This is a genomic window from Gluconacetobacter tumulicola (genome assembly GCF_014174215.1).
GTDB lineage: Bacteria > Pseudomonadota > Alphaproteobacteria > Acetobacterales > Acetobacteraceae > Gluconacetobacter > Gluconacetobacter tumulicola.
Genome location: NZ_JABEQL010000021.1, coordinates 1 through 56,015 on the forward strand (window position 1 = coordinate 1; position 56,015 = coordinate 56,015).

Consider the following 56,015-nt stretch of genomic DNA (forward strand, 5'->3'; position numbering starts at 1 on the left):
GGGCCAGCGGGCATGAGCCCGCACCAACAGGCCGGACACATGACCGCAATCGCTCCGATCCTCACATATCAGTCAGATCCCTCTTGCTTTCCCAGGGCCGTCCACACATGAGCATCGGAGCACAGGAAACGCGCGTCGGATCGCCACCAGCGCGCAGGTCCGGTCAGGTTCTCAGGACGGTGCGTAGTCGGTCGGCGATGGCCTGGGGGCTGGAATCGACCGGCAGCATGGCCGCCAGATGGTTGTTGCCGTCCATCAGATAGAGGACGGAGCTGTGGTCCATCAGATAGGCCCCGTCGGGGAGGCTCGACATCGCGGGGTGCCGGCGGGCCAGGACGTGGAATTCGGCGAGTACCGGATCGATCTGGGCGGGGCTGCCGGTCAGCCCCACGATGCGCGGCGAGAAATGGGCGACATAATCGCGCACGACCGAAGGGGTGTCGCGTGCCGGATCGACGGTGACGAAGACCGGCACGACCGATGCCGCGCGGGGGCCGAGCTGGTCGAGCGCCGTGGTGACGGTTGCCAGTGTCAGCGGGCAGACATCGATGCAATGGGTGTAGCCGAAATAGATCAGCGTGTAGTGGCCGTGGAAATCGGCCTGGGTGACGGCGCGGCCCTGTTCGTCGGTCAGCGCGTACGGTCCCCCGATGGTGGCGTGGGGGCGATCCAGGACCAGCGTGCGCAATCCGGCGGCCGCCAGCAGCAGGCCGCAGGCTGCCAGGCCGAACAGCGCCATGCGTGTGCGGTGGCCTGCCCGTGTCGGCGGGGCGGTGCGGGGGGAGGGTGCGGTCTTTTTCGGCATGCCTCTTGCCGTTGGTGGCGATGATGGGGCGCACCTTACGGATTTTTGCGGCGGATCGCGACTCCCGTTGCGGATGCAGGGGCTGGAGGTGGTGACGCTTTGTGACAATTCAGTGCCTTAACGAAAGATTATGCTTCGCTAGGGTTTCGGCATGATCCCGTTGGCCATGCAGAGATCCTGTCCGTGCGCGCATCCGCCCTGAAAATGGTCCTTGCCCTGGCGGTTGCGGTGCCGATGCTCTCCGCCTGTGCCGACCGGGCCCGACCGCTGGATGATGATGGCCAGCCCTTTGCCGATGACAACCGGTCGCACGGCGGTGGCAGGGGCGGGATGGGTGGCGGCGGGCAGGGGCTGTGGACGGAAGCCCTGCGGACCGCGACCCAGGTCGGCATGGGGTTTCTGCATCATTGAGCTTCAGTCTGTGATTCCTTCCTGAATTTTCAGGTCCTTTCGTGACAGTTTGCCGATGAGGGTCTTGGGCAGGGAGTCGCGAAGAACGATTTCGCGCGGGCGTTCGATCTTGGAGATATATTGCTCCAGATGGGTTGCGAGGTCGGCCGGCGTGACCGTGGAATTGGGGCGCAGGGTGACGAATGCCTTGGGCGCCTGGCCGCGATAAGGGTCGGGGACGCCGATGACGAGGGCCTCGAGCACCGCCGGATGGCGATGAAGGGCCTCTTCGATGATATGCGGATAGACGTTGTAGCCGCCGCAGATGATGATGTCCTTGAGGCGATCGACCAGGAAGAGATAGCCGTCCGCGTCGAGATAGCCGACATCGCCGGTGCGGAAATAGCCGTCCGGCGTGAAGGCGGAGGCATTTTCATCGCTCTTCCAGTAGCCGGACATCACTTGCGGGCCGCGTACGCAGACTTCGCCTTTTTCCATGGTGGGAAGGCGAAGGGTGGCGTCGTCGAGGCTGCGGATCTGGAGGTCGGTATGGATGACCACCTTGCCGCAGGAGCCGTCGCGGACGCCATGGAGCGGGTTGAGGGTGAGGACCGGTGAGGTCTCGCTCAGCCCGTATCCTTCGATGATCGGGCAGCGGGCCGTTTCCTCGAAGCGCTTGCGCAGGGCGACGGGCAATGGTGCGCCGCCGGAAATGATGGCGCGCATATGGGTGAACAGGTCGGGCGAGAGATCCTGATCGCGGAGCAGCGCGGTCAGGATCGTCGGCACGATGGGCATGAGCGCGATCCGGACCCGGCGCATGGTGGCGAGCGTGGCGTGCGTGTCGAAGCGCGGCAGCAGCACGATCTCGCCGCCGCGTTCGATCGTGAGCAGCATGACGGCCATCAGCGCGAAGACATGGAACAGGGGCAGGATGCCCAGTGTGGTCGGTGGTTCGCGCAGGGCCTCCTGCGCCATGTCCTTGACCTGTTCGATATTCGCCAGGAGATTACCGTGGGTGAGCTTGGCCGCCTTGGGAATGCCCGTGGTGCCGCCGGTGAATTGCAGGACGGCGATATCGTGCTGGGGGTCGATCGTCACATGTCTGGCCACTGTCCTGCTGTGGGCCAGCGTGTCGTAGGAGACGATGCGTTTGTCGGCCGGGAAATGGTAGATGTCCCGCCACTTCAGGACCTTGAACAGCGTCGATTTGATCGGCGGCAGCGCGTGCGAGAACGGGCAGACAACGATGCGCCGGACCGAACTGTTCTCGGCCGCCCGGTATGTGGGTTCGGCGATGGCGGCGATGTCTGACATCACCAGTACCGAGATGTCGGCGGTCTTCAGGATCTGGTGGACTTCATGCTGGACGTAGAGCGGGTTGAGGTTGACGACGACGGCGCCGATGCGCTGCACGGCAAAGAAGACGATGACTGAGTAAGGCGTGTTGGGTAGAGAGAGGGCGACGCGGTCGCCCCTGGAGACGCCGATATCGCTCAGGCCGCCCGCGACATGCTCCACCGCCTGGAAGATGTCGCGATAGGTGAATTTGCGCCCCATGAAATCGATGGCCAGGGCATTGGGGCGGCGAAAGGTCGAGACGCGCAGAAGATCGAAGAGATCTTGTACCGCATCGCCTGATGCGGCATGACGCAGGATGGTGCTCTCGTTCATGGCATTCATGGGGAAAACCCTTCAATCGGGCGGGGGAGACCCTGGCGAGGGGGTCGATCCGGTGGCTCCCGCTGTCGTTCAGAAATGCGTTCTCACACCGAAGGCGACGATGTTGCCGTAATCGTTGTAGGTGCCGACCAGGCGCCCCGAGGTCGCGGAGGCGGCATTGTCGATTTTGGGGTTGGTGCCGAAGATGTGGGCGTAGGACAGGGTGAGGGTCACACGCTTGATGGGCGTGTAGTCCACGCCCACGCCCAGATCGAAACGATTGGTATCCGGCGTGATCGTGTTGCGGTTTTTCAGGGTCGTCGGGCTCTGGTCGTAGCTGAAGCCGCCGCGAATGAGTGTGGATTTCGAGGCCCGGTACGTCGCGCCGATGCCGCCGAACCAGCTATTGCGCCAGTTGACCGCGATCGATGTGCTGGCGCCGCCGGGGTGATCGGACACGTTGTTCAGCCCGTGCAGGAGGGACCAGTGTGTCCATTCGCCCTGCAGCATGATGGTCCAGCGCGGTGACAGGACCCGGGTGACGCCGAACGAGACGCTGTCGGGCAGGGTGACCTGCATGGCGCCATGGCCGCTCTGGGCGATCAGCGAGCCATTGACCAGCCGGTTGGCGGCCAGCAGCGGCGGGGGCGAAAACTGGGTGCGGGTGGAGAGATCGTACGCGATGCGCGACTGGTAGTTGATGCCGATCTGGGTCGCGTCATCGGGCTTGTACAGGAGGCCGGCATCGTAACCGAAGCCGAAGGCGTTGCCGGCCATGTCGGCCGTGGTCGGCCCGAAGGCGTTCAGCGCGCCGAGATTGACATCGCGCGTGAGGCGGCCGGTGAGAAAGCCCAAGCGCGGGCCGACGCCGACCGAGAAGTGCCTGTTGAAGCGGTAGGAGGCCATTGCCCCGAGTTCGTAGTCCGTGATCGAACTGACGAGGCTCTGATAACGGCCGACCCAGTTGGACGGGTAATTGGCGCGCTGGCCGTAGGGGGTATAGAACCCGTAGCCGATCGCCCAGCGGGGATCGATTTTCAGGACGCCGTAGCTGGCGGCGGTGGCGGCGTCGGTGATGCCGCGATTGCCCTGCACGCCCGGGGTGGTGATGCCGGGGCCCAGATAGTTCTGGCCGGAGAACCGGGCAACCGGGCCGGCGTAGAACACGTTGCCCTGCAATTCGCTATAGTCGAGGAAGGACATGCCGGCGGGGTTCATCAGGACGGTCGAGGCGTCCCCCGCGCGGCTGACGGAGCCGACATAGGCGTTGCCCAGTGAAATCGCATCGGTCTCACGCAAGGCGAAGCCCGAGGCGGCGGCCTGGTGGCCGGGGCTGAGCAATGTCTGGGTGATGAGGGCGCTGCATGCCATCAGTGTGATTTTCTTTTTCATTATTGACTGACCATCTCAGCATTCAAACCAAACATTTGGTAGGTTAATCGGACAATCGCATCCCCCATGTCTCTGATCCGGGAAAACCATGAGCGCGGCCCCAGCGGCTTGCAAGAAAATTACGGCAGGAATCGGAAGCGGCGCGCTTCACACTCTCTCGATTGAAAAGCCGGAAATGACGGCGCCAAACGTTGGAAAAAGAAGGGAGTTCCGACGGGTGACCGGATCTGGCTTTTTTTGATGGGGAGACGATTATCGGCGCGGCAGGCGCGCGGCCGGTCTTTCATGTGGGGGATGGCGGGACGGATATTCTGCAGAACAATCGTTCGGTAGAATATGTCGTCGAAAGGGGGCGGGAAGACCGGGTCGCCCCTATGGTCTTCCCGCTGGGGGCTGGATTATCCGAGGGCCGCCGTGAGGGCGGGAACGATCTGGAACAGGTCGCCGACCAGGCCGTAATCCGCGACCTGAAAGATGGGGGCTTCCTCGTCCTTGTTGATGGCGACGATCACCTTGCTGTCCTTCATGCCTGCCAGATGCTGGATGGCGCCGGAGATGCCGCAGGCGATATAGAGATCGGGCGCGACGATCTTGCCGGTCTGGCCGACCTGGTAATCGTTGGGGACGAAGCCGGAATCGACGGCGACGCGGGAGGCGCCGATGGCGGCGCCGAGCCTGTCGGCCAGCGGTTCCAGAATCTTGAACCCTTCCGCGCTTTGCAGGCCGCGGCCGCCGGAGACGATGACCCTTGCGGCTTCGAGCTGGGGGCGTTCGGTGCTGGAATGTTCCGCCGAGACGAAGCGCGATTTCTGCTGGCCATCGGGTGGGGTCAGGGCTTCGATCGGGGCGGCGCCGCCCTCGGCGGCCACGGGGTCGAAGCTGGCGGTGCGGATGGTCAGGAGCTTCTTCGCATCCGACGAACGCAACGTGACCAGCACGTTGCCCGCGAAGACCGGCCGCACGAAGGTCTGGGAATCCCTGATCTCCATGACATCGGGGATCACCTGCACGTCGAGCAGGGCGGCGGCGCGGGGCAGGGTGCTCTTGCCGATGGCGGTCGCGGCGGCGACGATATGATCGTAGTCCGGGGCGAGGGCGACGAGCAGTGCTGCCAGTGGCTCCGCCAGGCCGTGGGCGAAGGCTTCGCCCGATGCGGTGCGGACCTTGCGGATGCCGGGGATTTTTGCCGCACTTGCCGCCGCGGCTGCGATGGTGTCGGGGCCGCCGGTCACCAGCACGTCGATATCGCCGAGGCTGGCCGCCGCCGCGATGGCCGAGCGGGAGGTCTGCGGGATGGTGCCGTCTTCGGCATCCAGGAGGACGAGCGCGGTCATGGTCAGATCACCTTGGCTTCGTTGCGGAGTTTTTCGACCAGTTCGGCCACGCTGCCCACCTTGATGCCTGCCTTGCGGGCCGGGGGCTCGGCCATCGAGAGGATGGCGAGGCGGCGCGTCAGGTCGATGCCGAGATCGGTGGCCGCGATGGTCTCCAGCGGCTTCTTCCTGGCCTTCATGATGTTGGGCAGCGCGGCGTAGCGCGGCTCGTTCAGGCGCAGGTCGGCGGTGACGATGGCGGGCAGGGCCAGGGCCAGGGTTTCCGAGCCGCCATCGACTTCGCGCGTGACGGCGAGCCCGTCCGCCGTCTTTTCGACCCGGCTGGCGAAGGTAGCCTGTGGCCAGTCCAGCAGGCCGGCGAGCATCTGGCCGGTGGCGTTCATGTCATCGTCGATGGCCTGCTTGCCGAGGATGACGAGGTCGGGCTTTTCGCGATCGACGAGGATTTTCAGGATCTTGGCGACGGCGAGCGGTTCGGGGCTTTCCTCGGACTGGACGAGGATGGCGCGGTCGGCGCCCATGGCCAGGGCGGTGCGCAGCGTGTCGGCTGCCTGGGGGACGCCGATGGAGACGGTCAGGATTTCGCTCGCGACGCCCTTCTCGCGCAGGCGCAGGGCTTCCTCGACCGCGATTTCGTCGAACGGGTTCATCGACATCTTGACGCCGGCGGTCTCGACGCCGCCGCCATCGCGCCTGACGCGGACCTTTACGTTGTAATCGACGACGCGTTTGATGGGGACAAGGATTTTCATGGTTCCTCAGGAGAAATGAAGGGTTGGGGGCGGATTACATGCCGCCCGGATAGTTGGGGCCGCCGCCGCCTTCGGGCGTGTACCAGTCGATATTCTGGGGCGGGTCCTTGATGTCGCAGGTTTTGCAGTGGACGCAGTTCTGCGCGTTGATCACGAGCCGGGGCGCGGTTTCGGCATCGGCGACTTCATAGACGGCGGCCGGGCAATAGCGGATTTCGGGCGCGCGGTACGTGTCCCAGTTGAGGGGCTTCCACAGGGCCGGGTCGCGCAGGCGAAGATGGGTCGGCTGGTCCTCCACATGGTTCGTGTTGGACAGGAAGACCGAGGAGAGCTTGTCGAAGGTGATCGTGCCGTCGGGCCTGGGATAGGCGGGCGGCGGGCAGGATGCGGCGGGGCGGAGGGTCTCGTGGTCCGCATGGTGGAAGTGGAGCGTCCAGGGCGCGCGGCCGCGCAGGATGGCGGCGTCGATGCCGGCATAGAGCGCGCCGCGCAGCGTGCCCCATCGCGCGAAGGCGGGGCGGATGTTGCGGGCGGCCGACAGTTCCTGATGCAGCCACGATACCTGCAGCCGGTCGGTGAAGGTATCGGGTTCCGGCGCGTCTGCCGCATGGGCCGCCGCTATGGCCTCTGCGGCGAGCATGCCGGATTTCATGGCCGTGTGGGTGCCCTTGATCTTGGGCGTGTTGAGGAAGCCTGCCGCGTCGCCGATCAGGGCGCCGCCGGGGAAGGTGAGGCGGGGGAGGGATTGCAGCCCGCCTTCGGACAGCGCGCGGGCGCCGTAGATCAGGCGGCGGCCACCTTCGAAATATTTGCGATAGACCGGGTGGAGCTTGGTGCGCTGCATTTCGTCATAGGGGGAGAGCCAGGGATTGGCGTAGTCGAGCCCGGTGACGAAGCCGTAGGAGACGAGGTTTTTGCCGAAATGATAGAGCCAGGCGCCGCCATAGGTCCGGTCGTCCAGCGGCCAGCCGAAACTGTGCAGTACCAGGCCGGGTTCATGCAGTTCGGCAGGGATTTCCCAGACTTCCTTGATTCCCAGGCCGAAGGTCTGCGGATCGACGCCCTGGCGCAGGTTGAAATGCGCCATGACGCGCTTGGTCAGGGAGCCGCGGCAGCCTTCGGCGAACAGGGTGTATTTGCCGCGCAGTTCCATGCCCGGCGCGAAATTCGGGCCTTTCGTGCCATCGCGGGTGATGCCCATGTCGCCGGTGAGGATGCCGGCGACGCGACCGTTCTCGATCAGCACGTCCGCGCCGGCGAAGCCGGGATAGATTTCCACCCCCATCGCCTCGGCCTGTGTGGCCATCCAGCGGCAGACATCACCCAGGCTGACGACGAAATTGCCGTGATTGGCCAGATGCGGCATGACCCATGGCAGGGCGGGGATGCGGAATGCCTTGCGTTCGGTCAGGAGATACATCTCCTCACGCGTGACCGGCGTGTCGAGCGGGGCATTGCGGTCGCGCCAGTCGGGCAGCAATTCGTCGAGCGCCCGGGGCTCGATGACCGCGCCGGAGACGATATGTGCGCCGATTTCGCTGCCTTTTTCGATCAGGCAGACGGATTCGTCGGGCATAAGCTGTTTCAGCCGGATGGCGGCTGCCAGCCCGGCCGGGCCGCCGCCGACGATCACGACGTCGAACTCCATGATGTCCCGTTGGCTCATATAGAGGTCTCCAGTGTTCGGGTACCGGGCGGTGCGGACGCGGCATCTGGTGGGCGTGGTACCGTTCGACAGGGGAAGTCTATATCGCGCCACGTTTTTATCGAACAGTCGATAGGTAGAGAGTGGGCCCCCGTGGATGGTGGAAGAGGGGGCAGGGCATACAGAGAAATTGCATAAAATAATGATAAGAAAAGAAATTGTCTGTTTTTTCTCTCTCCGTCACATGTTTGAGATCGGCGTCTGGCCTGGTGCCGATGCGGGAGTGTGGCGTGGATATCCGGCGGGTGCCGGCGGCGGTCTTTCCCCGCGATTCCGGGGAGGGACGAAAAAATCTAACGATCGTTCGTATGAATTTTTGAGGAATGCGGCGTGAGGCGTAAACGGCGGATTCTTATGATAATATATTGATATAAGTGACGAATCTGTGCAGGATCGCGCGGGTTTTCCTTCTTCGGACGGTGGCGGGTTCCATCAATGAACCGTGTCATCACGACAAAGCGTCTTTGCCGGGAGGCCGCCATTCAATTATCAAAGGGGGGCACAACGCGCGCCTTCGTTCCAAACAAACGTTAGACATAATGGGCGAGGGCATTGCCAGGAGCGCCATTCATGAATTCCGTTGTCATCGCAGGATATGCGCGATCGCCGTTTCAGCTCGCGCGCAAGGGGCAGTTCGTCAGGACGCGCCCCGATGATATCGCGGCCCAAGTCGTGCGGGCCCTGGTGGAGCGCACGGGGGTTGCGCCCGAGGAGATCGAGGACCTGATCCTTGGCTGCGCGTTTCCGGAAGGAGAGCAGGGTTTCAATCTCGGCCGGATCGTGGCGCTGCTGAGCGACCTGCCGCTTTCTGTGGGTGGGGTGACGGTCAACCGTTTCTGCGGCTCTTCGATGCAGTCGGTCCATATGGCGGCCGGGGCGATCCGCATGGGGGCCGGGGAGGTCTTTATCTGCGCGGGTGTGGAGAGCATGACGCGCATTCCGATGGGTGGGTTCAATCCGCTGCCCAATCCGGCGCTCTACAAGAAGCGCCCGGGTGCGTACATGGACATGGGCATCACGGCCGAGAATGTCGCGCGGACATACGAGATCGGGCGCGCGGAGCAGGAGGCGTTTGCGCTGCGCAGCCAGGCGCGTACCCGCGATGCCGTCGCGGCGGGCCGGCTGGAGGCGGAGATCGTGCCGATCCAGACCCGTGACGGTGTGGTCTCGGTCGATGGCTGCCCACGTCCGGACACCAATGCGGAGGGGCTGGCGGGACTGAAGCCGGCCTTCGACGCGGCCCATGGCACGGTGACGGCGGGCACGTCCTCGCCGCTGACCGACGGGGCGGCATCCGTGCTGGTCTGTTCGGAGGCGTATGCCGACCGCAAGGGGCTGCCGAAGCTGGCGCGCATCCGCTCGATCGCCATTTCCGGTTGCGCGCCCGAGGTGATGGGGCTGGGCCCGATCCTTTCGTCGCGCAAGGCGCTGGAGCGTGCGGGGATTGCGATCGGGGATGTGGGCGTCGTGGAGTTGAACGAGGCCTTTGCTTCGCAGTCGATCGCCTGCGTGCGCGAACTGGGAGTGCGTGACGAGACGCTGAATATCGATGGCGGTGCGATCGCGCTGGGCCACCCGCTGGGCGCCACCGGCGCGCGCATCGTCGGCAAGGCGGCGCAGCTTCTGGGGCGCGAGGGGGCGCGGTACGCGCTGGCGACGCAATGCATCGGCGGTGGGCAGGGCATCGCCACGGTGTTGGAGCGCATCTGATGACCCAGCATATTCCATCTGGCGGGACGGACGGCGCACGGCCGACCTTCTCGCGCGTCTGCGTGATCGGCTCGGGGGTGATGGGGGCGGGGATTGCCGCCCAGATCGCCAATGCCGGGGTGCCGGTGCTGCTGCTGGACCGCAAGGCGGACGGGGCGGACCCGAACGCGCTGGCCAATGACGCGATCGCCAGGGCGCTGAAGACCGATCCGGCGCCCTTCATGGACCCGGCGGCGGCGAAGCTGATCACGACCGGCAATATCGATGACGATCTGGCCCGGGTCGCGGAATGCGACTGGGTGGTCGAGGTGATTATCGAGCGGCTGGACCTCAAGCAGGCGCTCTATCGCCGGCTTGACGCCGTCCATCGGCCCGGCACGCCGATTTCGTCGAATACGTCGACCATTCCGCTGGCGCGGCTGGTGGAGGGGCTGCCGGCGCGTTTCACGCGCGATTTCCTGATTACGCATTTCTTCAACCCGCCGCGCTACATGCGGCTGCTGGAAATCGTGACCGGGCCCACGACCGATCCGGCGCATGTCGGTGCGGTGACGGATTTCTGCGACCGGTGGCTGGGCAAGAGTGTCGTGCGGGCCAAGGATACGGCGGGCTTCATCGCCAACCGCATCGGCACGTTCTGGATGCAGGCGGCGGCGCGGGTGGCGGTGGACCATGGGCTGACGGTGGAGCAGGTCGATACGATCATCGGCCGGCCGTTCGGCATTCCCAAGACCGGTGTGTTCGGATTGCTGGACCTGGTGGGCATCGATCTGATGCCGCATATCTCGGCCAGCATGAAGTCGCTGCTGGCGGCCGGGGACCGGTACCATGCCTTTGCCGACGATCTGCCGCTGATCGGGAAGATGATCGAGGGGGGCTATACCGGCCGCAAGGGCAAGGGTGGCTTCTACCGCATCAACAAGGCGGGCGGTGGGAAGGTCAAGGAATCGATCGATCTGGCCACGGGCGCCTATGCGGTCTCCGAACGGTTTGCGCTGCCGCCGGGTGCGGGGGATATGGCGGGGCTGCTGGCCGCCAATGACCGGTTCGGGGCCTATGCGCGCAAGGTGATGGGCGAGACGCTGGCCTATGCGGCGTCGCTGGTGCCCGAGATCTCGGACGATATCGTCGGTATCGACAAGGCGATGGAGCTGGGATTCAACTGGAAGAAGGGGCCGTTCGCGCTGATCGACCAGATCGGGGCCGCGAAGCTGGCTGCGTTGCTGCGTCAGGAAGGGATCGCGGTGCCGGCGCTGGTCGAGGCGGTCGGGGATGGGCGGTTCTATCAGGATCGGGACGGCGTGACCCGGGCCTTCGGCGTGGATGGTGGCTGGCATCCGGTGGCGCGCGCTGAAGGGGTCATCCTGCTGGAGGATTTCCGCAAGGGTGGCAAGCCGGTGCTGTCGAGCCGGTCGGGCGCGCTGTGGGATATCGGCGACGGGGTGGCGTGCTTCGAGATCACGACGAAGATGAACACGTTCGATGAGAGCGTGATGGCGATCCTGGAAAAATCGATCGCCCATGTCGGGGAGCATTTCAAGGCGCTGGTGCTCTATTCGGATGCCACGCATTTTTCGGCCGGAGCCAATCTTGGCCTGGCGGCCTTTGCGGCGAACATGGCGGCGTGGGGGGAGATCAGGAAGCTCATCGTGCGCGGGCAGGCGGTCTACAAGACGTTGAAATATGCGCCGTTCCCGGTTGTGGCGGCGCCGGCCGGCATGGCGCTGGGCGGCGGGTGCGAGATCGTGCTGCATGCCGATGCCGTGCAGGCGCATGCGGAGAGTTATATCGGGCTGGTCGAATGCGGGGTGGGGCTGGTCCCCGGCTGGGGCGGGTGCGGCGAAATGCTGGACCGGCTGCGGGCCGATCCGCACACGGCCGGGGGGCCGATGCCGCCGACGCGCGAGGTGTTCGAGATGATCGCCACGGCGCGGGTCTCGAAATCGGCGGCCGAGGCGCGGCGGATGCATATCCTGCGTGATCGCGACGGCATCACCATGAATCGCGACCGGCTGCTGGCCGACGCGAAGATGCTGGCGCTGTCGCTGGTCGAGGGATACCGGTCGCCGCCGAAGCCGGAATTCCATCTGGCGGGGGCGGGCGGGAAGCTTGCGCTCGACATGGCGGTTGAGGGTATGGCGCGGCAGGGCATCGCGACACCGCATGACGTGACGGTCGCGGGGAAGCTGGCCTTTATCCTGACCGGCGGTGCGCATGACAGCACGGAGAATGTGACGGAGGAGGACATGCTGGAGCTGGAGCGCGCGGCGTTCCTGGAGCTGATCCAGAGCATTCCGACATTGGACCGGATCGAGCACATGCTCGAAACCGGCAAGCCCCTCAGAAACTGACGCAAGGGGAGACAGAGAGATGCAAACCTATACACCGCCCCTGCGCGACATGAAGTTCGTGCTGACCGAGCTGCATGATTTCTCGCGGCTCACGACGCTCGCGGCGTTTTCCGAAGTCGATGCCGATCTGGCGGAGACGGTGCTGGAGGAGGGGGGAAAATTCACCTCCGAAGTGCTGTTGCCGCTGAACATGTCCGGCGACCGGGAGGGGTGCCGGCTGGAGAATGGGGTCGTCACCACGCCCAAGGGGTTCCGGGAGGCTTATCGGCAGTTCTGCGAGGGGGGCTGGTCGGCGCTGTCGGCACCGCCGGAATTCGGCGGGCAGGGGCTGCCCGAGACCATCGGCATGATGCTCTCGGAGATGATCTGTGCGACCAACCTGTCGTTCGGCCTGTATCCGGGCCTGACCGGTGGCGCGATGGTGGCGCTGCGCAAATATGGCTCGGAAGAGCTGAAGGCGCAGTATCTGCCGAAGATGATCAGCGGCGAATGGTCGGGGAGCATGTGCCTGACCGAGGCGCATTGCGGCACGGATCTGGGGCTGCTGCGCACGAAGGCGGTACCGCAGGAGGATGGGACGTACCGGGTCAGCGGGGCGAAGATCTTTATCTCGGCCGGAGAGCATGACCTGTCCGAGAACATCATCCATCTGGTGCTGGCGCGGCTGGCGGATGCCCCGGCCGGGATCAAGGGGATCAGCCTGTTCCTGGTGCCGAAATACCTGCCGCGCGAGGACGGGACGCCGGGCGAGCGCAATGGCGTGCTGTGCACGGGCATCGAGCACAAGATGGGCATCAAGGCCTCGGCAACCTGCCAATTGGCCTTCGATGACGCGAAGGGCTGGCTGGTCGGCGCCCCGCACAAGGGGATGCAGGCGATGTTCGCCATGATGAATGCCGAGCGGCTTGGCGTGGGCATCCAGGGGCTGGGGATTGCCGAGGTCTCGTACCAGAGCGCCGTGGCCTATGCGAAGGAGCGGCTGCAGGGGCGGTCGCTGGCGGGGGCGAAATATCCGGCGTTGCCGGCCGACCCGATCGTCGTGCATCCCGACGTGCGGCGCATGCTCATGACCATGCGCGTCAATGCCGAGGGCTGCCGGGCGCTGGGGGCGTGGGTGGCGATGACCCTGGATGTGGCCGAGCATGGGGCCGACGAACGCCAGCGCCGCGACGCCGAGGATTTCGTGGCGCTGATGACGCCGGTGGTGAAGGCGCTGTTCACCGACCTGGGGTTCGAATCGGCCAATCTGGCGGTGCAGACCTATGGCGGGCATGGCTATATCGCCGATCATGGTGTCGAGCAGCTGGTGCGGGATTCGCGGATTGCGATGATCTATGAAGGCACGAACGGGATTCAGGCGCTCGACCTGGTGGGGCGCAAGCTGCCGCTGCATATGGGGCGCAATCTGCGCGGGCTCTTTCACCCCATCGCGGCGTTTATTGCCGAGAACAAGGAGAATCCGCTGCTGGGCGAGATGGTCGCCGGGCTGGAGCGTGCGTTCGGCGCGTTGCAGCTTGCGACCGGACAGGTTGCCGAGCGCGGGATGAAGGACCCGGAGGAGGCGGGGGCGGCCGCGACGGATTATCTGCGCCTGATCGGGCTGGTCTCGCTGGCCTATCTCTGGGCGCGGACGGTGGCGGTGGCCGTGCCGAAATCCTTCGCCGCCGGGCCGGATCAGGCATTCTACAGCGGGAAGATTGCCTCCGCCCGTTTCTTCTACGATCGTGTTCTTCCGGAATCGGCGTCGCTTTATCTGAAGATCAAGGCGGGCAAGGCGTCGATGATGGCGCTGGCCGACGACGCCTTCTGACGCGCATGCCGTCCTGCTTCGCCGGGTGGAGGAGCGGGACGGCATTTCGTGCGGATCTGCCTGCTTTCTGGGGAACGATGTGATGGTCCATCTGTCTGACACTTCGCCGGCGGGGGCGCGGTCCGCGGGATTTCGTCCGCTGCCCCTGCTCAGTGGAACCGGCTTCGATGCGGCGATCGGCGGGTTTGACGTGGCGGAATCGGACGGGCGATTGCTGGCCGGCTTTACCGTGGAGCCTCGTCACTGCAATCACGCGGGGGTCTGCCATGGCGGGATGATCGCCACCGTCTTTGACGGGTATATGGCCATGGCGACACTGTTCGAGAATGATCTGCAGGTGCCTATCCTGCCCACGATGTCACTGGTCGTCGATTTCCTGGCGCCGGGCATGCCGGGCGACTGGGTGGAGTTCAGCGCCGACGTGCTGCGGGTCACGCGGAATACGGTCTTCGTCCAGGGGCTGGCGCGGGTGGAGGGCAAGCCGATCGGGCGGGCCAGTGGTGTCTATAAACGGCTCGCGCCCGATTCCGAGTTGCCGTTCGATACCGGAAAGTTGCTGCGCGATTTCCTGCGGAGCTGACCGGGTTGCTTCTCCGCGCGGGCTGCGCGCGCGGCAATTCCCGTCGCGGATAGCCGGGTTGCACCGGTGGGTGGCGTATATCGGGCGTTTTTGTGTTTCAGACTGTTCAGCCGTCAAGTCCAAACCGGGATGCCGCATACGGCGGTGCCCGACATGCTCTGGAGGATTGCCTTATGTCTGGATTGCGCAGGTCGTCATTCCATATCGGCTTGGCCCTGGTGGCCGGGTTGATGGGAGCATCATCCGCCGGTCATGCGGACACCAGGGTCGGAGGGGCCGTCTTTCCCGATGATCTGAAGATCGGCAATACGTCCCTGAAGCTCAATGGCGTGGGAGTGCGTGTCTTCTATCATCTGGTGGATGGGTATGCGACCGGGCTTTACCTCGTCTCGCCGGCCCATGATGGTAAAACTATTGCCGAGGGGCCGAATCCGAAGGTCATTTATACCGAATTCCTTCATGATGCGCCGCTGGAGCGGGTGAAGGATGAATATGATTCGATCCATGCCCGCTACTGCAAGCTTTATGCATGCAGTGCACAGAACGAAGCCTCCTATGCCGCTTTTACCGGCCATCTGGCTGCCGCGAAGAGGGGGGAGGCGCAGCTTATCCTCGTGACGGACCAGGGGGTCAGCATGCAGCGCAACGGTGTGGTGGTGGCGTCGATCGCTGACCCCTCGTTCGGGGTGGGGCTTGTGCAATCGCTGCTGAGTGCGGCGGCGCCGACCGAAGGGTTTCGCGACGGGCTGCTGGGTGCGGCGAACTGAGGAGGGGGCCTGGCCTCGCGGTTTCGGAGGCCGGGTTTTTTTTCAGGCCATTGATTTATCGAGTATATCGGAAGAGGCTTGGGCAGCGGGGCGGCGTCCCGGCTTCGGCGTGCGCCCTGTCGGGCGGTTGCGTGGCCTGGTCGATGTGGGGGCGGTTTCCCTGTCCGCTTCCGTTTCGGCCTGGTGCCTGAAAATGGTGAAGATCTGGTGGGCGATCTGGTCGTGGGACATGCGGCCGCTGCGGTACCAGTCGCTGGCGGTGTTGAGGACGCGCAGCAGCAGGATCCGGTAGATGTCGCGATCGATCGTGGACGGCAGCGGCAGGTCGTCGATGATGTTGCGAAAGATCGTCTCGAATTCATCGCGTTTCTTGATCAGCGCGCTGCGCACGTCCGGCGGTGCGGAGATGATGCTGTTCATCAGCGGGAGCGTGATGGATGTCAGGCTGAGCTGGATATCCAGCAATTCGGCGCAAGCGGCCTCGAGCCTGGACCAGGGCGCGGTATGGGGCGCGATGGCCGAGAAGATCCGGCTGGCCGCCGCGTCGAGCGCGCGGTTATGGATCTCGACGAAAAGGGATTCCTTCGACTGGATGTGGTAGTAAAGCGATCCGGCCATCATGCCGACCGCATCCGCGATCTGGCGGATCGAGGTGGCCTTGTAGCCGCGTTCGGAGAAAAGCTGCGCGGCGACCTCGAGAATCTCCTGCCGACGTTCGGCCTGTGTGCCGGATTCCTCGCCATTCGGGCTGCCCTGGAGCGCGCGCATGGCGGAGAGGACGGACCGTCCGGCGGGCGCCCGGGTTCTTCTGTTCGGCGGCGTGCGGGATATCGTCATTCTCGGTCGATTCCAGAACTGGATTGTTTCGGCCCGTCGGTCCGACATTTGAAAGAATACAGGATTTGTTGGGAGATTTGTCATTTTCTATTGGCATCGTAAGGTTTTGTGCCCTCAACCATCCGTGATGGAAGGGGCCGCGTTTGCGGCTCGACGCGGACTGGCGCCCGGAGTAGATAAGGGCTAACAAATGTTAGAAATTTTGGGTGCGATTGCCGGGGGCGGAACCCGTGGCGGGTGGGAGAGGGGCATGTCCATGCCGATGACGTTTCAGGGCAGGCTGGCGTTGCCGGCCATCGTCGCGCCCATGTTTCTTGTCTCGACCGTCGAACTGGTCCTGGCCTGTTGCCGTGCCGGGGTGGTGGGATCGTTTCCCGCGCTGAATGCGCGACCGGCGCCGGTTCTGGAAGAATGGCTGCACTGCCTGACATCGTCCCTGACCGGGAAGGATGCGCCGTTTGCCGTCAATCTGATTGTTCACCGCAGCAATGCCAGGCTGGACGAGGATCTGGCGCTGGTGGTCAAGTACAAGGTGCCGGTTGTCATTACGTCGCTTGGTGCGCGGCCCGAAGTCAATGATGCGGTGCATGGGTATGGCGGCATCGTCCTGCATGATGTGACGACCAATGAATTCGCGCGAAAGGCGGTGTTGCGCGGAGCGGACGGGTTGATCGCGGTGGCCGCCGGAGCGGGGGGACATGCGGGAACGCAATCGCCCTTCGCGCTGGTGCAGGAAATCAGGGCGTGGTTCGATGGGCCGCTCGCGCTGTCCGGTGCCATTGCGAACGGCCGCGCGATTGTCGCGGCGCGGGCGCTGGGGGCCGACCTGGCCTATATCGGCTCGGCGTTCATCGCGACGGAGGAAGCGGCAGCCGACCCGCGCTACAAGCAGATGATCGTGGAATCGTCTGCTGAGGACATCGTCTATTCAAACCTGTTTACCGGTGTGCATGGCAATTATCTGGCCCCCAGCATTCGTGCGGCCGGTCTTGACCCGCATGCCCTCGCCTTGTCCGATCCGTCGCGCATGGACGTGTCGACATTCTCGGGCGGCGGGACGAAGGCGTGGCGGGATATCTGGGGGGCGGGGCAGGGGATTGGCGCGGTCGAATCGGTTGTGCCGGCCGCGACGCTGATTGCCCGGCTGCGGCGGGAATATCGGGATACGCTCGCCCTGCTGGCGGACGAAGATCGTGCGTTGAAGGGGAACCATATGCGTGCGGGTGGTTAAAGGGTAGGGTTTTCCGGCTGATCGACAGGATCTGAAAGGTGTCTGGCATGTCGTTTTCCATCAATTCGACCGTTCGTGAGATTCTTGCCGATGAGCGGGCCAAGGCGGCTGTGGAGACGGTTCTGCCCGGTTTCTCCAAACATCCGCAGATCGGGATGGCCAAGGGCCTGTCATTGAAGACGCTGGCGAAATTTTCGGGTGGCGTGATGACGGACGAGGTCCTGGAAAAGATCGATACGGGTTTGAAAGCGCTGTAGGGGCTGGTATCTGACCTGACGGGTGGAGGTTGCCTGAAAGGATCGGATGATCGTGACTGCTCCGGTGGTCGTCTGGTTTCGCCATGATTTTCGTCTGGCGGATAATGCGGCGCTGACGGCGGCGGTGGAAACCGGTGCGCCGGTGTTGTGCATCCATATCCTTGACGATGCGGCCGGGCAGGTTGCGGCGCGCTGGTGGCTGGGTCGGGCGCTGGAATCGTTCGATGCCGCGCTCCGGCCGCTTGGCGGGGGGCTGCATGTCTTCCATGGGCCGGCGATCCGGGTGCTGCCGGCGGTGGTTGCGGCGACCGGGGCGCGGGCGGTGTTCTGGAACCGGCGCTACGACCCCGAAGGACGGGAGACGGATACGCGGCTGAAGGCGATGCTGAAGGAGCGGGGCACCCCGGCCCACAGTTTTGCGGGTGCGTTGCTGCATGAGCCGTGGACGGTCCGCACCCGGATGGGGCAGCCCTATCACGTCTTTGGCGCCTATTGGCGTGCGGCGTGCCAGATGGGCCATGAGCGGCCGCCCTTGCCGGCGCCGGAGAGGATTGCGTTTGCCACGCCGGACCCGGCTGGCCTGCCGCCGACGGTGGAGGTGGGGGCCATTGGGCGTGAGATGCGGGCGACCGGCTGGACGGCGGGGCTGGAGGAGGCCTGGATGCCGGGCGAGGCTGCGGCGCAGGAGGCGCTGGAGCAGTTTCTGGACGGTCTGCTGGAGGATTACGCGCGGGATCGGGATTTCCCGGCGCGGCCGGCGACCTCCGGCCTGTCGCCCTTCCTGTGCTGGGGGCATATCACGCCCGCGCAGATCCGGCAGGCTGTCGTTGCGCGGCCGCATGCGGCCGGGCTGGCGAAATTCATGGCGGAACTGGGGTGGCGGGATTTTGCGTGGTCGGTGCTGTTTGCATGTCCCGATCTGCTTTCGCGCAATCTGCGCCCGGAATTCGACGCCATGGCGTGGCGGCGCGACCGGGAGGGGTTGCGTGCGTGGCAGCGCGGGCGGACCGGCTACCCGCTGGTCGATGCGGGCATGCGCCAGTTATGGCGGACCGGCTGGATGCATAACCGCGTGCGCATGGTTGCGGCCTCGTTCCTGGTGAAGCATCTGCTGATCGACTGGCGGGAGGGCGAGCGCTGGTTTGCCCGTACGCTGGTCGATTACGACCCGGCCAGCAACGGCATGAACTGGCAATGGGTCGCCGGAACCGGGGTGGAGGCCGCGCCCTTCTTCCGGATGATGAATCCGCTGATCCAGTCGCGTAAATTCGACCCGTCCGGCGCCTATATCCGCGCCTGGGTGCCCGAACTGGCGGGGCTGTCCGATACGCAGATCCATGCGCCGTGGCTGGCGGGCGGTGTCGCGGGGTATCCGGCGCCGATCGTGGTGCATGAGGCGGCGCGGGAGCGGGCCTTGGCCGCCTGGCGCGCGTTGGGCGGCCCGGCGGATGGATAAGGAGCGGGCTGGCGGGTTCGTTATTCCGCGCTTTCTGCCAGGCGGCGGGCCAGGCGGCAGGCTGCCAGGTCCCACGCCGCGCAGCCGACCGACTTGAAGAGGACCGGCATGTCGGGCGGCGGGGGCGTGTGGATGGACGTGGCCAGGGGGTGGACGGTCTGCCAGTCCACGCCGGCCTGGATCAGGTCGCCGGCCTCGGACGGTGCGCCGATGGGATCGTCGACGAAGAGCTGGCTGTTCAAGACCAGGTTCGGGCCGATTTCGATCATTTCGGGCCGGTAGGCGCCGACGCCGATGACCAGGCTGCCGGCGCGGGGGGCTGCGTCATAGATGATGTCGTGGCTGCTGGTGGTGGTGATGACGACATCCGCGACTTCGGCATCGCCGGGGGCCTCGGGGCGGACATGGTGGCCGGTCGGGTCGAGAGTGGCGCAGAGGGTGGCGACCGCGGCCGGGTTGCGGCCGCGGATGCGGATGGATGCGTCGGGGTGAAGGGCGCGCAGGGCGTTGATGTGGCCGCGTGCCTGCGTGCCGGTGCCGATGATCAGGATATGGCGCGGCGCCGTGCGGTGCAGCAGGCGGATGGCCAGCATCGACATTGCGGCGGTACGGCGGCCTGTGGTTTCGGGCCCGTCGAGGGTGAAGAGGAACGCGCCATTACGTGCATCGCAGCAGGTCACCTGCCCCTGGATGACGGGCAGCGTGCGGTTGCCGTGAAAGAGCGTGATCAGCTTGGTCGCCATGATGTCGCTGGCGACGGACGGCATGCAGAGCAGGTGGCCGCTGGCATCCGCCGTGTCGAGGACCATGCGTTCCGGACATTGAATCTGTCCGGCGGCGTAATCCCGCAGGACGTCCTGCAGGGTGTCGACCAGTTCGGGGAAGGGGAGGAGGCTGGCTGTCTGCGCGGCCGGGAAGATGTGCATGGCGTGACCTTCAGGCCTGGAGGGCTGCGAAGCGATCCAGCGCGTCGAGATACTGGCGGCGTTCGGCGTCGGGGATCCAGGCGGAATCGAAGGCGTTGCGGCTGATGGTCAGCAGTTCCGCCCGTGTCAGGTCCGCCGTTTGCTGCGCGCTGCGCAGGCATTCGGTCATGTAGGCGCTGTTCATATATCCCGGATCGTCGGAATTGATGGTGATCCGCAGCCCGGCATCCAGCATGCCGCGCAGGTCGCGCCGGCCGCATCCGGGGCGGATGACGTCGTTGGGGGACGGGCAGATGGTGAAGACGATGTCCCGCGCGCGGGCGCGGGCGACCAGTTCGGGGCGGTCCAGCACGTTCAGACCGTGGTCGATCCGTTCGCTGGCGAGGTCGTCGAGGGCCTGGCGGATATGTTCGTGCGTGTTTTCCTGGTCCAGGTCGCAATGCATGGTCACATGCAGACCGGCCGCGCGGGCGCGGGCGAAGACATGGGCGAACTTGGCGGGCGGATTGCCGGTCTCGTAGGAATCGAGCCCGACGCCGATGATGTCGTCGAGATAGGGGAGCGCCTGGGTAAAGGTCTCGTCGGCCGATTCGGCGCTCATTTCGCGCACGAAGCACATGATGAGCTGCGAGCGGATGCCGAAATCGCGTTCGGCGTCCTTGCGGGCGCGGGTGATGCCGGTGATGACGGTCGCGAAGGGAATGCCGCGCCGTGTGTGAAGCTGCGGGTCGAAGAACATCTCGGCATAGAGGACGTTCTGGGAGGCGACCTTCCTGAGATACTGATGGCACAGATCGTAAAAATCCTGCTCCGTCCGCAGAAGTTCGACGCCCTCGTAATAGAGGTTCAGGAAGGACAGCAGGTCGTGATAGGTGTAGCCGGCGCGGATGGCCTCTGCGCTGCTGTCCTTCAGCGGATGGTCGTTGCGGTGGGCCAGCGCCATCTTGAGTGATGCCTCCAGCGTGCCTTCCAGATGCACATGCAGTTCCGCCTTGGGCAGGGCGTCGATAAAGGCGGCGATCGAGCCGGTCATTGCGTCTTACTCCATCGGGACGGGGCCATTGCGGCCGATGATGCCCTGTCGCGCGGCTGACGGCACGTCTTTCTTTTGGATATCGGAACGAGACGATTGCGGACCGATCGCCGTGCTTCGGTCGTTTATCACTATAATATATAGTGAAAATAAAATCGACTATACAACGATCGATTCGTAAATTACTCTGCGCATAATAACTATTTTTAATGGTGAATTGAGGCATGACCCAGTCGTCCCTTGAGAGTGCGCGCGAACCATCGCTCGAGGCGCGCTACGCGCCGCTTTTTGCCGAGATCGCGGCGGGGGCGGTGGAGCGGGAGCAGCACCGCGAACTGGCGCGCGCGCCCGTGCGTGCCCTGCTGGATGCCGGTTTCGGGCGGCTGCGCGTTCCCAGGGAGGCCGGGGGGCTGGGGGCCTCGCTGCGGGAGAGTTTTGCGCTGCTGCGCGGGCTGGCGGCGGCGGATTCCAACATCCCGCAGATCGTGCGGGCGCATTTCGCCTTTATCGAGGGGCGGCGCCAGAAGGGATCGGACTCGCGTCCCTGGTTCGACGTGATCAATGACGGCGCGCTGTTCGGCGCGGCGATGGCCGAGCGGAATGATGAGACGGTCATCAGGACCACCCTGCGCGAGACGCCCCAGGGGTGGGTGCTGAACGGCACCAAATATTACTCCACCGGCACGCTCTATGCCGACTGGATCGTGGTATGGGCGGCCAATGAGACCGCGCGTGTCCATGCGGCCGTGCGGGCCGACAGTCCGGGCGTGACCCGGATCGACGATTGGGACGGGTTCGGGCAGCGCCTGACGGGCAGCGGGACCACGATCTTCGACCATGTGGTCGTCCCCGCCGCCCAGATCCTGGACCAGACTCCGCTGACGGAATTGCCCGCCCCGGATTATCTGGGGGCCTATTACCAGCAATTTCATAATACGGCGCTGGCCGGCATTGCGCAGGCGGTGCTGCGCGACGCGCTGGAATTCGTGCGGCCCCGGACGCGCCTGTTCGGTGTGCCCGGCAAGGTGATCCAGAAGGACGATCCGGTGGTCCAGGGCGTGGTCGGGCGGCTGTCGGCGCTGGCGTTCTCGACCGCTGCCCTGGTCGATACGGTATCCGACGCGCTGGCGGTGGCCGAGCCGTTCTGGGAGAAGGGCGAGACGGGCCATCCGGCGATCGAGACCGCGCAGGAAATCGCGTTCAAGGCGCAGCAGATCATCGTCGGGCAGACGCTCGAGGCGGCGACGCTGCTGTTCGAGGTCGGAGGGGCGTCCGCCACCAGCGAGACGCGGCGCTATGACCGGCACTGGCGCAATGCCCGCGTCCTGGCCTCCCACAATCCGGCGGCGCAGCGCCAGAGGGAGTTGGGCGACCTTGCGCTGAATGGGACGCGGCTGTGGACGCCTTATCTCGAAGGGCTGAAGCGCCAGAATGCGGCGGCCGGCGGGGTGCCGGCATGACGCGGGTAGCCTCATGATTTCGATTCCGACGTCCCGTGTCGTCTCCAGGGGTGAGAGTGCGGAACAGGTGGGTGGTGCGAACGCGGATGCGATCCTGGCGCGGGCGGCATCGCTGCGCGGCCTCTTTGCGGACCGGGCGGCCGGGCATGATCGGGATGCCGGCTTTCCGTTCGACGATATCGCCGATTTCATTGCCTCCGGCCTGATGGCGCTGCCCAGCCGGGGGGAGGCGGGCGGGCTGGGCGGATCGCTGGCGACGGCGCAGGCGGTGATCGGCAGTCTGGCGCAGGGAGACGCCTCCACCGCGCTGGTGATCGTCAATCATTACATGGTTCATGCGACGATTGCGGCGCGGGCGGGGTGGCCGGAGGCGCTGGCGGCCCGGCTGGAGGAGGAGAATGTCCGGCGGCCGGGGCTGATCAATGCCGCGCTGGCGGAGCCCGATCTGGGCTCGGCCTCATATGGTGGCCTGCCCGAGACGGTGGCCACCGCCACGCCGGACGGATGGCGGATCACGGGGCGCAAGGCCTATGTGACGGGCATTCCGGCACTGGCATGGTTGCTGGTGCGGGCCCGGACCGACGAGCCGACGCCGCGCGTCGGGCTGTTCCTGGTGCCGGCGCGGGCTGACGGGGTGATCGAGCATCGGAACTGGGACCATGTGGGCATGCGGGCGACGCATAGCCACGAGGTCGAATTCCGTGACGTGGCCGTCCCCGCCGGAGATGTCACGGATCTGGTCGAAAGCGATGCGAGGCATCCGGTGCTGGGTGGCATGATGCGGTGGAATACCGGCCTGCTGGGGGCGCTGTATGACGGGATCGTGCGGGCCGCTCTGGACTGGACGGCGGGCTTTCTGCGCGGGCGCGTGCCGTCGAACCTGGGCCAGCCGCTGGCGACGCTGCCCTCGGTCCAGGATGCGGTTGGCAGGGTGGTGCTGGCGCTGGACGAGGCCCGGATGCTTCTCGACCTGTATGCGGGAGACGTCGCCGCCGGCAGGGCCGAGGCGGCCGATCGTGGCGCGGCCGTCATCAAGGCACGGGTGATCGACGGGGCGGCGGACCTGACGCTGCATCTGCTGTCGCTGGCGGGCAATGCGGGGCTGAGCGCGCGCAATCCGCTGGAGCGATGTCATCGGGACGCGTTGTGCGGGCGGATTCACGCGCCGCATGGAGAACTGGTTCGCCGCAAGGCCGGGCAGAGGGTCCTGGCTTCCTGATTTCCCGACTTACGGGACAGAATACGGATAATAGCCATGAGCATTCCCCTTGTTGTCGGTGACGGCGGCGTGGTTCCGCCGCCGGCTGCCCGGCCTGCGGCGCATGTGATCCGCGACGATGAAGAGGCGATCGCGATTGCGCGGGATGTCGCGGCGCGGATCGCGGAAGGTGCCGTGGAGCGGGACCGCCGGGATTTGTTTCCTTCCGCCGAACTGGACCTTTATTCCGCTTCGGGCCTGTGGGGGGTTACCGTGCCGCGCGCCTATGGCGGCGCCGATGTATCCTATGTGACGGTGGGGCACGTGATCCGGCTGATCTCGGCGGCGGATTCGTCGATCGGCCAGTTGACGCAGAATCATCTGGCCACGGTGGCGGTTATCCGGTCCACCGGGACTGAAGAGCAGAAGGCGGACCTGTTCGCTGAAATTCTGGCCGGCAGGCGTTTCGGCAATGCGTTTTCCGAAACCGGCACGCGTACAGTCGGCGATCTGAAGACCCGTTTCGTGCGGGATGGGCGCGATGTGGTCGTCAATGGCGTCAAGCATTATGCCAGCGGCGCGCTTGCGGCGGATCTGGTGCAGATCGTGGCATTGGACGAGGAAGGGCGGAGCTGGCTGGCCATTGCCGACCGTGCGGCGCCGGGATTGACCGTCATCAACGACTGGGCGTCGTTCGGTCAGCGCGGTACCGGCAGCGGCAAGGTCCTGATCGAGAATGTGCGGGTTCCGGAGCGGCGGGTCGTCGCGGCGTGGAAGGCTTATCTTCCTGAAAACCCGACGACGGACAGTGCGATTTCGCAATTCATCCAGTCGGCGATCGATGCCGGGCTGGCGGAAGCGGCGATTGCGGAGACCGGAAATTTTGTCCGCACGCGGACCCGTGCCTGGGTGGACAGCCCCGCCGGGCGGGCAAGTGACGACCCTTACACGATTCATGCGCTCGGCGGGCTGCATGTCCGGCTGAGTGCGGCCCGGGCGCTGCTGGACGTGGCAGGCCGGGCGATCGACGTGGCGCTGGATGAGCCGACCCCGGATACGGTGGCTGCCGCGCAGATCGCGGTCGCGGAATCCAAGATCCTGACGACCGAGATTGCCATCGAGAGTACGAACCGGCTGTTCGAACTGGGGGGGACGGCATCTACCGACCGTTCGCTGGGGCTGGACCGGCTCTGGCGCAATGCGCGGACCCACACGCTGCATGACCCGGTGCGGTGGAAATACGCGATCGTCGGCGATTACTACCTCAATGGCCGCAGGCCGCCGCTGCATCCCTGGAGCTGAGGCGCGTCATGTCCCATCCATCGGATAATCGTTCGTTCGACGATATTGTCGAGCCCCCGCTGCCCGAACCGCGAGTGCACTGGGGACGGCGGGCCGTCGTGCTGGGCGCGCTGGCCGCCATGGCGGGCGGCACGGTGCTGGCGGCCCGGCATTCCGGCGCGCGACCGCTGCCGCGCACGGCGGACGGGCTGCGCATCGTGCGGCTGTCGCTGCCGGTGAATGCGCCCTGCGTCGCGCCGCTGATCCTGGCCGAACAGATCGGGCTGTATCGCGACCGTGGGCTGAAGGTCGAATTCACGAACTGGACCGATACCCCGACCCTGCTGGAGGCGGTGGCGACCGGAAAGGTCGATCTGGGAGCCGGCATGATCATGCAGTTCATCAAGCCGCTGGAGCAGGGGTTCGACCTGAAGCTGGTGGCGGGAACGCATGGCGGCTGCATGCGCATGGTCGGCTCGCGCCGCGCCGGGGTGACGGACGATATCGCCAGCGTGCGCGGCAAGACCATCGGTATCGCGGACGCGACCGGGTTTGCCTACAATACGTTCGCCCTGCTGCTGAAGAGCAACGGTGTGGACCCTTTGCGGGATGTGGCGTGGCGTGTCTATCCGGCGCCGCTGCTGGAAGCCGCGTTGCTGAAAGGCGATATCCAGGCCTACGCCGATTCCGATCCGCTGATGTATCTCGCGCAGCGCCGGTCGGGCGGGGATCTGGTGGAGATCCTGTCCAACCTGTCCGCGCCCTGGCAGGGGCGGGTGTGCTGCGTGGTGGCGGCGAGCAATACGCTGTTGCGGCGCGACCGGCCGGCCGTGCTGGCGCTGGTCGATGCCATGGTGCAGGCGTCGGAAATCTGCGCCGCCGACCCGATGCAGGTGGCGCGCGCCTTTGCGCAATATGGTGCGGTCAAGGCGCCGGTCGAGGATATTGCCGCCGTCCTGCGGATGCAGACGCATCATATACATCCGCTGGGCCACGATCTTGCGGCGGAGGTGGCGTTCTACGCGGCGCAGCTCAAGACCATCGGTGTGATGAGCCCCGATCTCGACCCGCAGGGCTTCGCGCGCGGCATTGTCGATGACGTGACAAAGGGGGAGGCGGCGCATGTCTGACCTGACCGGGCAGGCGGCCGGCAGTGCTGCCCTGCCGATTGCCGTACGGCCTGTCTTCCGCCCGTGGTGGCCGGGCCTTGTCAGCGGGCTGGCGTGGGCCGTCGCCGCCGCCGTTACGGGCCTGTTGCCCGACCAGGTGCGTGCGCCCGTGGCGCGGCCGCTGGTCGAGCTGGAAGGGGCGGTCGCGATCCTGTCCGGCCTGTTCGCGCTGATCGGACCGTCCGGCTGGTGTGCGCCGCTGGCCTCGCACGGGCGGCGTGTTGCCGCGCTGGGCGTGGTGGTGGCTGTGTGGGAGGTCGTGACCGCCAAGACCGGGTGGCTGCCGCTGCCGTTCTTTCCGTCGCCGCAAGCGGTGCTGGATGTCTATCGCATCGATTTTGCGCGTCTTGGGCACAGCGTTATCAGTTCGCTGTTGCTGCTGTTTCCTGGTTTCGGGCTGGGGGCGTTGTCGGGATTCCTGGCCGGGCTGGCGATGGGATGGTCGCCGGAGGCGCGTTATTGGGGGCATCCGGTCATTCGCCTGCTGGGGCCGTTGCCGCCGATTGCCTGGCTGCCGGTCGCGCTGTTCGTGTTCCCGACGATTTCTGCCGCAAGCATCTTCCTGATTGCTCTGGCCACGGCGTTTCCTGTCGCGGTGCTGACGGCCTCCGGGGTGATGCTGGTGGATTCCCGCCTGTACGATGTCGGGCGCACGCTGGGTGCGTCGGACGGGTTCCTGATCCGCACCATCGTGATTCCGGCGAGCCTGCCGCATGTGTTTGTCGGCCTGTTCATGGGGCTGGGGGCGTCGTTCATCGTCCTGATCGTGGCCGAGATGCTGGGGGCGAAGGCGGGGCTGGGCTGGTATCTGCAATGGGCGCAGGGATGGGCGGCCTATGCCAATCTCTATGCCGCGCTGGCGGTGATGTCGGTGCTGTTCTCGGGCCTGACGATGGCGCTGTTTGCCGCGCGCCGCCATGCGCTGCGCTGGAACCGGGAGACGGTTCAGTGGTGACGGCTGCCGCGAAAAAAATCGTTGCCGGTGCGTCGGTGGGTGCGTCGGTGCAGGTGCGGGCGGTCTCGCACGCTTTTGGCGACGCGGCGCGGGCGCTGCCGGTTCTCGACGATGTCAGCTTCGATGTTCCGGCCGGCGAGACCGTGGCCCTGCTGGGGCCGAGCGGGTGCGGGAAGTCGACCCTGCTGCGTCTGATCGCCGGGCTGGATGCGCCCCGTGCCGGGCGGATCGGGCTCGATCATGTCCGTGTCGTCGGGCCGGACCCCAGTCGGCTGCTGGTGTTCCAGGACCCGCTGCTGCTGCCGTGGCGGACGGTGGAGGCCAATGTCGCCTACGGGTTGCAGGCGCGGGGTATCGGGGGTGGGGAAGATCGTGTGGCGCAGGCCCTGCGGCTGGTCGGGCTGGCCGATTTTGCCGGGGCATATCCGCATGAACTGTCCGGCGGCATGGCGCAGCGCGCGGCGTTTGCGCGGGCGCTGGTGAACCACCCGCGTGTGCTGCTGCTCGACGAGCCCTTCGGCAAGCTGGATTCGCTCACGCGGATGACGATGCAGGAGGAATTGCTGGCGCTGGCGCGGCGTCATGCCTTCACCACCATCCTGGTGACGCATGACGTGGAGGAAGCCTTGCTGCTGGCCACGAAGATTCTGGTGTTTTCGCCGCGTCCGGCCCGGATCATCCGGGAGGTCGACAATGGATTGCCGTTTCCGCGCTTTCGCGACGACCCGGCCTTCATTGCGCGTCGGCGGGACATCCTGATTGCCCTTGGGCATGGCGAGGAATTCGCGCGGTGAGCATTGCTTTGCGCCGTGCCCGACGGGCGGGCCGATGTCGGTTGTCCTTCAGGGCAGAAGAATAGAGACCAGGACAAAGATGTTACAAACAGGACAGATCATGCCTTATCAGGACAGGACCCGTTACGGTATCATGAGACATGCGGTGACGACATCGCTGGCGACGCTGCTGCTGGGCTCGGTGTCGTTTGAAAGCGTTGATATTGCCCGCGCCCAGTCGGCGGATGCGACCCGGACGAATGTTCAGACGAACGGCCATCATCATGGGATGAACGCGACACCGGCGAAGGCCGTGACACAGAAGCCTGTGGCCGGGGTTTCCTCGGGAAAGGCCGCGACTGCCGCGAACGCTGCGGATGACGATATGGGCGGCATGTATATGGGTGGCGCCAGCGCGTCGGACGCGGAGAAGGTGGATGTGACGGCTGCCCGTCTGGCCCCGATCCGCCGGGCAGGCGCTCAGCTTCTCTCGATCCCCGGTGGGACCAACATCATCGATTCCGCGATGGTGCTGAAACAGCGCAACGCGACTTCCGCCGATCTGCTGAGCTACCAGCCAGGTGTGTACGCGCAGGCTCCGGCCGGCTCGGACGATCTTCGCCTGTCCATCCGCGGGTCTGGCCTCCAGGTTGGAGCGAATGCGACGCGTGCCGGCGTCATCGTTCTGTTCGACGACTTGCCGGCGACCACGCCCATCGGCTCGTTCAACGAACTCATGGAGCCGCTGGGTATCCAGTATACGGAGGTCCTGCGTGGTGGTAACGGGCTCGACAGCGGCTCGCTGCAACTCGGCGGCCTGATCAACTTCCACAGCTTCACTGGCTACGACGCGAAGACCTATCAGGCGCGCGTCGAAGCGGGCAGCTTCGGTTATGTGAAGGAGCAGCTTTCCTCCGGCAAGGTCATCGGCAAATCGGATTACTATATCAGTGTCACGAACTCATATCGTGCCGGCTACCAGGACCAGACGAAGGCGACTTCGTTCGGCATCAATTTCAACTACGGCTACCGTTTCAGCGATTCGGTCGATACGCGCTTCTTCTTCCGCTACCGCCAGACCTACGAGGGCAATCCCTATTATCTGACGCGCGCGCAGGTCAGGGAGAATCCGAAACAGGCCCAATATCCCTATAGCACCTGGGGAACCTACACGATCGAGCCTGGAACGAAGTATTTCGGCAACCGGACGACCGTCCGCATCGACGATGCCTCCCGCGTCGTCATCGGGGCGACCTATATCGACGCGCCAATGGATCACCAGCTTGGCAATACCGCATCAATCTACAACAATTTTTATCTGAGCGGCGTCATAAACTATAATCGAAACGACACGATACTTGGCCATAAGTCCGAGACGACCGCCGGTGTTTACGCGACAGGTGACCTGCCGGGAAGCAACTTCATGAACCTGGTTCGCCGGCAGGCCGCCTATCCCACCGTGCCTGTGGGCACGCTCCTTACCAAGCAGAAGCTGGGTGGCAGCAGCACGGTGGTCCACGTCAGCAATAATACCGAAATCTTCAGGAATTTCTGGCTGACGGCCGGTGGCGGGCTGAGCTACGACCCTCGTTCCGGGTCGGTGGTCTATCCGGTTCAGAATCATTTCAGCACGGCGCCGCTGAATTTTGCACCGCGTGGCGGATTCCGTTACCAGCTTACGCCGGTCATCCGTATCTATGGCAATGTGAGCCGCAGCGTCCAGTCCGCGCAGGACTGGCAGTTCCTTTCGGGCACGCATTACACCTCCGGTCTCGCGCAGGGGCAGACCGAAGGCTGGCAGAAGCTGGAGCCGCAGACCGCGACGACCTTCGAGGTCGGCTCGGACGGGACATACAAGGGCCAGCACTGGAGTGTCTCCTACTACCACTCGGCCGTGCATAACGAGCTTCTCTCGGCGGTCACGGCGGTCTCGCAGCTCTATAACAGCGCTGTCTTCACCAATGCCTCGCGCACGATCCATCAGGGTGTCGAAGCCGGAATAGATGGCACGTTGTTCAAATGGAACGGGAACGCCATTACCTACATGCAATCCTATACGTGGTCGGATTTCCATTACAATCATGACCCGGTCTTCGGGCATAATCGGCTGCCCGGTGTGCCGGAACATTATTATCAGGGTGAACTGCACGCGGACTTCAAGAACGGCTTCTATACCACCTTCGATGTCGAGGCGGCGTCTTCAACCGTCGCATCCTACGATAATGGAGCGAGAACGGCGCCGTATCATATCTATAGCTATACACTCGGCTATCTCTGGCCGCAGAAGAGCCGCCGCGTTTATCTTCAGTTCCATAACCTTGCCAACAAGCATTACGCGATGGGTGTGGTTCCCGTTTACACGTCGACGAAGGGAGATGCCGCTGCCGAGTTGGTCGGAGATGGTTTCGGCATCTTTGCCGGTGTTGATGTCAGTTTCAATTGAACCCGGTTCGAGAGTCGGCCCCGGAGAATGGTACGGGCTGACAAGCTGTCCCCGACCGGAATAAGGACAGAAATTCGCCGAACCGCGTGGAATCCATATCACTCTGCATCACTCGGCGGCGGTGCGCACCGACGTGGCCGCCCCCTGGGCGGCGACGTTGGCGAGGATCAGCGCCGAGGCGGGGTTCATGCTGTCGATCATGGTCGTGGGGATCAGGATCGTGGCCCCGCGCTCCTTGGTCGTTTCGTAAATGATGTTCATGGCCCGCAATTGAAGGGCAGCCGGGTGGCCGGCATAGGCTTCGGCGGCATCCACGAAGCGGCTTGCCACTTCGGCCTCCGCCGAGCCCAGGATGATCCGTGCCTGTTTTTCGCGCTCGGCCTGGGCCTGGCGCGACATCGCGTCCTGCAATGCCACGGGAATGGCGACGTCGCGGATTTCGACCGACATCACGTCGATGCCCCAGGCTGCGGTCTTGGCGCCGATTTCCGCGCGTAGCTGCTCGTTGGAGGAGCGGCGGTCGGAGAGCAGCGCGGCCAGCATGGATGCGCCGATCATTTCGCGCAGCGAGGTCTGGGCGACCCGGTCGATGGCCTCGCGGTAGTTCGTGATCCGCAGGGCGGCGGCCTCGGCGTCTCGGACGTGCCAGAAGATCACGGCATCGACATTCACCGGCACCGTGTCGCGGGTCAGCGCCTGTTCGGCATTGAACGCGGTGGTCTGAATCCGCTCGTCGATCACCGCCACGATCCGGTCGATGACGGGGATGATCATGAACAGGCCCGGTCCGCGCACGGCCTGCAGGCGGCCCATCCGCAGCACCACGAATTTCTGCCAGACATTGGCCATTCGCAGCGACAGGAACGTCAATGCCGACAGGATGACGAATGGAAGGGCGATGATCGGGTGATAGAGACCCTCTTCGCGCGCGAGGAGGACGCCGGCCAGCAGCAGCGCCGCCGACAGGACAAGCGTGATGGCATTCATGATCCATCTCCCCGGGACGTACGTCCTCGGCCAGGCCGCCAGACGGCCGGCACGTGACGTTGGCATGTGCCCCCGCAGGTTCAAGGGGCTCCGGTTGAGGAGATTCCGGCCGGCCCGGCCTTCTCAGTGGCAGCCGCCGCCGTCGCCGCATTTGGTGCAGGCGCCGCAGCCGGTAGGGGGCTTGCTGCCCTGCCGGGCCCGTTGCGCGGCCCGGTCGCGCAGCGCGCGCGGGGCGTGGACCGCGCGCAGCATGTCCGCGCTGCCGCGCCAGAACATGCCCTGGCTGGCGGGCACCAGGCGGCGCACCCAGTAGAGTGCGCAGGCCGTGACGATGGCGACGATGACGATGGTTTCGATCATGGACTGCCCCCCCAACCCAGAAGAAGCGATATGTGCCAGACGATGAAGGCGGCGCCGTAGGCCATGGCGAACAGGTAGCCCGCCGTTATGCCGACCATGCGCCAGGACCCGGTTTCACGCCGGATTACGGCGAGGGTCGAGAAACATTGTGGCGCGAAGATATACCATGTCAGGAGCGACAGTGCCGTGCCAAGGCTCCAATGCGCCGACAGCAGCGGCTGGAGCTGGCGGGCGGCGTCGCTGTCCGTGGCGCCCAGGGAGTAGACCGTGGCCAGGGCGCTGACCGCGACCTCGCGCGCCGCCAGGCCCGGGATCAGGCTGACGCAGATCTGCCAGTTGAAGCCGATCGGGGCCATGACATGGAGCATCCAGTGGCCGATCCGGCCGGCCAGGCTCCATTCGATCGCGGGGCCGGCGGCGCCGGCCGGCGGGGCGGGAAAGCTGGCGAGCGCCCACAGCAGCACGCTGACCGTGACGATGATCGTGCCGACCCGCGACAGGAAGATCACCGCGCGCTGTTTCAGCCCGAGGGCGAGGTCGCGCAGGTTGGGCAGCCGGTAGGCCGGCAGTTCGAGCAGCAGGGGATGTTCCTCCTGCCGGTCCCGGTTCTTCAGCACCCGGGCCACGAGCAGCGCGCTGAGGATGCCCGCCAGGTAGAGCGCGAACAGCACCAGACCGTGCAGGTTGAACAGGCCGCCAATCCGCCGTTCGGGCACGAAGGCCGCGATCAGCAGCGTATAGACCGGCAGCCGGGCGGAGCAGGTCATCAGCGGGGCGATCAGGATCGTGATCATCCGGTCGCGGGGGTTCTGGATCGTGCGCGTGGCCATGATGCCGGGTACCGCGCAGGCGAAGCTGGAGAGCAGGGGGATGAACGACCGCCCGCTCAGCCCCGCCGTGGCCATGATGCGGTCCAGCAGGAAGGCGGCGCGGGGCAGGTAGCCGGATTCCTCGAGCGCCAGGATCCACAGGAAGAGGATGAGGATCTGCGGCAGGAACACCACCACGCTGCCCGCGCCGGCGATGACGCCGTCGACGATCAGGCTGCGCAGCGGGCCGTCGGGCAGCACGGTGCCGACGGCCTGGCCGAGGGCTGCGGTGCCGGCATCCAGCAGGTCCATCACCGGCTGGGCCCAGGAGAAGACGGCCTGGAACATGACGAACATCAGGGCGAACAGGATCACCATGCCCCAGACGGGGTGCAGGAACCAGCGGTCCAGCCGCTCTTCCAGCGCCACGCCCAGCCGCGACGGGCGGGCGACGCAGTCGGCCAGAATGCGGCGGGCCTCGGCATGGAAATCGCTGCCCGCAGGCATGGCGGGTGGCGGGGGCGGGGGCGGCAGGTCGAGCGCGCGCAGGAGGTCCTGCCCGCCATTGCGGCGGATGCCGACGGCCGTGACCACGGGGGCGCCGAATTCGGCCGCCAGGCGCGGCACGTCGATGGCGATGCCCTGCCGCTTTGCCGCGTCGATCATGTTCAGCACGAGGATCATCGGCCGGCCCATCTGCCGGACCTCGAGCGCGAAGCGCAGGTGCAGGCGCAAATTGGTGGCGTCCAGCACGCAGACCAGCAGTTCCGGCGCGGGTTCGCCGCGATAGGTGCCGGCGCAGACGTCGCGCGTCACGGCCTCGTCGGGGCTGGTGGCGACCAGACTGTAGGCGCCCGGCAGGTCGAGCAGGCGCACCGCCAGCCCGCCCGGGGTGGTCAGCCGCCCGACCTTGCGTTCGACCGTGACGCCGGCATAGTTCGCCACCTTCTGCCGGCTGCCGGTCAGGAGGTTGAACAGGGCCGTCTTGCCGCAGTTCGGATTGCCGACCAGGGCGGCGTTGAGGACGCTCATGTCAGAGGAGGCTCATGCGCGGGCCCGGGATCAAGCCGCGTCGCGCAGCAGCACGCGCGACGCTTCCGCGCGGCGGAGGGCGAAGCGGGTAAAGCCGATGCCGACCGCGATCGGGTCCGCGCCGATCGGCCCCACGGCCACGATCCGGATCGGCTCGCCCGGTACGAAACCCAGGGCGCGCAGCCGTTCGGCGACCGGGTCGCCGGCCGTGTGGTCTTCCACATGGTCGATGATGGCGCTGCCCCCCAGTTTCAGTTCGTTCAGTCGCATCCCGGGTCCGTTTCGGCACGTGAGGTTCAGTTGAGAATAATACTTAATATTTAAACGTGCCGATGTCCATTGTGCCGGGCGTATTCCGCCCCGCTCGGGGCCGGATGGGGGATCATGCGGTGACCGTGAGATCCGAAAAGCAGCAGGGCGTCCGAAACAGCCTGTCGCCTCGTAGAGGCTGGTCGGAAATGGGGGCTGGTGAGCGAGAGTGCCGCGAAGCGCAGGAAACGCGCGCCGGATCGCCACCAGCGCGCATTTACGGCCAGCCTCTCAGCCGGGGGGGCGCAGGTGGAGCGTAATCCGCATGGCTTCCGCCGACAGGCGGGCGCCGCTGGCGGTGGTGGCCGTCAGGTCGATATCCACCTGATGGTTGTTTTCCATCAGTTTGCTGCCCAGGCCGCGCCCCATCGTCGCTTCGGCCTGCACGGCCCAGTAGGTGCCGTCGAAATCCTGCAGGCGGGCGAGGTTGTGCACGGTGCCGTGGCCCTTGATGTAGGAATAGCCGAGGCTGCCCAGCCCACCGCCGGAAATTGTGAAGTCGTAGGACCGGCCGCCATAGACCAGTTGGCCGGTGCCCCAGGTGTATCCGGCGCCGACTCCGATCTCCTTCATCATGAAGGTGACCTGCCCGGTCGTCATGGCCGCCGGGTCGGGCGTCGCGCAAACCGCCGTGTGCAGGCCCAGGGCGTAGAGAGTCAGTCCGGCGGACAGGAATTTCTTCACGCTGCATCCTCCTCGACAGGGTGCGTGCCGGTGGCGGCTCCTCACTCAAGACTGATCTCACGGATTTTACAATGTGCCTGATGTCCGATCGGATCCGCGCGATGCTGCGGGGAGGGAAAATCCGGCGGAGACAGCGGGTTGCGCGTCTGGTCACATTGCTTCGGCCACATCATATAGCATGTTGCATATTCCTCTCGTCCGGTCCTAGGCTGGGCCATAGGCGGTCCGTAATCCCGTTTCCGGCGGAGGGCGTTCCAATCGATGTCTGATCGTTTCCCTGGTGTGGATGCATCCATCGGCGTGAAGGGTGGTGGCGGCAGGATGCGCGCGGCATCGTCCTCGCGCCCCGACGATATCAGCGGTTCGATACGGGTCCCGGCGGGGGCGGCCGGCTGGCGGCGGCTGCTGGCGTTTCTGGGGCCGGGCTACATGGTGTCGGTCGGCTATATGGACCCGGGAAACTGGGCGACTGACCTGGCCGGTGGTTCGGCGTTCGGCTACACGCTGCTCTCGGTCATCATGCTGTCCAACCTGATGGCGATCCTGCTGCAGGCCCTGTCGGCGCGGCTGGGCATTGCCACCGGGCGCGACCTGGCACAGGCCTGCCGCGACCGTTTCGCGCCGTCGGTGGCCGTGATGCTGTGGGTGGCGTGCGAGGCGGCGATCATCGCCTGCGACCTGGCCGAGGTCATCGGCACCGCGATCGCGCTGCAATTGCTGTTCGGCATTCCGCTTCTGCTGGGCGCGGTGATGACCGCGCTGGATGCCACCGTGGTGCTGATGCTGATGAACCGGGGGTTTCGTGCGCTGGAAGCCTTCGTGATCGGGCTGCTGAGTGTGATTGCGGTCTGTTTCGCGATCCAGATCGTGGCCGCGGCACCGCCCGTGGCGGCGGTACTGCGGGGGCTGATGCCCCGGCCCGAGATCCTGACCGACCCGGGGATGCTGTATGTTGCCATCGGCATCATTGGGGCGACGGTAATGCCGCATAATCTGTACCTGCATTCCTCGATCGTGCAGAGCCGGGCCTATGAGCGGTCGGAGGCCGGGCGGCGCGATGCGATCCGCTGGGCGACCTGGGACAGTACGCTGGCGCTGATGATGGCGTTCTTCGTCAATGCCGCGATCCTGATCGTTGCCGCCGTCGCCTTCCATGAGAGCGGGCATCGCGACGTGGCCGATATCGGGCAGGCCTGGCGCCTGATCTCGCCCCTGCTGGGGTTGGGGGCTGCCGCCACGCTGTTCGCCGTGGCGCTGCTGGCGGCGGGGATGAATTCGACCGTGACCGGCACCCTGGCGGGGCAGATCGTGATGGAAGGGTTCCTGGACCTGCGCCTGCCGCCCTGGGCGCGGCGGCTGGTCACGCGGGGAAGCGCCATCGTTCCGGTGGTGGTGGTGACGGCCCTGTATGGTAATGCGGGCGTCGACCGGCTGCTGGTGTTCAGCCAGGTGGTGCTGTCGCTGCAATTGCCGTTTGCCGTTGTTCCACTGGTCTGGTTCGTGTCCGACCGGCGGATGATGGGGCCCTTTGCCATTTCCCGCCCGGTTGCCGTCCTGTCCTGGGGGGTGGCGCTGATCATTCTGGGGCTGAACGGCAAGCTGCTGTGGGATGTGCTGACCGGCTGACGGTCGGCAGCGGAAACAGGGCAGCGCCCCCCTGCGGCGGTGGGGGGGCGAGCAGGTCTGGCGCCCGGCCGCGCGCGAGCGCCCATAGCAGCCGCAGCGGGCCGCCATGGGCGATCACGCCGGTCGGCCGGGCCGCGTGCAGAAGGTCGGCCCAGAAGGAGAGGGTGCGCCGGCGCAGGGCCGCGCCGCTCTCGCCGCCGGGGGGCGCGAACCCTTCCGGGTCCGCTGCCCAGCGATCCAGTGCCGCGCGGTCGATATCCGCCCATGGCTGGCCCTCCCATGCGCCGAAATCCAGTTCTGCCAGGCGTGGGTCGATCCGCAATGGCAGGCCGGTCGTGGTGGCCAGCCGCCTGGCAATCATTTGGCAGCGGCCGGCCGGGGCGCTGTGGATGACGCGAAGTGCCGCCCCGCGCGCCAGCACCGCCAGCCCGTCGGCGTGGCGTTCCCAGCCGGGGCGCAAGGGGACGTCCAGCCGGCCGTAACAGGTGCCCGGAGCGGTCGCCACGGGTGGATGACGGGCCAGGAGCAAGCAGGGGGCATCGGCCGGAGGGGCGGGGGGAATGGTCATGATCGTGATCAATCGGGATGGAGCGCATGCGATCAAGGGAAAAGAAACAATTGCGCGGGACGAGGGGCTTTTGCCGCCATTCCATGTCGTGACGCGTGGGATGAAGTGCGGAGGTTTTATTGAATCTGCCCATGCGTTTTTATTGACAGGGAGGGCGTAGATTCTATGAAGGGCGCGATGGTTCCTCTCAACGAGGATTAAAAGGGAACACAGTGCGGGCCGGAAGGTCCAAGCCTGTGGCTGTCCCCGCAACTGTAGGCGGCATGTTCACGCATCGCCGGGCGTCATGGCCCGGGGCCACTGGGGTTTCGTTCAACCCGGGAAGGCCATGCGGAACGACAACCGCGAGCCAGGAGACCTGCCGTCAGCACTGGTTGCGACCGGGAACCGTCAGGCGGGGTGATCTGGCGGACGGGACAGGAACGTCATCACGGCATCGGATGGCGGATCGTGGCCCGTGGTCTCGTGGCAGCCGCGCATGGTCACGAGAACGGTCCTGATGCACGATTTTCGCTCGATTCTTTTTTTCTCCACGCTGTTTACCGCCGTCGGCCTGCCCGGTGCGCTGGCGCAGGAGGTGCCGTCTGCACCCGCGCCGGCGAAGGCTCCTCCGGTCCGTCCGGCTTCCGCGACGACACGTCCGGTCGCGGCTGCCGGCAACCATGTCGCGCTGAAGCAGCAGGATGGAGGGGAGACCATTACGGTCAGTGCCGCCCGCCGCCCGGTCAGCGTTGATGACATCGGCTCCAGCGTGACGATCGTGACCGAACGGCAGATCCAGACGCAGCAGCGCCGTGGCCTGGCGGATATCCTGGAGCGGCAGCCGGGGCTGAATGTCGTGCAGACGGGTGGGGTCGGCGGCACGACCTCGATTTTCATGCGCGGGAACAATGCGAATGAGGTCAAGGTCCGGCTGGATGGCATGGACGTCAATGATGGCAGTTCGACCAGCGGTGCGTTCGATGCCGGGCAGTTCGTGACCGACGGCATGGGGCGGATCGAGATCCTGCGCGGGCCGCAAAGCGGCCTGTATGGCGCCGATGCAATGGCGGGCGTGATCGACATCACCACCGCGCAGGGGCAGGGGCGCTTTACGCCGTTCGTCCGGCTGGAGGGCGGTGAGTATGGCACGTTCAACCAGGTGCTGGGTGCGCGTGGCAGCAAGGGGCGGTTTCATTACAATGTCGCGCTGTCCCATTACCGCATGGACGGATTCAACAATATCCCGTCCTATATCGAGCGCTATTACGGTGCCGACCGCCAGCAACGGAACGAAGGGAACCGCAACGACAACCGGAGTGCGAATATCCGGTTGGGATATGATGTGACCCGAACGTTCGACCTGGGCCTGACGGCGCGCCTGATCCAGTCGAATTATCATTCCTATTCGGTGTACGACCTGCAGAGCGAGAACCTGTATGGGGCGTCCGGGGTGCGTGAGCAGAACAACAAGAACGAGGCGATCGTGCGTGGCACGGCGCATCTCGTATCGTTCAACGGGCTGTTCGACCAGGTGATCGGGCTGGGATACATGACCAACCGCAATCGCTGGACGGAGACCGGCACCAGCTATGGCAGCCCGCTCAATCCCGACCCCAGCTATTATCGTTCCGATCGGTTGAAGATCGACTGGCATGGCACCTTCGACCTGAAGCGGTACGGCCAGTTCCTGATCGGTGCCGAACATTTCCACGATCATTTCAACACCAGCCATACCGCGTCCAGCATGTGGGACAGCGGATATGAAAATTCGGCCGGCATGGATACGACGGCGGGATATGGGCAGTATCAGGGGAACTGGAACCGCATCCTGTATGGTGCGGCCAATATCCGCTATGACGCCAACTCGCGCTACGGCAACCATGTGACCTGGCGGGTGGCGCCTGCCATCCATGTGCCGGGGACCGGGACTATCATCAAGGCGAGCGCCGGCTCCGGTTTCCATGGACCTTCGCTGTATCAGCTCTTCGCCAATCAGGTCGGCGTGGGGTATTCGGAAAAAGGCAATCCGAGCCTTAAGGCGGAGAAACTGATCGGCTACGATGCCGGTGTGGAGCAGAAGTTGCTGCATGAGCGCCTGAAATTCGGCGCCACCTGGTATGACAATCGGGTCCGGAACCTGATCCAGTCGTCCCTGTCGATCGATTCTTCGTATAACTACAATTATTCCTACGAGAATGTGGCGAAGGCGCGCATGTATGGCGTGGAGGCTTTTCTGAACTGGAAGGCCCGCAGCGACCTGGAATTCAACCTGAGCTACACCTGGACCCATGCGCGGAACGAGACGGTGCATACGGAATTGCAGCAGCGCCCGCAGCATAAATTCAATTTCAATACGACATGGACGCCGATCCGGGATCTGACCTTCTCGGGCAACATTCTCTATACCAGCGGCTGGCGTGACCTGCCGGTGATCGGCAGTGAAGTGTGCAGCGTCTGCGCCAAGGGGCATGGGTATGTCACGATCGACGTGGCGGCAAATTATAAGATCAACCGGTTTGTTTCGGTCTATGCCCGCGCTGATAATCTGCTGAACAGGCAATATGAGGAGCCGATCGGCTATCTGCAGCCGGGGCGCGGCGGGTATGGCGGCTTTACGCTGTCCTACTGACGGGATGCGGGCCTGGGTTCGTTGCTCCGCGATCATGCTGCTGGCGGCGGTGCTGGCGGGTGGGGCGCGGGCCGAGCCCCGGCATCGGATCGTTTCGCTGAATCTGTGTACGGACCAGTTGCTGCTGCAACTGGTGCCGGCCCGCGATATTGCGGGCCTGTCGCCGCTGGCGCGGGATTGCGCCTATTCCGTGATGTGCGTCGAGGCACGGTCGGTGCCCACCATCCGGGCTACGGCCGAGGCCGTGGTGGCGGCGCGTCCCGACCTGGTGCTGGGCGGGCGCTATGCGAGTGTTACCGCCTTGATGGCGGCGCGGCAGGCGGGAATGCCGGTCGAACTGTTCGACCCTGTCGAGCGGCTGGTTGATGTTCCGGACCAGATCGTGGCCGTGGCAAATGCGGCGGGCGTGCCCGCGCGGGGGCGGGAACTGGCTGGCGCGTTCAGCTCTCGTCTGACGGCTTATCCTGTTTCGGCGGGTGGTGGGGCTGTTCCCTCGGCGGTGATCTATGCCGCCAATGGTTTCGTGACCCGCGCGGAGTCGCTGGCGGACGATATGCTGGTGCGTGCCGGTTTTCGCAATGCGGCGGACGGGCTGGATGGGCGGCATGCGCTGGCTGTGCCGTTGGAGAGCCTGCTGACCCGGCCGCCCGACCTGCTGATTGTGGCACGATCCGATGTCGGCACGTCGATGGCGCAGGCGATGCTGGACCATCCGGCCTTGCGCGATGCCTTTCCCGCCCCGCATCGTCTGTCCTTGCCCGACCGGATGTGGCTGTGCGGCCTGCCGCAGACGCTCGATACGCTGGACAGGCTGATTGCGGCCCGCAAGGCGCTGGAGATATCCCGATGATCGACCGCCGCGACTATCCGCTGATCGCTGCCCTGGCGTTGAGTGTGCTGGTGATGCTGGTTCTGTCGCTGGCGTGGGGGGATAGCGCCGTTTCGTTGCCGTCGGCCCTGCGCGACCTGATGGCTGGCCGGCATAGCGTGGGGGCGATCATCGTTGGCCAATTGCGCCTGCCTCGGGCGATTCTCGGGGTTTCGATCGGGGCGGCGTTGGGGCTGTGTGGGGCGGTGATGCAGGGTTATCTGCGCAATCCGCTGGCCGATCCGGGTTTGCTCGGCGTGTCGGGCGGCGCAGCGCTGGGGGCGGTGCTGGTCTTCTATACCGGGCTGGCCGGTGTGTCCGCGCTGTTGCTGCCGGCGGGCGGGCTGGCGGGGGCGCTGCTGGCGGTGGTGCTGCTGCTGGGGTTGGTGGGGCAGGGCGGGACGCTGGTGCTGCTGCTGGCGGGGGCGGCGCTGAGCAGTTTTGCCGCCGCGCTGACGGCCATGGCGATGAATCTGATGCCCAGTCCCTATGCGGCCTATGAGGTCATGCGCTGGGTGATGGGGTCGTTGACCGACCGGACCCTGACCGATGTGTCGATCAGTCTGCCCGGCACCGTGGCGGGCTGCCTGCTGATGCTGACGACCGCGCGGGCGCTGGACGCGCTGGCGCTGGGGGATGAGGTGGCAGAGAGCATGGGCTTTCGCCTGCGTGGGCTTCTGGGCATTCAGACTCGGGTAGTGGTGGGGGCGGCTGTCGCGGTTGGGTCCTGCGTCGCGGTCAGCGGGGCGATCGGCTTTGTGGGGCTGGTGGTGCCGCATCTGCTGCGGCCGCTGACGGGGCACCAGCCGTCGCGCCTGTTGCTGCCCTCGGCGCTGGGGGGCGCGCTGCTATTGTTGGTGGCCGATGCGGCGGTGCGGCTGCTGTCCGGTGCCACGGAGATCCAGATCGGTGTGCTGACGGCGCTGATCGGGGCGCCTGTCTTCTTTCATCGGGTGATCGCCATGCGGCGGAGCCGGGCATGACTGGCCTGGTCGCGCGTGGGGTGACGCTGTCGCTGGGCGGGCGGACGGTGCTGCATGAAGCGTGTGTTGCGGTGGCCCCTGGTGAGGTTGTGGGGGTGATCGGTCCCAATGGCGCGGGCAAGAGCACGCTGCTGCGGGTGCTGTCCGGCATCCAGCCTGCCGATGCGGGAGAGGTGATGCTGGAAGGCCGCGCGCTGGCGGGGATGACGCCGGGCGACCGGGCTCGGCGCCTGTCCTTTCTGCCGCAGGAGGGGGAGCCGCCGCCGCCGATGCGGGTCGAGGATCTGGTGGCACTTGGGCGTCTGCCGCATCGTGCGGCACGGGACGGGGCACGCGATCGGGTGGCGGTGGAATGCGCCCTGGCGGAAACCGGACTGCTGGATCTGCGCGACCGGCCGGCCAGCCGGTTGTCGGGTGGTGAGCGTGCCCGCCTGCGGCTGGCGCGGGCGCTGGCAGTCGAGGCGCCCTATCTGCTGGCGGATGAGCCGGTGGCGGCACTGGACCCCGCGCATGCGCTGGCGGTGATGGCATCGTTCGCCCGGCTGGCGCGGGCGGGCATGGGGGTGGCGGTGGTGCTGCATGACCTGACGCTGGCCGGGCGGTTCTGTCATCGGCTGGTGCTGATGCGGGACGGGCGGATCGTGGCGCAGGGGCGGCCGGCGGAGATCCTGACCGACGGGGCCATGCGCGCGGTCTATGGTGTGACTGTCCGCCGGGTGGGTGATGCGGTCGTGCCCTGGAGCCTGACCGATGGGCGGGCTGAAGACGCGCGAACGGGTTCGTGAAAAAGACGCTAAAAACACGGGGGATTTGAACGGCTGACGTCAGTCACCGCGACGTGATGGGATCGTTCTTTGCTTCGGATGCGTTCGAGGCAGGAACGATGCCCGGGCGGATCGGGCCGCCTCGGTCTGCAAGGTGGAACATGGCTGATGGCGGCGGTATTCAGTCCACGCGCCAACGTCATCGTCGCGGTGGCGATGCTGGGGGCCGTGGGTGCCGTCGTGGGGCTGTGCCTGTGGTGGTTTGCATGGCCACGGTCGGATTATGTCCGGCATGTCGGGTGGGCGATCCAGCAGCCGGTTCCTTTCAGCCACCAGCATCATGTTGCGGGACTGGGGATCGATTGCCGGTTCTGCCACAGCAGCGTTGAGCGTAGCGCGCAGGCCAGCCTGCCGCCGACTTTCACCTGCATGACGTGCCATTCGCAGATCTGGACCAATGCCGCCCTGCTGGCGCCGGTTCGCGACAGCCTGACGGAAGACCGGCCGATCGTCTGGGCGCGGGTGACGGATGTGCCGGATTACGTTTATTTCAACCATAGCATCCATGTTTCCAAAGGGGTTGGGTGCGAGAGCTGTCACGGCGACGTGGCGCGCATGCCTCTGACGTTTAAAGCCAGGACGCTGACGATGCAGTTCTGTCTGGACTGCCATCGCAATCCGGGGCCGAACCTGCGTCCGCTTGCGCATGTCTATGACATGGACTGGCATCCGGACCATGCGACGCCGCCTCCGGCGGAACTGATACGTACCTATCATATCGGCGGGCGGAACCTGACGGAGTGCTCACTATGCCATCGCTAGAGGGGCTGCCGGGCGACGAAGAGGACTGGATCAGGCGCTTTCCGCAATTGGCGCAGGCGCTGGCGCATCCGCTGGACCGGCGGCGGACGCTGAAGCTGCTGGCCCTGGCATTGGCCGGCGGCGGGCTGGCGGGGTGCGACCCGGGGACGCCGGATCGCGGCTTCGTCTCGGCCGTGAGGGCGGCGCCGGGGGTGGTACCGGGCGTGCCCAACATCTATGCCAGTGCCCATGTGCGCGATGGCTATGCCAACGGCATTCTCGTGACCCACCAGATGGGGCGGCCGATCAAGGTGGAAGGCAATCCCGGGCATCCGTCCAGCCTGGGGGCCACCGATCTGTTCGCGCAGGCCGCGATCCAGGATTTCTATGACCCCGACCGGGCCAGCGGACCGTTGCGTGACGGGATGCCCGCCGCGTGGCAGGAGGTGACGACCGTTCTTCAGGCCCTGCGCGCGAGGCCGGGTGGGGCGGGCACCTCGGGTGGGGCGGGTTTGCGCATCCTGACCGGGACGGTGACCTCGCCTACGCTGGGGGCGGCGATCGATGCGCTGCTGGCGGCCCATCCCGGTGCCATCTGGCATCGCTGGGATGCCATCGGGCGGGAGGCGGTAAGGCAGGGCGCGGCCATGGCCTATGGGCGCCCGGCGATGGTGATTCCGGATCTGCGGCAGGTCGATGTGGCGCTGGCGGTGGAGAGCGACCTGCTGGACAGCGCGCCCGGGCATCTGCGCCATGCGCGGGCTTTCGCCGGGCGGCGCAATCCGGTGCTGGGGGACATGAGCCGCCTGTATGCCGTGGAACCGACGCCCAGCCTGACGGGGGTGGCGGCCGACCATCGCTTCATCGCGGCGCCTGGTGCCTGTGAGGAGATCATCGGGCGTCTGGCTGCGGCTCTGCTACACAATGAGGAACCATCGGGCGGTCCGGATTGGCTGGGGGCGGTGGTGGCCGATCTGCGCGCGCATCGCGGGCGGGCGTTGGTTCATCTCGGCCCTGATTACGGGGCACCGGCCCATGCTGCGATTCATGCGATGAACGAGGCGCTGGGTGGGCGGGGCAAGGTGTTCGATGTTTTCGAACCACCTGAATATCGCTCGGTGCAGCCCGTTTCCACCTTGTCGGACCTGATGGACGATATGGAAAAGGGGCGAGTGCGCGCGCTGCTGATCCTGGAGGTGAATCCGGTCTATCAGGTGCCGCGTTTTGGGGCGGTGCTGCCGCGCATTCCTCTCAGCATCGCGCTGGCGGATCGGCCGCATGAGACGGCGCGGGCGGCGCGGTGGCATGTTCCGCTGGCGCATGGGTTCGAGGAGTGGGGCGATGCGCGTGCCGATGATGGTACGGCGACGATCCTCCAGCCGCAGGCGATGCCGCTCTATGGCGGAACCAGCGCCGCGACCATCCTGCGCTTCTGTGCCGGAGAGGTTGGCCGCCCGGCGCGGGAACTGGTGCGGCAGGTCTGGCGGGAGCGTCTGGCGTCGGAACGCGACTGGCGGGCGGCGCTGGCTGCCGGGGTTATCCCCGGTACGGCCAGCGCGCGCCTCGATGCGGCGATTTCGCCCGTCATGCCGCCTGTTTCGCCCCGTGGGGCAGCATCCGGGGATCTGACGTTGCTGCTGCGGCCCGACCCGCATCTGTGGGATGGGCGTGAGGCGAATAATCCCTGGTTGCAGGAATTGCCTCGGCCGCTCAGCAAGAGTGTCTGGGGTAATCCGCTGCTGATTCCGCCGGATCTGGCGCGATCAATGGACTTGCGCAACGGGGATGAAATCGTGTTGTCGGTGGGCGCGCGCCGGGCCGTGCTGCCGGTCTGGGTGCAGCCGGGGCAGGTATCGGGCTGTGTCGTCGGGCTGCTGGGATCGGGGCGACGGCATGCCGGGGAAACGGGGAATGGGGTCGGTACCGACTTGTATCCGCTGCGAGATGCCGTGGGGCCGGTGCGGATTGCTGCTACCGGCCGCAGGGTCGACGTGGCCTGCACGGAACATCATGCCACCGTGGTTGCCGATACGCCTTCCGACATCGTGCGGCATGGCACGCTGGCGCGGTTTCGGCAGGAGCCGGGATTTCTCGGTACCGCGCAGGATCATCCGGTATCCGAAGCGGCCCTGTACCGGCGGGACCCCGGCGCGCCGGTGGCGTGGGGCATGAGCATCGACCTGAATGCCTGTACCGGCTGCAATGCCTGCATGATTGCCTGTCAGGCGGAGAATAATGTGCCGGTGGTGGGGCGGGACGAGGTGTTGCGCCAGCGCGAGATGCACTGGCTGCGGATCGATCGTGCCTATGAAGGAACGCCGGATGCCCCGGACACGTTCTTCCAGCCGATGCTCTGCATGCATTGCGAACAGGCGCCGTGCGAAACGGTCTGCCCCGTCGGTGCCACGATGCATGATTCGGAGGGCCTGAACGTGATGGTCTACAACCGATGCGTCGGCACGAAATTCTGTTCCAACAATTGTCCTTACAAGGTCAGGCGATTCAACTACTTCGCTTTTGCCGAGCAGGAACGCCGGCCGCCGATCAGCCGTAATCCGGACGTTTCGGTGCGCGCGCGGGGGGTGATGGAGAAATGCACCTTCTGCGTGCAGCGGATTGCGCAGGCACGGATTGCGGCCGACCGGGACGGTGTGGCGGAACAGGTGGTGACGGCCTGTCAGGCGGCCTGTCCTACGCAGGCCATTACCTTCGGCGACATCAACGATCCCGATGCAGCCGTCAGGCATCGCAAGGCCAGTCCGCTGACTTATGGTGTGCTGCCGGAGCAGGGCACGCATCCGCGCGTGACGTATGAGGCGCGCATCCGCAACCCCAATCCGGCTTTCGAATCATGAGCGGCCCGGCCGTTATTGCCGCCGGCGAGACCGCGCAATCGGTGACCGAGCGCATCTGTGCGGTGACGCTGCGGGAGGGGGCACGTCCCTGGACGCCGCTATGGTGGTGGGTGGCCTTTGCAGTCTCGCTGGGGCTGCTGGGGACGGGCGTGATTTCGGTCGCGTGGCTGTTCTATGCCGGGTTGGGTATCTGGGGCATCGACTGGCCGGTGGTCTGGGGCCTGGATATTCTCAATTACGTCTGGTGGATCGCCATTGCTTCGGGCGGCACGTTTATCTCCGCGCTGTTCTTCCTGCTGGGGGTGGAATGGCGCACGGCGCTGAATCGGCTGGCGGAAAGTCTGACACTATGCGCGGCGCTGTGTGCTGCGATCTTTCCTATCCTGCATCTGGGGCGGCCGTGGTTTTTCTACTGGCTGTTTCCCTATCCGAACACGATGGGGCTGTGGGCGCAGTTCCGCAGTCCGTTGGCGTGGGATTTTTTTGCGATCCTGACTTATGTTTTCGCCTCGATCCTGTTCTGGTATTTCGGCCTACTGCCGGATCTGGCGACCTTGCGCGATCGTGCGGGTCGGCCGGGGCAGCGTGTGTTCTATGGTGTGCTGGCGCTGGGTTTTCGCGGATCGGGCCGGCAATGGCGGCATTATCGGGCGGTCTATGCCGTCATGGCCGCGCTGATGGCGCCGCTGGTGGTGTCGGTACACAGCATCGTGGGCATGGATTTCGCGGGGAGTGCTGGCACCGGCTGGCATTCCACGCAGTTTCCGCCCTTTTTCGTGTTCGGTGCGGCGCTGTCGGGGTTCGCCGTCGTGCTGGTGGCCATTCTGCCGCTGCGCGCGTTGCTGGGACTGCAGGCCTATGTGACGGCACGACATATCGATGTACTGGGCCGGCTGTTCCTGACCAGCTCGCTGTGTGTCGCCTATGCCTATCTCATGGACGCGTTTTCCACGTTCTACGGCTCGGACCCGGCGGAGCGGACGATGTTCGTCCTGCGTGTTTTCGGCCTGTATGCGCCGGTCTATTGGGGCACCATCATCCTGAATATCCTGTTGCCGCAATTGTTGTGGTGGCGCGCGGTGCGGATGACTGCGCCCCTGATCTGGCTGATCGGGCTGGGCGTGCTGGTGGGCATGTGGCTGGAGCGGTTCCAGATCATCGTGACCAGTCTGGCGCGGACGCAGATGCCCTCTTCCTGGGGGCAATATACGCCGACCATATGGGAATGGAGCCTGCTGTTCGGCACGATCGGGCTGTTCCTGACCACGTTCCTGCTGATCGTGCGGCTGATGCCGGTGGTGGCGATGGCGGAAATGCGTGCGATGCTGCGGGGAGGGGTCGGATGATCGTCGCCGCCTTCGCCACCGAAAAGGGGATGAGGGAGGCTGCCGCCGAAATGCGGCACGGCGATTGCGGTTTTGTCGAAACCTATATGGCGATGGAGCCTTGGGAGGCCGAGGTCGGCGTGAAGGGGGGCTCCGTCCTGCCGGCCGTCATGCTGGGCGGCGGGATCGTGGGCGGGTTGGGGGGCTTTCTGATGCAGGCCTATGCCACGACCGTCAGCTATCCGCAGAATATCGGCGGGCGGCCGGATCTGTCCTGGCCGTCCTATGTGCCGGCGACTTTCGAACTGGCGGTTCTGGGGGCGGTTGTCGCCGGTATGGCCGGGTTTCTGCTGCTGGCCGGGATGCCGCGCCTGTATGAGCCGGCCGATGAGGCTGATTGCATGCGCGGGGCCATGCTGGGGTCCTATGTGCTGGTCGTGCGGCCGGCTGACAGTGCGGAGGCGCGGCGGGTGCTGGCTCGTCATGCCCCGATCGGGATCAAGGAGGTAGCGGAATGATGCCGCGTCCCGCCATCGCCCTTGGATTTGCTGCCGCGCTGGTGCTGCTTGCCGGCTGTGACGACATGACGAAGCAGAAGAAGCAGAACCCGTATGCCAGTCGTGCGACTGCGCCAGGCGAGGTTCCGGCCGGCACGGTGGCGTATGGCGAAATTTCCGCCCCGGTGCCGCCGGTGACGATGGCGCTGCTGGAGCGTGGACAGACCGAATATCACGTCTTCTGCGCGCCGTGCCATGCGGAGACCGGCGATGGGCACGGGATGATCGTGCAGCGCGGCTTTCCCGCGCCGCCGCCGCTGGCCGCGGAGCGTCCGCGGTTTGTCTATGATGTCATAACCAACGGTCGGGGCGTGATGTATGGTTTTGCCCAGCGGATCGCGCCGGAGGATCGCTGGGCCGTCGTTGCCTATGCGCATGCGTTGCAGCGCAGCCAGCATATGATGGTGACCGACCTGACGCCGGAACAGCGGATTGCGCCATGACCCAGATCCAGCTCCCCGGCGAAGGCGTTGCATGGGCCGTTGCCGCGCTGGCGGGGGTGGCGGTGCTGGCAGGGTTGGTGTGGATGCCTCATGCTGTCTATCGCCCTTGGCTGGGGGCGTGCGCGGCATGGCTGGGCTGGCCGTTGGGCAGCATGGCGTTGATGCTGACGCATGCGCTGACGGGCGGGCGTTGGGGCGAGATCCTGCGGCCTGCCCTGCGTGCCGGCGTGGCCACCCTGCCGCTGGGGCTGCCGGCGCTGGCGGTGCTGCTGGCCGGGGCGGGGGAGCTTTATCCCTGGCTGCATGGGGAGGGAGCGGCGCATGGCGCGAACCGGTTCTATCTGAACCCGCTCTTCGCCCTGCTGCGGATTGCCCTGTATGCCGGGATCTGGGGCATGCTGGGGGTGTTGTGCCTGCGTGGGCAGGGGCTGGCGCGTATTGCGCCGGCGGGGCTGATCCTGCTGGCCCTGACGTTCAGTTTCGCGTCCATCGATCTGACGGAATCGCTCGATCCGCACTTCAATTCCAGTGCCTACGGGCTGATTGCCTCCGCAGGCGCCGGCCTGCTGGCGCTGGCGCTGGCCATGCTGCTGGTGCTGCTGGCGGGTGCTCCGCAGGCCGACCGGATCGTGCTGCGCGAACTGGCCCGGCTGTTGCTGGGGCTGACAGTGCTGTGGGCGTATCTGGATTTCATGCAGTTCCTGATCGTCTGGCAGTCCAATCTGCCGGTCGAGGCGGCGTGGTATGGCCGCCGCCTGCATGGCGGGTGGGGGAGCGTTGCGGTGGGGATCGTGCTGCTGCATTTCCTGCTGCCCTTTGCACTGCTGATGCTTGCGCCGTTGCAGGTTCGGCGCCTGGTCGTGCTGGGTGCGGCGGGGCTGCTGGTGGCCATGGAGGTCGTGCGCAATCTGTGGCTGGTGTTGCCGGGGCAGGCGTCGGTTTCGGTGCTGCTGACGCTGGCGTCGCTCCTGCTTTTTGGGGCAGCGGGGGCGGCGCTTGGTATTCGCGCGATGCAGCGTGAGGTGCGCCATGCCTGATGGTCCCGCCCCGCCTTTTTCCCGCCCCCGGCATGAGGCCCGGGACGTTGCCCTGCGCCCTGTCCTGGCCGTTGGCCTTGGGGTGGGCGTGGCGTTGGTGATGCTGGCGGTGGTGGCCAATCTCCTGTTTCCGCAGCACCGGCTGGACAGGCTGATGGCCGCGCCTCTGCCGCCGATGGCAGCACCCGCGCTGCAAAGCGATCCACCGGCCGACATGGCGGCCTTTCGTGCGGCGGACATGGCGCGGTTGAACGGGTTCGGCTGGGTCGATCGCGCGCATGGGGTGGCGCATGTGCCGATCGGGCAGGCGATGCGGCAGGTGGCACGTGAGGGGATTCCAGACTGGCCTGCCGGCGGGGCGGAGCAGCCATGATCGGGCGGGCCATCCTGGCGGCGCTGGTTCTGACGGTCTCCATGCCGGCATGGGCGGGCACGATGCGGGATCTGGCCTTCACCCAGCGGCAGGGGGCGTCTCTGCCGCTGGATGCACGCTTTACCGACACGGCAGGGCGCAATTTGCCGCTGGGGGCGTTTGTCGGCGGTCATCCGGCGATCCTGTCGATCGGCTATTATGCGTGCCCCAATCTATGCGCGCTGGAACGCGAGGACCTGCTGCATGCGCTGGATGGCAGCGGGCTGAAGACGCCTGACGATTACACGCTGATCGTCGTCAGTATCGACCCCGCCGAAACCGTTGCGCTGGCGCGTCAGGCCCGGGAGGACGATCTGGGCCGCCATGCCCCACCGGGTGCGGAGCGGGGCTGGCACTTCCTGGTTGGAGAGGGGCCGTCGATCCGGCGGCTGGCGGATGCGGTAGGGTTCCATGCGCGCTACGATCCGGGGCTGAAGCAGTATCTGCACCCGATGGGGCTGGTGTTCACGACACCGGCCGGGATGGTTTCGGGCTATGTGCTGGGGGTGGGCTACCGCTCTGGCGATGTGCGCCAGGCCGTGATGCAGGCGGCGGCGGGGCAGCGGGCCGAGGCGTCACCCGTGCTGCTGCTGTGCTTTCATTACGATGCGGCCACCGGGCGCTACACGCTGGCCGTTCGCAAGCTGCTGCAACTGGGCGCGCTGATGACGGTGCTGGCCCTGGGGACCATGCTGGGCATGGCGCATTGGCGGAGGGTGCGATGATCTGGCTGCCCGAAGCTTCGGCCCATGCCATGCGGATCGATATCCTGCTGGCCGGTCTAGTGATCATCAGCCTGGCGGTGCTGGGGCTGGTGTTCGGGCTGATGGTGCTGAACGTGCTGCGCTTTCGCGCCGGCCGGACGACGGCCATCGCGCGGGCTATCGCCGAACATAAGAGCTGGGGGTTCGAGATCGCCTGGACCTCGGCAACGCTGCTGATCTTCTTCGGCCTGTTTTTGTGGGCGACGCAGCTCTATGTCGTGGGCTTTCGGCCGCCGGCCGATGCGATCCAGATCTATGTCACCGGCAAGCAATGGATGTGGAAGATCCAGTATCCGGGTGGCCAGCGCGAGATCAACGCGCTGCATGTGCCGGCGGGCCGGCCGGTCCAGCTTCTGCTGACATCGGAAGACGTGATCCATGACTTCTCGATCCCGGCGCTGCGGATCAAGCATGATGTGCTGCCGGGCCGGTACCAGAGCCTGTGGTTCACGGCGACGCAGACCGGATCGTTTCGTCTTTATTGCACGCAGTTCTGCGGACTGGGCCATTCCCGCATGACCGCCACGCTGACGGTCATGAATGCCACGGATTATGCCGGCTGGCTGAACAGCGCCCGGGCCAGTGGCAGTCTGGCGACAGTGGGGGAGGCGCTGTTCATCCGCAGCGGTTGCAGCGGCTGTCATGCCTCCAGCCGCTATGCCCCGGATGCGGGGGATACCAGCCGGGCGCCGTCGATGGTCGGGCTGTACGGCAGCCGCGTGGCGCTGGCGGATGGGCGGGCGATCTTAGCCGATGCGGCCTTTCTGCATGATTCGATTCTTGATCCGCCCCGCAGGCAGGGTGCGTCGTTCGCGACCGAAATGCCGTCCTTTCGCGGCGTGCTGACCGAGGACGATCTGGCCGCGCTGGTCGCCTATCTGCAGACCCTCTCGCCCACCCTTCCTCCAGAAGCAGGGAATTGAATGCGATGTCGGAAAGCTATCTCTGGCAGGACGGCACCCTGCGATCATGGCTGCTGACACGCGACCACAAGCGGATCGCGCTGCTCTATCTGGGGTCGATCACCGCCTTCTTCGCGCTGGGGAGCGTCGGCGCGGCGCTGATCCGGCTGCAATTGCTGGAACCTACCGGAACCATCCTGTCCGATGCGACCTATAACCGGATGTTCACCATGCATGGCGTGGTGATGGTCTGGCTGTTCCTGGTGCCGTCGATCCCGGTCACGCTGGGCAATTTTCTGGTGCCGCTGATGCTTGGTGCGCGCGATCTCGCCTTTCCGCGCCTCAATCTTCTGAGTTGGTACCTGTTCGTGGCGTCGGGGCTGCTGGTGCTCTACGGCCTCTTCCGGGGCGGGCTGGAGACCGGGTGGACCTTCTATACCCCGCTTTCCTCGGACTATAGCGAGGGCAGGGTGCTGCCTGTCGTGCTGGGTATCTTCCTCAACGGGTTTTCCTCGATCGCCACCGGGGTGAATTTCATCGTCAGCATCCATCAACTGCGGGCGCCGGGGATGACGTGGTACCGGCTGCCGCTGATGCTGTGGGCGCTGTATGCCACCAGCGTCATCTTCGTGCTGGCGACGCCGGTCCTGGGCATTACGCTGCTGCTGCTGGCGTTCGAGCGGCTGTTCCGGGTGGGGGTGTTCGATCCGACACTGGGTGGCGATCCGCTGCTGTTCCAGCAGATGTTCTGGTTCTACTCCCATCCCGCCGTCTACATCATGATCCTGCCCGGCATGGGGGTGGTCAGCGAGATCGTCAGTACCTTCTGTCGCAAACCCGTTTTTGGCTATCGCTTCGTGGCGTGGTCCTCGGTCTCGATTGCGGCGATCGGGTTCATCGTGTGGGGGCACCACATGTTTGTGGCCGGGGAATCGCTTTATTCCGCGATCGTCTTTTCGATGTTCAGTTTCTTTGTCTCGGTTCCGTCGGCCATCAAGGTCTTCAACTGGCTGGGGACGATGCATGGCGGGTCCATCCGGCTGGATGCGCCGATGCTGTATGCGATGGGCTTTATCGGCCTGTTCACCGTGGGGGGGCTGACCGGGCTGTTCCTGGCGTCTCTGGCCGCCGACGTGCATCTGACGCAGACCTATTTCGTGGTCGCGCATTTTCACTACATCATGGTCGGCGGCATGGTGTCGGCCTATTTCGGCGGGCTGCATTACTGGTGGCCCAAGATCACCGGGCGGATGTATCCCGAAATCTGGGGACGGCTGGCCGCCGCCCTGATCTTCTTCGGCTTCAACCTGACCTTTTTTCCGCAATTCATCCTGGGCTTCGAAGGCATGCCGCGCCGCTATGCCACCTATCCCGCGCAGTTCCAGATCCTGAACGTACTGTCCTCGGCCGGGGCGGGTATTCTGGCCGTCGCTTATGTGATGCCGCTGGTCTATTTCGGCTGGTCGCTGTTTCGCGGCGCCCGGGCGCCCGACAATCCTTGGGGGGCGACGGGGCTGGAATGGCGGACCTCCTCGCCGCCGCCCACCGAAAATTTCGCCGAGACGCCGGTCGTGACCACCGATGCCTATGATTACGGGGACATGGATGCCCGTAGCGGCGTGGCGGATGCGGGAGGGGGAGGGCCGCATCATGTCTGACGGGTCGGTGCTGGACCACCATTCCCCTTATGAGACACCGCTGCATCGCGACGAGAGCGCGATTGCCGGCATGTGGCTGTTCCTGGCCAGCGAGGCGTTGCTGTTCGGCGGCCTGTTTCTGGTCTGCCTGGTCTATTCGCAGACCCGTGCCGGGGGATGGGCCGAGGGCGTGCGCCATACGAACCTGACGATCGGGGCGGTCAACACGCTGATCCTGATCACCAGCAGCGCGGTTTATACGCTGGCGGTCGAGGCGGGTAGGCGCGGTGACAATCGCGGCGTGGTTCGGGCCGGACTCGGCGCCGCGGGGTTGGGCCTGGCGTTCCTGGTCCTGAAGGGTGTCGAATGGGGGCAGGAATTCAGCGAGAACCTGTTTCCCGGGCCGCATTTCGCCCTTCATGGTCCGGCGTCCGGGGCGGCTGCACTGTTCTACAGCTTCTATTTCCTGGCGACCTTCCTGCATGGCATGCACATGGTGGTCGGGATCGGGTTGATCCTGTGGATCTGCCGCAGGGCCCGTCAGGGGGCGTTCAGTCCGGCATGGAGCACGCCCGTCGATGTCGTGGGGCTGTATTGGAGCTTCGTCGATCTGATCTGGATGCTGCTGTTCCCGCTGCTCTATCTGATCGGGCGGGCGTGATGGCGCGCATCGCGGCCTGCTGGGGGATGCTGGTCCTGCTGCTGGCGGCGGAGTTGGCGGCCACGTGGGCAGGTTACGGTATTGCAGTCTGTGTGGTGGCGGTGCTGATGGTTCTGGTCATCGTACTGGGTTTCATGCAGATCCTGCGCGGGCCGCCGCTTGCGATCATCTTCGCGCTTGGCGGACTGTTCTGGCTGACGATTCTGCTGGCGCTGGGCAGCCTGGACAGTTTTACCCGCACGACCGTTCCGGTGCCTGGGGGCGCCCTGGATGGTCCTGCCTTGCCTGACCGCGCGGCCGTTCCGAAGGCGAGCGGATAGTTTCATGAAAGATACACGAAAGAAATAGTCGGATGCGGCTAGAGAGGGCACATCCTTCATCAGGGTATGCCGCTTGCGATGAACGTGATTCTGAACGATCGACTTGCATCCGCCAGTTATCGGACCGTCTTTGTTTCGGACGTCCATCTGGGAACGCGCGATTGCCGTGCCGACCTGCTGGCGGAATTCCTGCGCAATCTGACCTGTCAGCGTCTGTATCTGGTCGGCGATATCATCGACGGCTGGAAGCTGAAGCGCTCGTGGTTCTGGAACAGTCATCATGACGATGTGCTGAACCTGATCCTGCGCATGGGACGCAGCGGGACCGAGATCATCTATATTCCCGGCAATCATGACGAGATGTTCCGCCGCTGGCTGCCGCACGAGCTGGAAGTTGCCGGCATCCGCCTGTGTGGCGAGGCCGAGCATGTGACCGCGACCGGCCGGAAGTTCCTGGTCCTGCATGGAGACGAATTCGACAGCGTGGTGCGCTATGCCCCCTTCCTGGCGATGCTGGGGGACCGGGCCTATACGCTGGCGCTGGTCGTCAACCGCTGGTTCAACCTGGCGCGGCGGCGGCTGGGGCTGCCCTATCGCTCGCTGTCGCAATGGCTGAAGCGGCAGGTGAAGAGCGCGGTCATGGCCATCGACCGGTTCGAGACCGCCGTGGCGGACGAGGCGCGGCGCCGGGGCATGGACGGGGTGATCTGCGGCCATATCCATCATGCCGTGATCAAGGATCTGGACGGCGTGCTGTACATGAATGATGGCGACTGGGTCGAAAGTTGCAGCGCGCTGGTGGAACATCACGACGGCAGCATGGAACTTCTGGACGTAACCGATGTCCGAAACCGGTTTCCGGCACCTGCGCCGCTGGCGTCGCCGCTGTTTGCCGCCGGTGCCTGAGTGACGGACGGCGTGGCTGCCGCTGTCGAACGGCAGGAGGACACGGCGGAGGGCTCCCTGCGCATCCTGATGGTCAGCGATGCGTGGTATCCGCAGGTCAACGGCGTGGTGCGCACCGTCTCGCGCCTGCGGGACGCGCTGGAAGCGATGGGGCATACGGTCGAGATCATCGGCCCGCATCTATTCCGCACCGTGCCGTGCCCGACCTATCCCGAGATCCGGCTGTGCATTCTGCCCGGCCGCCTGCTGGACCGGCTGATCGAAGCCTTTCGGCCCGATGCGATCCATATCGTGACCGAAGGGCCGCTTGGCCTGGCCGCGCGTCGCTGGGCGATCCGCCATGGGCGGTGCTTCACCTCGTCATTCCATACGCGTTTTCCGGAATATATCCGCGCCCGTATCGGGTTCTCGACGCCGCTGCCCTATCGATTCCTGCGCTGGTTCCATGGTGCGGCGGCGTTGACGCTGGTGCCGACGGCCAGCCTTCTCGAAGATCTGCGCGAGCGGGACTTCGCGCATCTGGAATGCTGGACCCGGGGTGTCGATGCCGACCGGTTCCACCCTGATGCCGCCGCGGTCGACTGGCACGTTCGGTATGACATACGCGGTCCGTACCTGCTCTATGTCGGACGGGTGGCGGTGGAGAAGAATCTGGAGGCGTTCCTGTCGCTGGATCTTCCCGGCACCCGGATCGTGGTGGGGGACGGGCCGGATCGGGTGGCTCTGGCCGCGCGCTATCCGGACGTGCTGTTTACCGGCTATCTGACCGGTGCGGATCTGGCGGCGGCCTATGCGGCCAGCGACGTGTTCGTCTTTCCCAGCCTGACCGACACGTTCGGGCTGGTGATTCTGGAAGCGCTGGCCTGCGGAGTGCCGGTTGCGGCCTTCGACGTGACCGGGCCGCGCGATATTCTGCCGCCGGGCGTGTCGGCGGTGGGTGCGATCGGGCCGGACCTGCGGCGCAATATCCTGGCCGCGCTGCGGGGAGATCGTGCCGCCTGCCGGGCTCATGCCGCCCGGTTCACCTGGGAGGCCTGTGCGCGCATGTTCCTCGATGCCCTTACGCGCGCGCAGAATATGTCCGCGCGTTGAACGGCTGACCGGGCGGGGCGTTTCCGGTTACGGCGGTTCGACGGGATGGACCGACGGCCGAAAACACCGTAACGGGGCCGGGCGCCGGGGATGACCCCGGCTCTGCCAGGAAGGGAAATCGTCATGGAGGGCGTCATTGCCGTTGTTACGGGCCTGCTTCTGAGCCTGTTCGGCCTGATCCTGACGGCGGTTGCCGCGATCGAGAATCTGGCGCGGCAGGTCCTTGCCGGTATGGGCATCCGGGGCGAACTGCAGACGGCGCTTCTGATCATTCTGCTGGTCAGCCTGGCGATCGGTGCCTTCCGCCTGTTCGGGGGCGTGTTCGCCGTTCTGATCGGGCTGGTGCTGATGCTGATCCTGCTGCACGCCCTGCTGGTGACAGCGGGCGTGCCGGTGCATTGACTTGGCCCTGGCCTATCTGACGG

53 protein-coding genes and 1 riboswitch (1 of these 54 running past the window's edge) are annotated in these 56,015 nt (G+C 65.5%); of the genes, 37 read left to right on the plus strand and 16 right to left on the minus strand.

Annotation, left to right across the window (positions count from 1 at the left end):
* Window positions 1-163 precede the first annotated feature (163 nt).
* The gene (locus HLH29_RS14040) at window positions 164-805 is read right to left on the minus strand and encodes an SCO family protein (protein ID WP_182967885.1); all 642 of its coding nucleotides are present in this window, start codon (window positions 803-805) and stop codon (window positions 164-166) included.
* A 183-nt stretch (window positions 806-988) separates the two neighbouring features.
* Between HLH29_RS14040 and HLH29_RS14045 the strand changes: the two genes are divergently transcribed.
* Window positions 989-1,216, plus strand: a complete 228-nt coding sequence (locus tag HLH29_RS14045) for a hypothetical protein (protein WP_182967996.1) — start codon at window positions 989-991, stop codon at window positions 1,214-1,216.
* A gap of 3 nt (window positions 1,217-1,219) precedes the next feature.
* Here HLH29_RS14045 and HLH29_RS14050 read toward each other — a convergent pair whose 3' ends face one another.
* From HLH29_RS14050 to HLH29_RS14070, 5 genes are all read right to left on the minus strand, one after another.
* Window positions 1,220-2,878, minus strand: coding sequence for a long-chain-fatty-acid--CoA ligase (locus HLH29_RS14050; RefSeq protein WP_220791525.1), 1,659 nt, complete (start codon window positions 2,876-2,878; stop codon window positions 1,220-1,222).
* Window positions 2,879-2,947: 69 nt separating this feature from the next.
* Window positions 2,948-4,228: an OmpP1/FadL family transporter gene (locus tag HLH29_RS14055; protein ID WP_182967889.1), complete on the minus strand. Its 1,281-nt coding sequence runs from the start codon at window positions 4,226-4,228 to the stop codon at window positions 2,948-2,950.
* Between the two features lie 419 nt (window positions 4,229-4,647).
* Window positions 4,648-5,583, minus strand: a complete 936-nt coding sequence (locus HLH29_RS14060; protein ID WP_182967891.1) for an FAD-binding protein — start codon at window positions 5,581-5,583, stop codon at window positions 4,648-4,650.
* Between the two features lie 2 nt (window positions 5,584-5,585).
* On the minus strand, window positions 5,586-6,335 hold the full coding sequence (locus HLH29_RS14065) for an electron transfer flavoprotein subunit beta/FixA family protein (RefSeq protein WP_182967893.1): 750 nt from the start codon (window positions 6,333-6,335) through the stop codon (window positions 5,586-5,588).
* A 34-nt stretch (window positions 6,336-6,369) separates the two neighbouring features.
* Entirely contained in the window at window positions 6,370-8,001 is a 1,632-nt protein-coding gene (locus tag HLH29_RS14070; protein ID WP_182967895.1) for an electron transfer flavoprotein-ubiquinone oxidoreductase, read from the minus strand.
* Between the two features lie 609 nt (window positions 8,002-8,610).
* On the opposite strand from HLH29_RS14070, the gene HLH29_RS14075 reads away from it, so the two are divergent.
* From HLH29_RS14075 to HLH29_RS14095, 5 genes are all read left to right on the plus strand, one after another.
* A complete protein-coding gene (locus HLH29_RS14075; protein WP_182967898.1) occupies window positions 8,611-9,750 on the plus strand; it encodes a thiolase family protein in 1,140 nt (379 codons plus the stop codon).
* Window positions 9,750-12,101: a 3-hydroxyacyl-CoA dehydrogenase/enoyl-CoA hydratase family protein gene (locus HLH29_RS14080; RefSeq protein WP_182967900.1), complete on the plus strand. Its 2,352-nt coding sequence runs from the start codon at window positions 9,750-9,752 to the stop codon at window positions 12,099-12,101. The genes HLH29_RS14075 and HLH29_RS14080 overlap by 1 nt, the downstream gene beginning before the upstream one ends.
* Window positions 12,102-12,120: 19 nt before the next feature.
* Entirely contained in the window at window positions 12,121-13,911 is a 1,791-nt protein-coding gene (locus HLH29_RS14085) for an acyl-CoA dehydrogenase C-terminal domain-containing protein (protein WP_182967902.1), read from the plus strand.
* An 82-nt stretch (window positions 13,912-13,993) separates the two neighbouring features.
* Window positions 13,994-14,491, plus strand: a complete 498-nt coding sequence (locus HLH29_RS14090) for a PaaI family thioesterase (RefSeq protein WP_182967904.1) — start codon at window positions 13,994-13,996, stop codon at window positions 14,489-14,491.
* Between the two features lie 173 nt (window positions 14,492-14,664).
* A complete protein-coding gene (locus tag HLH29_RS14095; RefSeq protein WP_182967906.1) occupies window positions 14,665-15,258 on the plus strand; it encodes a chalcone isomerase family protein in 594 nt (197 codons plus the stop codon).
* 42 nt (window positions 15,259-15,300) lie between these two features.
* Here HLH29_RS14095 and HLH29_RS14100 read toward each other — a convergent pair whose 3' ends face one another.
* The gene (locus HLH29_RS14100) at window positions 15,301-16,095 is read right to left on the minus strand and encodes a TetR/AcrR family transcriptional regulator (RefSeq protein WP_246374263.1); all 795 of its coding nucleotides are present in this window, start codon (window positions 16,093-16,095) and stop codon (window positions 15,301-15,303) included.
* 250 nt (window positions 16,096-16,345) lie between these two features.
* Between HLH29_RS14100 and HLH29_RS14105 the strand changes: the two genes are divergently transcribed.
* Genes HLH29_RS14105 through HLH29_RS14115 form a run of 3 tightly spaced genes read left to right on the plus strand, consistent with a single transcriptional unit; the run spans window position 16,346 to window position 19,039 of the window.
* Window positions 16,346-17,326, plus strand: a complete 981-nt coding sequence (locus HLH29_RS14105; RefSeq protein WP_182967908.1) for an NAD(P)H-dependent flavin oxidoreductase — start codon at window positions 16,346-16,348, stop codon at window positions 17,324-17,326.
* Between the two features lie 47 nt (window positions 17,327-17,373).
* A complete protein-coding gene (locus HLH29_RS14110) occupies window positions 17,374-17,583 on the plus strand; it encodes a hypothetical protein (RefSeq protein ID WP_182967910.1) in 210 nt (69 codons plus the stop codon).
* A 46-nt stretch (window positions 17,584-17,629) separates the two neighbouring features.
* Window positions 17,630-19,039 (plus strand): cryptochrome/photolyase family protein, encoded by a 1,410-nt coding sequence (locus tag HLH29_RS14115; RefSeq protein ID WP_182967912.1) that lies wholly within the window; start codon window positions 17,630-17,632, stop codon window positions 19,037-19,039.
* 20 nt (window positions 19,040-19,059) lie between these two features.
* Here the strand turns inward: HLH29_RS14115 and HLH29_RS14120 are convergent, their stop codons facing one another.
* Window positions 19,060-19,965 (minus strand): delta(1)-pyrroline-2-carboxylate reductase family protein, encoded by a 906-nt coding sequence (locus tag HLH29_RS14120; protein ID WP_182967914.1) that lies wholly within the window; start codon window positions 19,963-19,965, stop codon window positions 19,060-19,062.
* A 10-nt stretch (window positions 19,966-19,975) separates the two neighbouring features.
* Window positions 19,976-20,998 carry an adenosine deaminase gene (gene add / locus HLH29_RS14125; protein WP_182967916.1) on the minus strand — a complete coding sequence of 341 codons (1,023 nt, stop codon included), beginning with the start codon at window positions 20,996-20,998 and terminating at the stop codon, window positions 19,976-19,978.
* Window positions 20,999-21,222: 224 nt separating this feature from the next.
* Here add and HLH29_RS14130 point away from each other — a divergent pair, with 224 nt between their 5' ends.
* The 7 genes from HLH29_RS14130 to HLH29_RS14160 all read left to right on the plus strand — a co-directional run bounded on the left by HLH29_RS14130 (window position 21,223) and on the right by HLH29_RS14160 (window position 30,277).
* Window positions 21,223-22,458 (plus strand): acyl-CoA dehydrogenase family protein, encoded by a 1,236-nt coding sequence (locus HLH29_RS14130; RefSeq protein WP_182967918.1) that lies wholly within the window; start codon window positions 21,223-21,225, stop codon window positions 22,456-22,458.
* A gap of 13 nt (window positions 22,459-22,471) precedes the next feature.
* On the plus strand, window positions 22,472-23,677 hold the full coding sequence (locus tag HLH29_RS14135; RefSeq protein WP_182967921.1) for an acyl-CoA dehydrogenase family protein: 1,206 nt from the start codon (window positions 22,472-22,474) through the stop codon (window positions 23,675-23,677).
* A gap of 36 nt (window positions 23,678-23,713) precedes the next feature.
* Window positions 23,714-24,958 carry an SfnB family sulfur acquisition oxidoreductase gene (locus HLH29_RS14140; protein WP_182967923.1) on the plus strand — a complete coding sequence of 415 codons (1,245 nt, stop codon included), beginning with the start codon at window positions 23,714-23,716 and terminating at the stop codon, window positions 24,956-24,958.
* Between the two features lie 8 nt (window positions 24,959-24,966).
* Window positions 24,967-26,067: an ABC transporter substrate-binding protein gene (locus tag HLH29_RS14145; protein WP_182967925.1), complete on the plus strand. Its 1,101-nt coding sequence runs from the start codon at window positions 24,967-24,969 to the stop codon at window positions 26,065-26,067.
* Entirely contained in the window at window positions 26,060-27,061 is a 1,002-nt protein-coding gene (locus HLH29_RS19675) for an ABC transporter permease (RefSeq protein ID WP_246374264.1), read from the plus strand. Before HLH29_RS14145 ends, HLH29_RS19675 begins: the two co-directional genes overlap by 8 nt.
* Window positions 27,055-27,855, plus strand: a complete 801-nt coding sequence (locus HLH29_RS14155; RefSeq protein ID WP_338030250.1) for an ABC transporter ATP-binding protein — start codon at window positions 27,055-27,057, stop codon at window positions 27,853-27,855. The genes HLH29_RS19675 and HLH29_RS14155 overlap by 7 nt, the downstream gene beginning before the upstream one ends.
* 133 nt (window positions 27,856-27,988) lie before the next feature.
* Window positions 27,989-30,277, plus strand: a complete 2,289-nt coding sequence (locus tag HLH29_RS14160) for a TonB-dependent receptor family protein (protein WP_246374265.1) — start codon at window positions 27,989-27,991, stop codon at window positions 30,275-30,277.
* Between the two features lie 108 nt (window positions 30,278-30,385).
* Here HLH29_RS14160 and HLH29_RS14165 read toward each other — a convergent pair whose 3' ends face one another.
* The 5 genes from HLH29_RS14165 to HLH29_RS14185 form a co-directional block, all read right to left on the minus strand.
* A complete protein-coding gene (locus HLH29_RS14165; protein WP_182967931.1) occupies window positions 30,386-31,264 on the minus strand; it encodes a slipin family protein in 879 nt (292 codons plus the stop codon).
* A 123-nt stretch (window positions 31,265-31,387) separates the two neighbouring features.
* Window positions 31,388-31,624, minus strand: a complete 237-nt coding sequence (locus HLH29_RS14170) for a DUF6587 family protein (protein WP_182967933.1) — start codon at window positions 31,622-31,624, stop codon at window positions 31,388-31,390.
* Window positions 31,621-33,465: a ferrous iron transport protein B gene (gene feoB, locus HLH29_RS14175; RefSeq protein ID WP_182967935.1), complete on the minus strand. Its 1,845-nt coding sequence runs from the start codon at window positions 33,463-33,465 to the stop codon at window positions 31,621-31,623. The genes HLH29_RS14170 and feoB overlap by 4 nt, the downstream gene beginning before the upstream one ends.
* A 30-nt stretch (window positions 33,466-33,495) precedes the next feature.
* The gene (locus HLH29_RS14180) at window positions 33,496-33,735 is read right to left on the minus strand and encodes a FeoA family protein (RefSeq protein ID WP_182967937.1); all 240 of its coding nucleotides are present in this window, start codon (window positions 33,733-33,735) and stop codon (window positions 33,496-33,498) included.
* A gap of 270 nt (window positions 33,736-34,005) precedes the next feature.
* Window positions 34,006-34,458 (minus strand): hypothetical protein, encoded by a 453-nt coding sequence (locus tag HLH29_RS14185; RefSeq protein WP_182967939.1) that lies wholly within the window; start codon window positions 34,456-34,458, stop codon window positions 34,006-34,008.
* 321 nt (window positions 34,459-34,779) lie between these two features.
* Between HLH29_RS14185 and HLH29_RS14190 the strand changes: the two genes are divergently transcribed.
* Window positions 34,780-36,084: an Nramp family divalent metal transporter gene (locus HLH29_RS14190; RefSeq protein ID WP_246374270.1), complete on the plus strand. Its 1,305-nt coding sequence runs from the start codon at window positions 34,780-34,782 to the stop codon at window positions 36,082-36,084.
* Here the strand turns inward: HLH29_RS14190 and HLH29_RS14195 are convergent.
* Window positions 36,035-36,652 (minus strand): histidine phosphatase family protein, encoded by a 618-nt coding sequence (locus tag HLH29_RS14195; RefSeq protein ID WP_182967943.1) that lies wholly within the window; start codon window positions 36,650-36,652, stop codon window positions 36,035-36,037. The genes HLH29_RS14190 and HLH29_RS14195 overlap by 50 nt on opposite strands.
* Between HLH29_RS14195 and HLH29_RS14200 the strand changes: the two genes are divergently transcribed.
* From HLH29_RS14200 to HLH29_RS14295, 20 genes are all read left to right on the plus strand, one after another.
* The gene (locus HLH29_RS14200; RefSeq protein ID WP_182967945.1) at window positions 36,651-36,812 is read left to right on the plus strand and encodes a hypothetical protein; all 162 of its coding nucleotides are present in this window, start codon (window positions 36,651-36,653) and stop codon (window positions 36,810-36,812) included. The two genes, HLH29_RS14195 and HLH29_RS14200, sit on opposite strands and share 2 nt — an antisense overlap.
* A gap of 1 nt (window position 36,813) precedes the next feature.
* Window positions 36,814-37,032, plus strand: a riboswitch (cobalamin riboswitch).
* A 98-nt stretch (window positions 37,033-37,130) separates the two neighbouring features.
* The gene (locus HLH29_RS14205; protein ID WP_408871977.1) at window positions 37,131-39,263 is read left to right on the plus strand and encodes a TonB-dependent receptor plug domain-containing protein; all 2,133 of its coding nucleotides are present in this window, start codon (window positions 37,131-37,133) and stop codon (window positions 39,261-39,263) included.
* 4 nt (window positions 39,264-39,267) lie between these two features.
* Window positions 39,268-40,113, plus strand: a complete 846-nt coding sequence (locus HLH29_RS14210) for an ABC transporter substrate-binding protein (RefSeq protein ID WP_246374266.1) — start codon at window positions 39,268-39,270, stop codon at window positions 40,111-40,113.
* Between the two features lie 53 nt (window positions 40,114-40,166).
* Entirely contained in the window at window positions 40,167-41,114 is a 948-nt protein-coding gene (locus tag HLH29_RS14215; protein WP_408871978.1) for a FecCD family ABC transporter permease, read from the plus strand.
* Window positions 41,111-41,899 carry an ABC transporter ATP-binding protein gene (locus HLH29_RS14220; protein WP_182967949.1) on the plus strand — a complete coding sequence of 263 codons (789 nt, stop codon included), beginning with the start codon at window positions 41,111-41,113 and terminating at the stop codon, window positions 41,897-41,899. The genes HLH29_RS14215 and HLH29_RS14220 overlap by 4 nt, the downstream gene beginning before the upstream one ends.
* Window positions 41,900-42,046: 147 nt before the next feature.
* Window positions 42,047-42,700: a cytochrome c3 family protein gene (locus tag HLH29_RS14225; protein WP_182967951.1), complete on the plus strand. Its 654-nt coding sequence runs from the start codon at window positions 42,047-42,049 to the stop codon at window positions 42,698-42,700.
* The gene (locus HLH29_RS14230) at window positions 42,688-45,534 is read left to right on the plus strand and encodes a 4Fe-4S dicluster domain-containing protein (protein WP_182967953.1); all 2,847 of its coding nucleotides are present in this window, start codon (window positions 42,688-42,690) and stop codon (window positions 45,532-45,534) included. Before HLH29_RS14225 ends, HLH29_RS14230 begins: the two co-directional genes overlap by 13 nt.
* Window positions 45,531-46,880, plus strand: coding sequence for an NrfD/PsrC family molybdoenzyme membrane anchor subunit (gene nrfD / locus HLH29_RS14235; protein WP_182967955.1), 1,350 nt, complete (start codon window positions 45,531-45,533; stop codon window positions 46,878-46,880). Before HLH29_RS14230 ends, nrfD begins: the two co-directional genes overlap by 4 nt.
* Complete coding sequence (locus tag HLH29_RS14240; RefSeq protein WP_182967958.1) at window positions 46,877-47,377, plus strand: DUF3341 domain-containing protein; 501 nt, start codon at window positions 46,877-46,879, stop codon at window positions 47,375-47,377. Before nrfD ends, HLH29_RS14240 begins: the two co-directional genes overlap by 4 nt.
* Window positions 47,374-47,859 (plus strand): c-type cytochrome, encoded by a 486-nt coding sequence (locus HLH29_RS14245; RefSeq protein ID WP_220791526.1) that lies wholly within the window; start codon window positions 47,374-47,376, stop codon window positions 47,857-47,859. Before HLH29_RS14240 ends, HLH29_RS14245 begins: the two co-directional genes overlap by 4 nt.
* Entirely contained in the window at window positions 47,856-48,896 is a 1,041-nt protein-coding gene (locus tag HLH29_RS14250; RefSeq protein WP_182967960.1) for a hypothetical protein, read from the plus strand. The genes HLH29_RS14245 and HLH29_RS14250 overlap by 4 nt, the downstream gene beginning before the upstream one ends.
* A complete protein-coding gene (locus tag HLH29_RS14255; RefSeq protein ID WP_182967962.1) occupies window positions 48,889-49,269 on the plus strand; it encodes a hypothetical protein in 381 nt (126 codons plus the stop codon). The genes HLH29_RS14250 and HLH29_RS14255 overlap by 8 nt, the downstream gene beginning before the upstream one ends.
* Complete coding sequence (locus HLH29_RS14260) at window positions 49,266-50,033, plus strand: thioredoxin domain-containing protein (protein ID WP_182967964.1); 768 nt, start codon at window positions 49,266-49,268, stop codon at window positions 50,031-50,033. The genes HLH29_RS14255 and HLH29_RS14260 overlap by 4 nt, the downstream gene beginning before the upstream one ends.
* Window positions 50,030-50,995 (plus strand): cytochrome c oxidase subunit II, encoded by a 966-nt coding sequence (coxB, locus tag HLH29_RS14265; RefSeq protein WP_182967966.1) that lies wholly within the window; start codon window positions 50,030-50,032, stop codon window positions 50,993-50,995. Before HLH29_RS14260 ends, coxB begins: the two co-directional genes overlap by 4 nt.
* A gap of 5 nt (window positions 50,996-51,000) precedes the next feature.
* On the plus strand, window positions 51,001-52,632 hold the full coding sequence (locus tag HLH29_RS14270; RefSeq protein ID WP_182967968.1) for a cytochrome c oxidase subunit I: 1,632 nt from the start codon (window positions 51,001-51,003) through the stop codon (window positions 52,630-52,632).
* Entirely contained in the window at window positions 52,625-53,272 is a 648-nt protein-coding gene (locus HLH29_RS14275; protein WP_182967970.1) for a cytochrome c oxidase subunit 3, read from the plus strand. Before HLH29_RS14270 ends, HLH29_RS14275 begins: the two co-directional genes overlap by 8 nt.
* Entirely contained in the window at window positions 53,272-53,592 is a 321-nt protein-coding gene (locus HLH29_RS14280; protein ID WP_246374267.1) for a hypothetical protein, read from the plus strand. The genes HLH29_RS14275 and HLH29_RS14280 overlap by 1 nt, the downstream gene beginning before the upstream one ends.
* 78 nt (window positions 53,593-53,670) lie before the next feature.
* Complete coding sequence (locus HLH29_RS14285) at window positions 53,671-54,498, plus strand: UDP-2,3-diacylglucosamine diphosphatase (RefSeq protein WP_182967972.1); 828 nt, start codon at window positions 53,671-53,673, stop codon at window positions 54,496-54,498.
* 57 nt (window positions 54,499-54,555) lie between these two features.
* Window positions 54,556-55,590, plus strand: coding sequence for a glycosyltransferase family 4 protein (locus HLH29_RS14290; protein ID WP_182967990.1), 1,035 nt, complete (start codon window positions 54,556-54,558; stop codon window positions 55,588-55,590).
* Between the two features lie 123 nt (window positions 55,591-55,713).
* A complete protein-coding gene (locus tag HLH29_RS14295) occupies window positions 55,714-55,992 on the plus strand; it encodes a hypothetical protein (protein ID WP_182967992.1) in 279 nt (92 codons plus the stop codon).
* A 12-nt stretch (window positions 55,993-56,004) separates the two neighbouring features.
* Here HLH29_RS14295 and HLH29_RS14300 read toward each other — a convergent pair whose 3' ends face one another.
* Window positions 56,005-56,015, minus strand: partial view of an amidohydrolase gene (locus HLH29_RS14300; RefSeq protein ID WP_338030251.1) — the end only. It continues 1,816 nt past the right edge of the window; only the last 11 of its 1,827 coding nucleotides appear in the window; the start codon falls outside the window, past its right edge — the gene reads right to left on this strand; its stop codon occupies window positions 56,005-56,007.

What these genes read in the sequence shown, in the direction of transcription:
- HLH29_RS14040 (WP_182967885.1), bottom strand. Translation starts at nt 805, where the DNA reads ATGCCGAAAAAGACCGCACCCTCCCCCCGCACCGCCCCGCCGACACGG.
- HLH29_RS14050 (WP_220791525.1), bottom strand. Translation starts at nt 2,878, where the DNA reads ATGAATGCCATGAACGAGAGCACCATCCTGCGTCATGCCGCATCAGGC.
- HLH29_RS14055 (WP_182967889.1), bottom strand. Translation starts at nt 4,228, where the DNA reads ATGGCATGCAGCGCCCTCATCACCCAGACATTGCTCAGCCCCGGCCAC.
- HLH29_RS14060 (WP_182967891.1), bottom strand. Translation starts at nt 5,583, where the DNA reads ATGACCGCGCTCGTCCTCCTGGATGCCGAAGACGGCACCATCCCGCAG.
- HLH29_RS14065 (WP_182967893.1), bottom strand. Translation starts at nt 6,335, where the DNA reads ATGAAAATCCTTGTCCCCATCAAACGCGTCGTCGATTACAACGTAAAG.
- HLH29_RS14070 (WP_182967895.1), bottom strand. Translation starts at nt 8,001, where the DNA reads ATGAGCCAACGGGACATCATGGAGTTCGACGTCGTGATCGTCGGCGGC.
- HLH29_RS14075 (WP_182967898.1), top strand. Translation starts at nt 8,611, where the DNA reads ATGAATTCCGTTGTCATCGCAGGATATGCGCGATCGCCGTTTCAGCTC.
- HLH29_RS14080 (WP_182967900.1), top strand. Translation starts at nt 9,750, where the DNA reads ATGACCCAGCATATTCCATCTGGCGGGACGGACGGCGCACGGCCGACC.
- HLH29_RS14085 (WP_182967902.1), top strand. Translation starts at nt 12,121, where the DNA reads ATGCAAACCTATACACCGCCCCTGCGCGACATGAAGTTCGTGCTGACC.
- HLH29_RS14090 (WP_182967904.1), top strand. Translation starts at nt 13,994, where the DNA reads ATGGTCCATCTGTCTGACACTTCGCCGGCGGGGGCGCGGTCCGCGGGA.
- HLH29_RS14095 (WP_182967906.1), top strand. Translation starts at nt 14,665, where the DNA reads ATGTCTGGATTGCGCAGGTCGTCATTCCATATCGGCTTGGCCCTGGTG.
- HLH29_RS14100 (WP_246374263.1), bottom strand. Translation starts at nt 16,095, where the DNA reads ATGACGATATCCCGCACGCCGCCGAACAGAAGAACCCGGGCGCCCGCC.
- HLH29_RS14105 (WP_182967908.1), top strand. Translation starts at nt 16,346, where the DNA reads ATGTCCATGCCGATGACGTTTCAGGGCAGGCTGGCGTTGCCGGCCATC.
- HLH29_RS14110 (WP_182967910.1), top strand. Translation starts at nt 17,374, where the DNA reads ATGTCGTTTTCCATCAATTCGACCGTTCGTGAGATTCTTGCCGATGAG.
- HLH29_RS14115 (WP_182967912.1), top strand. Translation starts at nt 17,630, where the DNA reads ATGATCGTGACTGCTCCGGTGGTCGTCTGGTTTCGCCATGATTTTCGT.
- HLH29_RS14120 (WP_182967914.1), bottom strand. Translation starts at nt 19,965, where the DNA reads ATGCACATCTTCCCGGCCGCGCAGACAGCCAGCCTCCTCCCCTTCCCC.
- add (WP_182967916.1), bottom strand. Translation starts at nt 20,998, where the DNA reads ATGACCGGCTCGATCGCCGCCTTTATCGACGCCCTGCCCAAGGCGGAA.
- HLH29_RS14130 (WP_182967918.1), top strand. Translation starts at nt 21,223, where the DNA reads ATGACCCAGTCGTCCCTTGAGAGTGCGCGCGAACCATCGCTCGAGGCG.
- HLH29_RS14135 (WP_182967921.1), top strand. Translation starts at nt 22,472, where the DNA reads ATGATTTCGATTCCGACGTCCCGTGTCGTCTCCAGGGGTGAGAGTGCG.
- HLH29_RS14140 (WP_182967923.1), top strand. Translation starts at nt 23,714, where the DNA reads ATGAGCATTCCCCTTGTTGTCGGTGACGGCGGCGTGGTTCCGCCGCCG.
- HLH29_RS14145 (WP_182967925.1), top strand. Translation starts at nt 24,967, where the DNA reads ATGTCCCATCCATCGGATAATCGTTCGTTCGACGATATTGTCGAGCCC.
- HLH29_RS19675 (WP_246374264.1), top strand. Translation starts at nt 26,060, where the DNA reads ATGTCTGACCTGACCGGGCAGGCGGCCGGCAGTGCTGCCCTGCCGATT.
- HLH29_RS14160 (WP_246374265.1), top strand. Translation starts at nt 27,989, where the DNA reads ATGAGACATGCGGTGACGACATCGCTGGCGACGCTGCTGCTGGGCTCG.
- HLH29_RS14165 (WP_182967931.1), bottom strand. Translation starts at nt 31,264, where the DNA reads ATGAATGCCATCACGCTTGTCCTGTCGGCGGCGCTGCTGCTGGCCGGC.
- HLH29_RS14170 (WP_182967933.1), bottom strand. Translation starts at nt 31,624, where the DNA reads ATGATCGAAACCATCGTCATCGTCGCCATCGTCACGGCCTGCGCACTC.
- feoB (WP_182967935.1), bottom strand. Translation starts at nt 33,465, where the DNA reads ATGAGCGTCCTCAACGCCGCCCTGGTCGGCAATCCGAACTGCGGCAAG.
- HLH29_RS14180 (WP_182967937.1), bottom strand. Translation starts at nt 33,735, where the DNA reads ATGCGACTGAACGAACTGAAACTGGGGGGCAGCGCCATCATCGACCAT.
- HLH29_RS14190 (WP_246374270.1), top strand. Translation starts at nt 34,780, where the DNA reads ATGCGCGCGGCATCGTCCTCGCGCCCCGACGATATCAGCGGTTCGATA.
- HLH29_RS14200 (WP_182967945.1), top strand. Translation starts at nt 36,651, where the DNA reads ATGATCGTGATCAATCGGGATGGAGCGCATGCGATCAAGGGAAAAGAA.
- HLH29_RS14195 (WP_182967943.1), bottom strand. Translation starts at nt 36,652, where the DNA reads ATGACCATTCCCCCCGCCCCTCCGGCCGATGCCCCCTGCTTGCTCCTG.
- HLH29_RS14205 (WP_408871977.1), top strand. Translation starts at nt 37,131, where the DNA reads ATGGTCACGAGAACGGTCCTGATGCACGATTTTCGCTCGATTCTTTTT.
- HLH29_RS14210 (WP_246374266.1), top strand. Translation starts at nt 39,268, where the DNA reads ATGCGGGCCTGGGTTCGTTGCTCCGCGATCATGCTGCTGGCGGCGGTG.
- HLH29_RS14215 (WP_408871978.1), top strand. Translation starts at nt 40,167, where the DNA reads ATGCTGGTTCTGTCGCTGGCGTGGGGGGATAGCGCCGTTTCGTTGCCG.
- HLH29_RS14220 (WP_182967949.1), top strand. Translation starts at nt 41,111, where the DNA reads ATGACTGGCCTGGTCGCGCGTGGGGTGACGCTGTCGCTGGGCGGGCGG.
- HLH29_RS14225 (WP_182967951.1), top strand. Translation starts at nt 42,047, where the DNA reads ATGGCGGCGGTATTCAGTCCACGCGCCAACGTCATCGTCGCGGTGGCG.
- HLH29_RS14230 (WP_182967953.1), top strand. Translation starts at nt 42,688, where the DNA reads ATGCCATCGCTAGAGGGGCTGCCGGGCGACGAAGAGGACTGGATCAGG.
- nrfD (WP_182967955.1), top strand. Translation starts at nt 45,531, where the DNA reads ATGAGCGGCCCGGCCGTTATTGCCGCCGGCGAGACCGCGCAATCGGTG.
- HLH29_RS14240 (WP_182967958.1), top strand. Translation starts at nt 46,877, where the DNA reads ATGATCGTCGCCGCCTTCGCCACCGAAAAGGGGATGAGGGAGGCTGCC.
- HLH29_RS14245 (WP_220791526.1), top strand. Translation starts at nt 47,374, where the DNA reads ATGATGCCGCGTCCCGCCATCGCCCTTGGATTTGCTGCCGCGCTGGTG.
- HLH29_RS14250 (WP_182967960.1), top strand. Translation starts at nt 47,856, where the DNA reads ATGACCCAGATCCAGCTCCCCGGCGAAGGCGTTGCATGGGCCGTTGCC.
- HLH29_RS14255 (WP_182967962.1), top strand. Translation starts at nt 48,889, where the DNA reads ATGCCTGATGGTCCCGCCCCGCCTTTTTCCCGCCCCCGGCATGAGGCC.
- HLH29_RS14260 (WP_182967964.1), top strand. Translation starts at nt 49,266, where the DNA reads ATGATCGGGCGGGCCATCCTGGCGGCGCTGGTTCTGACGGTCTCCATG.
- coxB (WP_182967966.1), top strand. Translation starts at nt 50,030, where the DNA reads ATGATCTGGCTGCCCGAAGCTTCGGCCCATGCCATGCGGATCGATATC.
- HLH29_RS14270 (WP_182967968.1), top strand. Translation starts at nt 51,001, where the DNA reads ATGTCGGAAAGCTATCTCTGGCAGGACGGCACCCTGCGATCATGGCTG.
- HLH29_RS14275 (WP_182967970.1), top strand. Translation starts at nt 52,625, where the DNA reads ATGTCTGACGGGTCGGTGCTGGACCACCATTCCCCTTATGAGACACCG.
- HLH29_RS14280 (WP_246374267.1), top strand. Translation starts at nt 53,272, where the DNA reads ATGGCGCGCATCGCGGCCTGCTGGGGGATGCTGGTCCTGCTGCTGGCG.
- HLH29_RS14285 (WP_182967972.1), top strand. Translation starts at nt 53,671, where the DNA reads ATGAACGTGATTCTGAACGATCGACTTGCATCCGCCAGTTATCGGACC.
- HLH29_RS14295 (WP_182967992.1), top strand. Translation starts at nt 55,714, where the DNA reads ATGGAGGGCGTCATTGCCGTTGTTACGGGCCTGCTTCTGAGCCTGTTC.